We start from the raw sequence: 57,671 nt of genomic DNA, 5'->3' as shown, positions 1-57,671 counted from the left end.
TTTTTTGCACCAAATAAATACTAAAACACCATGACATAATAAAAATAAGCAATGGCACTACCTTTTTTGCTGCATTTATTTTATCACTTTGATAAGTAATGGATTGTTTAATGACAAAGAGGAAGAACATGGCAATTAAGCCACCCAAACAAGGTGAAATAACCCAACTCAATGCAATTCCAGACATAACATTCCAATTTGCTATACCAAATCCTCCAGCCATGATACCAGCACCCAATACACCACCAACAAGAGAATGTGTTGTAGAAACAGGTGCCCCCAAAGCTGTCGCAACATGTAACCATATTGCACCAGAAGTAAGAGCAGCAATCATGACGTAAACAAATGTTTTACTATCTTGCAAACTAGCAGGAGAAATGATTCCAGATTTAATCGTATCGACGACATCACTTCCTGCAATAATTGCACCCGCAGCTTCTGCAATGGCAGCAATAATAATTGCACCGACAAGGGTAATTGCATGAGAACCAACAGCGGGTCCAACATTATTAGCAACATCGTTTGCACCGATATTAAGTGCCATATAGCCACCCACAACCGTTGCAAAAATAAGAATAATAGGGCTACTAACAGAACCAGCACCAATAATAGCAATTACTGAAGCTATGATAAAAAAGAGTAGAACAATTCCAATTTTGATAAGATCTTTTTGTCCAAACGATGTGGCATTCTCAATTTTCTTATATTTAATCATATCATCCATGTATTCCTCCGCGTGTTGCAAATAATTAATGTAATGCATACTATGCATTACATTAATTATATCCCAATATTACATTTTGCTTAAGAGTTTTTTCATAAATATGTTATTAATAAGTAATAAATAATTCTTTATTGCATATTTTACATTGTGCCATATTAACATAATTTTGAGAAAGGAAAATATTGCAACAAGGGCTTTTTAATGTTCTTAAACTTTTACTATCGAGAAGATTTTGTTTTATATATCAAGGATACAAAATATCCTATAATTAGGCAACTATGGGATATTTGGGGAAAAAAGAAATAAAGTAACATTTTGTGACATTCATACTGAAATATACAACAAAATTCAATGGTATATTTTTTAGAATCTTGCAACTTTTACCTTTTATTATATGTTGTGATAATTTAGATATATCGTTTGTGTATTTTGCAATATTATATATTATAATAAAAGTCATTTTTTGCAATATTCTTAAAATCCTCATGTATCAAAGTTCATCTTTTATCATCTTTGAAGATTCGATAAATAGAGAATGTAATCATTTGAGGTAAGTATCTTTTACTATATTGAAGTAATACAAGGAAAAGTATGCGTGAAACTCTTGAAATGACCTCAAATAATCTAATAATCAATAAACACAAAATGAGCATCGAAGAAAAACTACAACAGAGACTGCAGATACTTTCCACTACAAAGAAAAATGCAACTTTGCAAAATGAGACTTCACGAACATGGATAAAACAAAATCTTTCGTTGCTTGGCATTTCAGCGACTATGCTCGATACTTGTATTAAGATTTTAGAATATATGGGGGATTTAAAGATTGTATGGCTTCATTTACAGGAGTGTACTGGTTGTAGCGAAAGCCTGTTGCGAACAGAATCTCCGAACTTTGAAATATTGATTTTTGATTTCTTTAAAATTCAATATCATGATTTACTTATGACACCTAGTGGACATGGTGCAACAAAAAGTCTTGATGAAAGTCTTGATGAAAAATATGTTCTCCTTGTCGAAGGTAGTATACCCATAGGATTTGCACAAGATTATATCACTTTGGGTAATCGCAATGGATATGAAGAAGTATCACATCTCATCAATCATGCAGAAGCCATTTTTGCAGTAGGGACTTGCTCTAGCTTTGGTGGAATCCAAAGTGCGTATCCAAATCCTACAAATGGACACGCACTAAGCGAACTCTTCGAGCATGAAATTATCAATATACCAGGCTGTCCCCCAAGCGATAAAAATATTATTGCAACACTTGTTTATTATTATCTTTTTCAAGAGTCTCCAAATCTTGATAATCTCAAACGACCGCAATGGGCATATAATAAAAGTGTGCATGATTTATGTGAAAGAAAAAGTTTTTTTATGTCAGGCGATTTTGTTGAATCTTTTGATGATCCAAATATGGCAAATGGATATTGTCTCTATAAGGTTGGTTGCAAGGGACCATATACTTATAATAATTGTCCAAAAGTCAAGTTTAATGCTAAAACAAGTTGGCCAGTACAAGGTGGGCATGGTTGTATTGGCTGTAGTGAGCCAAATTTTTGGGATAATTTTGGGAATATTGAAAGACCGCTTAGTAATGAAAGCTTTTTTCTACTAAATCCAAAATTTCTTCCCCCAAATACCCCTGTAATGATGCAAAACATGAGGCAATTCAGTGTAACTAAGATTCAAAATATGCAAAATTATTCTTCTATAAGTACCCAAAATAATGTTACAAAATCTTATATAGTCAATACAGAATCTGATTTTCTCACTTTTACTCAATCAAAAAAATTTTCTAAAAGTTTCTTACTTGATTTTTCACCTAATCAGAGTTGCATCTTATTGCAAGAAAATGATACAATTACAATTCTTTCAAATTTTTGTTTTGAAATTAATCCAAAAATTATCTTGGCAGGATATGAAAATAAAAATAAACAGAGTAAAAAGCTCTATCAAAATTATAAAAAAGTTTTCCAAAATCGCTTTCAATCATTAATGAAACTCAATGATACAAGCGTTATTTCGCACAATATTCTTGATCTTTTTAGCTTGTTTTATCTCATTTTAGACGATAGAGAATTAGACTTTAAAATTATTGATACAATTAATGCAAGCATAAAAAATATTAATCAAAATTTAGATTCTAAGCGACAATTTCATGATGAATGCTTACTTCAAGAATTTTTATATTTTGCTTCAAATTTTAAGTTCCCTTTTGTAAGTGATCTCAATTTTAAATGTAAACAAGAAAATAATAAAATTGTAATTGACTTTAATAAGGCACTCTCACTTGCTATGGCGTATCGTATTGGCGGGTTGGATATATATGGAATCTGTTATAGTATTTTGCATGGTATTATGAATACATTATCTCAAACTTTAGGGGATATTCAATCCCAAATTTTTTCTAACATATTACATATGCAAGAAAGTTCTCCAAAATTTCATATTCTTCCTGTTGTTTTGCGAGGTGAAATTTTACATTCAGAAGTCGCACAAATATTATTATTATGCAATATAAAGCAATCAGAACTATTTTATTTATAATCATTAAAGTATACTGGGAATAGTATCATGATGTATCTGTGTAAAATATTAAAGAGTGATATTTTTTAAGAAAGACTAAGTTATAAATATAGAAGTATATCAAATATTGTTGGCAATATTCAACGAATAATTTATTCATCAGAAGCAGTAATATTTTTTTCGGCACATTTTCAGCTTCAAGAAAGTTCTTGTATTAAAAGATTTCACCCTTTGAATTTTCTAATTTAAATATAATTTGGTGCATCATTTGCAAATAATACCAAATCCCCATTTTTACCACTTTCACTAAGGGTAGATTCTAAATTCGCTTTATCTTTTAGGATAATTTTTTCCGCTTTTGTAATATATTTACTAAGCAAACTTGTATTGAGATTCCCTGTAATAATAACAAGTTGAAATACTTCATCGATGTATTTTGCAAGTGCAATATTACTTTCTTCATCGTATTCAACAAGTCCGGGCGTTACGATTACTCTTCTACCAATGTGTAAGGAACTAAGGCGAATAGCTTCGCTCATACCCTCTAAATTCCCATTAAAGCTATCATCAAGAATTATTTTATTTGCCGTAACGATCTTATTAAGGCGATGTGGTATTGGTTTGAGATGTTTTATGGCTTCTTGAATTTGTGTAATTTCCATACCAAACTCTTTTGCTAATAAAATGGCTACCGCAATATTGTCTATATTAAATCGCCCTAATATTTGTGTTTCAAAATCTACCATATTAGAATCTATTTCTAAACTAAAACTTGTTTTTTCAAGTGTTGATTCTATATTTGTAAGATTGGCAGGATAAGGGGTAATTTTATTAAGATTTTCCTGAAATTTTTGTGGCAATTCATGCGGTAGAGTATTATCTTTTTGCATAAAGATTCTATGGAGGCGATTGGAGTAAAGCATTTCAAATTTTGTGCTTATTGTTGTTTGAATGTCTTTAAAATATTCAATATGGGCATTGCCAATTTTACCAATTACACCATAGTGTTGTTGTAAGAGGTTAGAAATTTCTGCAATATCACCTTGATTTCTTGCACCTGCTTCTGCAATATAGATTCTATGTTCTTGTGTGAGGTTTTGATTAATATCACTTACTAGCCCTTTATATGTATTTACGCTACGTGGTGTCGCATAAGTATTGAATTGTTTGCTAAGAATTTCCGCAACAAAGTTTTTTATACTTGTTTTACCATAACTTCCTGTAATGGCAATAATTGTAAGATTTTGTAAAGATTGTATTTTTTTATGTGCATATGAAGCATATCTTTTGAAGAGAATCAATTCACAAATGAGTGAACAATATACTCCCACGCAAAATGAGACAATAAGACACATATTTTTTACTGCTATATCTATAAAATATGATTGTATAAAAAGAGATTCTTTATACCACAAAAAATATACCATGCAATACACACACACCGCCAATATGGTAAAATATCGTTTTACTCTTGCTGTGTAGATAAGCTTTTTATCCAATCTTTTATACCATAAAATAAACATTGGAACATCGACCATATAGAGGTAAATATAGAATATAATTGAATGATACAAGTGGTGTGTGAAAAGGACAAAAAGAATTGGAATCACAAAATAATAAAGATGCCAATTTTGCTTATGATGTTTAGTGATGACGCGTGATATATTATAGTTATACCATTGCAAATTAACAATTACATAATACCCAAGAGTAAAAAAGAAAATTGTTAATGAGAAAATATCCCATAATAGAAAGAGAGTGTCTGGCATTTATTCTAATACCTTGAAATCTGCAAAATTTAAACTCTCCAAAAGTTCTACCTCAAAAGAAGTAGCTTTCATTTTTCCATTGCCTTTCTGCAAAGATTCTAAAAAGTTACCTAATTCGTTTTTTGGTAAAGATATAAAGATTTCTACAAAGCTATTTTTAAGATTTTGGACACTCCCATGATAGCCATGAGTATCGGCATAACTTTTTGTAAAATTACGAAATCCAACACCCTGAACTTTGCCTTTTGCTGTGATTTTATAATGTTGCATTTTTGACTCCAAATATGAATTTTTAAGATTTTTCATGAGATGTTATTCTCAAAAGAAATATAACACTACAAAAATTTATCATACACACAATGTTGTCAACTTGATTGTTGTAGTGTTATTGACAAGTTTAATTGTATATAAACCCTATACTCTTTATTTATTCGCTGTGCCAAATAGAAATTTCTTAATTATAGCAAAAGTATTTGAAACCTGAAAGACTTTTGCTCATGTAAAATCCAAAATTTGTAAATACTGAATTGAGCATTGAGCAATAATTAAACATTGTAAAGAATACTATGAATAATTTTTAATTTTTTTCAAATATATTTAAGTATATTCTATAAGTTTGAGATAGAATAGAACTTATTTTGTTTATATTTAGGAGAATTTTATGAGGGAATATAGTGCAGAAACGATTCAGGAAAGTTTAGAACTCGCAAAGACACTGCAAAAAAAGATTAATAGTGATTTAACTTGTCAAGAGAAAAGATTTCGTAAAAAAATGATGAAAATGCTTGAAAATCCAAGCAGTAAGGTTATGTTAATTGAGTTGCTTGATAGGAGTTTTCGTTCTAAAGATTTTGTAACTGTTCATGAACTTATTTCTCATACTTTACAAAAATATGGTATTGCTGATTTTTTTTCACCTTTTGAGAAAATCCTTTTGCAACTCTTTTTGGGGATTGGAAAAAGTATGCCTTCTGTGAGTGTGCCGTTTTTTATTAAAAATTTGAAAAATGATACAAAAGCAATGGTGCTTGATGAGAATCCTATCGAGTTGAAAAAACACGCAGATAAGCGTCAATCTCAAAATATTGGATTAAATGTTAATTTGATTGGCGAAGAGGTGCTTGGAGCATTAGAGGCGAATTATCGTTTGCAAAAATATACTGATGCATTAAATTCAAATTATATTAATTATATCTCAATTAAAATTACTACGATTTTTTCACAAATCAATATCCTTGATTTTGAATATTCTAAAGATGAGATTGTGAAGCAATTGGATAAGCTGTATGCGATTGCAGAGAAAAAAGCAAAAGCAGGCATTTCAAAGTTTATTAATTTAGATATGGAAGAGTTTAAAGATTTAGAATTAACTGTTGAGGCATTTACAGAATCTGTAGCGAAATTTGATATTAAAGCCGGTATTGTATTGCAAGCATATTTGCCTGATTCATTTGAGTATTTGAAGAAATTAGTTGCATTTTCAAAACAACGCGTTGAAAGTGGGAAGCCACCAATCAAAATTCGCATTGTAAAAGGTGCAAATATGGAAGCAGAAGAAACTATTGCGAGTGTAAAAGGATGGGAGCTGCCAACTTTTAGAAATAAGGTTGATACAGATTCTAATTATAATAAAATGCTTAATTTTGTATTACAAGATGAAAATTTTAAATATATTAATATAGGTATTGCTTCACATAATATCTTTCAAATTGCTTATGCTATGACCCGTATTAAACAAGAGAATGCCCAAGCAAGTTTTACTTTTGAAATGCTTGAAGGTATGAATCTTAAATCAAGTTTTGAGGTTGCGAAAAACAATAATCTTATTCTTTATGCACCAGTATGCAGTGATGAACATTTTAATAATGCTATTGCATATCTTGTGCGTCGTCTTGATGAGAATACAGGTAAAGATAATTTTATGCGTTATGCTTTTGATTTAGAAGTAGATTCGGCAACTTGGAAGCAACAAGAGCAAATCTTCCGACAAGCAATTGAGGGTGTTCAAGCAGTGAAGGATACAAGTTATAGAAGTCAAAATAGGTTACAAGCACCTTATACGCAATCTGCAAACTTAGATACTTTCTTGAATGAACCAGACACAGATTTTATTTTATCTCCTAATAGAGAATGGGCGAAAAATATTAGGGAGAAGTTTAGTGCATTAGACTCTCTTGAAGCAACACCAATTATTGGAGAGAAGACTCCTAAAGGAAAGGCTCGTGATATTTTTATGAAAGGCAGTAACAAAAAAATTGGGACGACATATCTCGCAGAAAAAGAACATTTAGAAGAGGCATTAACTTTTCTTCAAGATTCCAAGAAAACATTAAGTTTGCAAGAGTTAGGAAATATACTTTTAAAAACCGCTGAAATTATTGCAGAAAGAAGAGGTGATCTTATTGGAATTTCTGCATTAGAAGTCGGTAAAACTTTTATTGAGACTGATGCTGAAGTCAGTGAAGCAATAGATTTCTTGAGATTTTATCCTCACAGTGTGCATAAGATTGTTCAAGAACATAATGACTGCAAACTTACTCCAAAAGGTATTGGTGTTGTGATTACTCCATGGAATTTCCCAGTTGCTATATCTGTTGGTGGTATTGCCGCAAGTCTTGCAAGCGGGAATCGTGTGATTTATAAGCCATCAAATATCTCTACTCTCACAGGCAATATGCTTACACAATGCTTTTATGATGCAGGATTACCAAAAGATTATTTGGTATTTTTGCCAGCTAGTGGACGTGATATTAATGAAGTAATTTTAAAAAAGGTGGATTATGCAATTTTGACAGGTGGCGAAGAGACTGCTTATCAAATTCTCCAAGAAAATCCTACACTTTTCTTGAGTGCTGAAACAGGTGGTAAAAATGCAACGATTGTGAGTAAGATGGCAGATAGAGATCAGGCTATAAAAAATGTCATTCATTCTGCATTCTCGAATTCTGGTCAAAAATGTAGTGCAACTTCATTGTTGATTTTAGAAAAAGAAGTTTATGAAGATACAAATTTTAGAAAAACGCTCATTGATGCTGCCCAAAGTATGAGTGTTGGGAATCCATTTATATTGAAAAATAAGCTTGGATATCTTAGTGATGTGATTGATTCAAAAGTGAAGAAAGGTTTAGAATTAGAAGATGATGAGGAATGGGCATTAGCACCAAATTTTGCAGAATCTAATTTCGGAAAATCTACAAGCAATGAAGCAGATTCTAGTGAAAATTCTTATATAGAGAATGGTAATCCCTATGCAATGAAGCCTTGTATTAAATATGGTGTAAAGGAAGGGAGTTATTCACATACAACAGAGTTTTTTACTCCTATTTTGTCAGTTATGTGTGCACGAGATTTGAAACATGCCTTACATATTGCAAATGCTACAGGTTATGGATTAACAAGTGGTTTTGAATCTCTTGATGAACGTGAATGGGATTATTACTTACAAAATATTGAGGCAGGAAATATTTATATTAACAAGCCAACAACTGGTGCTATCGTGCTTCGTCAGCCATTTGGCGGTATAAAAAAATCTGCCGTAGGATTTGGTCGTAAGGCGGGAAGTTATAATTATGTTACACAATTTTTCAACATAGAGATTCTTCCACAAAATATTGATTCTAAAAAGATAGGAAATCATAGTTTTGTGGATAAAATAAGCTATCTTGTAAAAAATACTGAAGATATAAACTTTAAAAAAGACCTTCAAAGTAGCCTTGAAGTTGCACAAAATTATGCCTATTATTATAGACATGAATTTAGCCAAAAGCGAGATTTTGTGCATATTCGTGGTGAAGATAATCTGTTTTATTATAAAGCTGTGAAATCTGTGATTTACCGAGTGCGTTCTGTCGATAGTTTAAGTGAGATTCTTAATATCATTGCCGCAACACAGATTGTTGAAACAAGTTTGACATTAAGTATAAAACCTACAGCTATAAGCAAAAATTTAGGATTTGTTCTTGAAAACTTGAAAAACTTGGGACTTCGAGATATTCATATTGAATATCAAAGTGAGCAAGATTTTATTGAATCTGCTGGTGATTATGAATTGATTCGTTATCTTGGTAGTTTGAATTTAGACTCCCAAGATGAAAGGAAAAATACAGAAGAAATTTATACAAAACTTATCAAAGAAGGCCGTGCAAAAGGCAAACTTATTGCTAATCATAGTCCATATGCAAATGGGTATTTTGAGTTATTATACTATTTTAGTGAAAGGGCTGTAAGTATTGCATTCCACAGATATGGGAATCTTGGTAGAAGAGTATTGGAAGTAAAGTAAGTTTTTGCTTAGCCAGGTAGCGTTGGTTATTATTTCATGTTTGTGAATTTTTAGTGTTTGATGAGATTGACTTCTCATTCTGTTAAAATATTTGGTTGGAAAAGAGTAAATAATAGCAATTTAAATTGTAAATTGTTCTTATTATTGCTGTTTTTGCAATAGGTTAGCAATATATTTAGCAAAATAAATATCGTGCATTAGCTACTTTTTATTCAATAAGTATTAAAATGCACTTTAATCATTCAAATTGTAAAATAATAGAGCAAAATTTATCTTTTGTAAAAGAATAACTTAAGTGTGGAATCTATCTTTATGCACCTAATACTGATGTTGCTTGAAAGTAAGGATTTCACACTTCCCTATATAATGATGAATGATTGTAAAATTTACAATTTAATGTAATTGTTGAGACTTCATAAAAAGACTTCTTTCGTATTTTTAAAATATAAATTAAGAATAAAAAGCTAATAAAATGTATTAATAAAAATCATAAAGTGAGAATTTTTACACTTCAATACTATTTTCTTTAGAATAAAGGTTGCAAAAGTCTGAAATCATGATAGAATCTACTTTTAAGAAAAATAGCTATTCTATAAAGAAAACAAGAATACACCTCTTTTATAACAACATAACAAGGAAAGAATGTGGAAAAAAAGATATTCTTAGAAAGTAAAAATGGATACTTTGGTGAAGGTGAATTAAGCTTTGGTGGTTGCTTTATCCCAGAGACACTTTATCCTCCAATAAATGAGTTACAAAGGGCATACAAACACATTTTTCAATCGAAAAGCTTTCGAAAAGAATTAAAACATCTTCTAAAAACATTTGTTGGACGACCAACACCACTTATTTATGCAAAAAATGTTTCTAAAATCCTTGAGAATGAAATTTATCTTAAATTTGAAGGTTTAGCAAATACGGGTGCGCACAAAATTAATAATGCTTTAGCTCAAGTCCTTCTTGCAAGAAAAATGCACAAAAAACGTGTGATAGCAGAAACAGGTGCGGGACAGCATGGAGTTGCCGTGGCAAGTGCTTGTGCATTTTTAAGGATACCTTGCACAATTTTTATGGGTGCAATCGATATTGAGCGACAAAGACCCAATGTTTTTATTATGGAGCAATTTGGTGCAAAAGTTGTCAGTGTAGCAAGTGGCACACAAACATTAAAAGATGCGGTAAATGAAACCTTGCGTGAATGGAGCAAAGATCCTGTTGATTCTTTTTATGTTTTAGGAAGTGCATTAGGTCCTTATCCATATCCAGATATTGTCCGAGATTCCCAAAAAATTATCGGAAAAGAGATTAAGAAGCAAATAAAAAAAGCTTTGCGTGTTATGCCAGATTATATTGTAGCATGTGTTGGTGGCGGGAGCAATGCTATGGGTGCATTTAGTGCATTTTTGAAACATGAAGAAGTTCAGTTAATTGGTATAGAGGCGGGTGGTATTGCAGAATCAAATAAACATGCAATAAGATTGAGCAAACAAAGTAATGCGAGGATTGGAATCGCACAAGGTTTCAAATCATATTTTTTACAAGATAAAGTTGGGCAAATTGCATCAACACATTCTATTAGTGCTGGTCTTGATTATGCTGGAGTTGGACCACAGCTCGCTCATTTGGCTTCAATACAACGAGTGCAATTTGATTTTGCAAGCGACACAGAAGCTTTGGAAGCATTGCAGTTTTTTGCAAGACATGAAGGGATTTTGGCTGCTTTAGAATCAAGTCATGCACTTGCTGGAGCATTAAAAATCGCAAAAAATGTAAAGAATAGAATTATTATTGTGAATGTGAGTGGCAGAGGAGATAAAGATATTTTTATTACCGCAAAAGAACTATGTGCTCCACAATGGAAAGAATTTTTAGAATCTGAACTCAAAAGAGTTGAAAAGAAAATAAAAGCACAACAATTAGAAAAAGAAGAACTTACAATAGTTAATGAAACAAAAAGTCATAAAGAAGAATTCTTAGATACTTTAAAAGATTTGGAATCTAAAGATTTAGAGTTTCTTGATAAAAGCAAAGAAAGCATACAAAAAACAGCAGAGATAACAGAATTTATACATCAAGATTGCAATAATGAATGCAAACATGAGAGTAATTATATGCAATCTGATGAGAAAGAGGTTATAAATGAAGATTCTCTAAGTCTAGAATCTTTTTTTCAAGAAGAGCAACCACTTGAGAAAGAATTGCAAAAAGATAATAATGGACGAGGAGAACAGATACGAGATGCAAATACACAAAAAGAACTTAATGCTACATTGCAACAAAGTGATTTGTGTGAAAATGAACTAGAAGACAGAGAATTAGAATCTCTGGTTGTTTGCAAAGATGATAACATTGAGGATATAAAAGATAAAAATATGCAAATAACCACCAACCCTCATGTTAATATAGCTACCAATACAGAATCTTACCTAATTCAAAAAGAAAAAACTGCTATCCAAGAACGACACGCAGAAGAAAACATGCAAAATGAATTACAACAGCAAAAACAAGTATCTAATCTGGATTCCCTCACAATAAAAAGTGATTGCATTGGTTGTAACAAGGAACAAATAGATTCTCAAGAACTACAAAATGACATACAAGATAAAGGTGTAGAAAGCAACATTGAATCTACGCTAAAAGATTCCCCTGTTGTATACCAGATAGAACAATTAGAATATGGAGAAGAGAATGTAAATAATATTGAAAATAGGCATAGTTTTTCAAACACAACAAAATCTCAAGCAATACATACTACACAGCTTCCGCTTTTGCATTTTTTAAACCAAGATTCTGATTGCAAAACTAGTGTGGAATCTCTACCACAGAATTATACATATCCTTTGCTGAATTTTCTGCAACCAAATATTGCAAGTGTAGATTCCTCAAAAAATGAAATACCACAACAAGATTCTTTGGATAAGAATAATGAATGTAATGATGAATCAATCTTTCAAGATGTTACTTCAAACACTTATAATAATAAAGAAAATATTTCAACAGAAAATCATGAAGAATCTCATACTTTCACACAATCGCAAGAAGATTGTAGCAATACTATTCATTCCACACAAACTACAAATAATATGCAACAGGATTTTTTAAAAAAATCAACGCACAATCCGGTTGCAGACAATTCCCTAAATTCACAAGATCTCAGCTTTATGCATGAACAAGTGGATAAAGCTCGTGAAATGGGGCATGAGCTTTCTTTATTATTCAATGAAACACCGAGCATTATACAAAATACAATAGACCAAAAAGATAATTCTGTTTGTATGCAAGATTCCCAAGGAGAGAATACGACTAGTCCTATTTCCTCATCAATCAATCATTCTCCTTTGAATGTAGCAAGAGATTCAATACAAGCACAACCTGACATTTCCTATAATGTTCAAGAGGAAGTAGCAAAAGATACAATTGAAATATTGCAAGATGTAAAACAAGTAGAATCTGAAGATATACAAAGTAATCAAAATACTTTAGAAGATTCAAATAATATTGACAATATCATCTCACAAGATATGTCATGTCAAACAGAAAATGAAACAGATTTTATGCAGTCGGACATAAATTGTGAAGCTTTGGATAATAAAGATACAGAGATGAATCCACAATATGCAAGCGATGCTGATTTGATAGCAGAAATGTTTCAAGATTTTCTGATTAAAGATTCTCTTGATATAGACTCTGATTTTGAGGAGTTAAGCAATATTGATGATCTTGATGATTTGGAAACTGATGTTTATCAGGATGTAGAAATACAAAATAATAACATAACTGATGAATATGCTATTATAGAAAATAAAAGCGATATTTCAGGTAGTGATATACTCAATCATACTGTATTAGAAGATACAGATTGTAGCGAAAATATCCACAAGGATACTTTGCTTGTGGAGTTGGATACTGAAATTTGTAATGATATCGCACTGGACAATAATAATGATGCAATGGAGTCTCAAGATTCTCTCATGAAACCTAGCGAGCGAATTGCAGTAGAGAAGGAGGAAAATACCACAGACCCATTCTCTAATATGTTTCAAGACTCTTTAAATGATACTTTGGATATGCAAGATTCTGATACCAAGGACATTTTACAAAGAGATATTAAGCTGGAAAATAGTATAAATTCCTCCCATAATGAATCGCCAGATTTTTTTGGAGAATTTCCTAGCAAATTATCTTTAACACAACCTCAAGCTACTGATATAGTGCTTGATGAATCATTTTCACATAATATACTCAAGCAAGAAACATTCAATAATGAATTAGAATCTGATGGGTTATTGGGACAAGATTCAATACTAAATAAAGATAGAGAAAATATTTTCGATTCGCAGTTAGATAATACTGTAATGGAGTTACAGAGTCTGCAAGATACCATCCAATCTGAAATTTCAAGTAATACAGATTTTATTCAAAATGATAGAGATCAGAATAATGAATCTGTGCCAAATATACAAATCACAACAGAAGAAATACAAAATAACAATAAAGAATACAAAGATTCTCAAAATCAAGAAGTTAAGATATTGCAAGAAAAAGATTCTGTAGAAAAAAATTTAGAAAACAAATTTCATCAAAGTAATTCCATACCAAATCCCATTTGCAATACTCTAACAAATCCTCGTATATTTAAAATGCATTCAGAACTTAGTAAGATTTGGGGTAAGTCATTGCAATCATAAAAGATAAGTATCAGGATAAGCTATTGTTGAGGAGCAATATATAATTTGCCCTCGCTCATAAAGAGTTTGGGTGATTGCAGAATCTATATTTTCATTAATTCAATAATATTTTTTAGGTGGAAAAAGATGTTATTGAATTGCCTAAATGTTTAAAAAATTAAGCTAGAATCCTTAGCCTATTCTAATATTTAGAGAAATATGAAGTTATAAGCATAATAAAAAAGTTTCAATTATAAACCTTGCTTTTAACTTTATTTAATCGAGATTCTAATCTCATAAACTTAAGGTAATCAATGACAATACAACAATTAAGTGTATTACTTTCACATATTGTTAGAGCAGGAAAATTTTACTTTAATCGTTATATTAAACCAATACTTGATACACATCGTATTATTGTGTATGCTTTCATTTTGTATGTATGTTTTCATGCTACTAAGGTAAAATTATATAAAGATTTGAGTCTTATAAGTGTGGGTGGCAAAATCCTTTATGTATTTCGTAAAATATCAATTTGATAAAGGATTTTACGATAATTTTTGATAAGTCATAATTCATTAATCTAAGGAGAAATAGTAAATGAAAAGACTATTATGTATGATATTTTTAATTATATTGCAAATTGGATGTTCATCTGATAGTGGCGAAAAAACACCTGAAAAATCAAAAATCACCGTAGGGGTGCAAACTATACAAGAGCAAAATCTTGAGTTAAGCTTTGAATATCCTGCAAGATTTAAAAGCCTACAAAGTGTTGAGGTATATGCACGTGTAGAGGGCATATTGCTCTCACAAAATATTAAAGAAGGTGATATTGTAAAGGCGGGTGATTTACTCTTTAAGATAGACCCAGCAAGATATAGCACAAAAGTTGATATGGCACGTGCTCAATATAACTCTGCAATGGCAAATTTCACAAAAGCAAATAAAGATTGGCAACGAGTTATGAAACTTTATAAACAGGGAGTATATACGGTAGATCAGTATGATACTTCAGAGTATAATTATCAATCTGCACAAGCGAGTGTAGCAAATACAAAAGCAGCTCTTGATGATGCACTTATTGATTTAGGTTATACAGATGTAATTGCTAGCACAAGTGGTAGGGTTGGTATGCGTCGCTATGATGTTGGAAATGTTGTTGGAAAGAATGGGCAAGATGTGCTTACAACTATTACGCAATTAAGTCCAATTTATGCAGAGTTTTCAATCCCCAGTAATGATTTTTATTATATGCGTGGTTTGAATAAAGAAAATATTATAGTAGAATTTCTCTTAAATAATAATCTCGTTTATGGTCATACAGGTAAAATTGATTTTATTGATAGCGTATTGGATACACAAACCTCGTCAATTAAAACCCGAGCAATTGTTGATAACGAAGCTTATAAACTTCTACCAAATGACTTTTTGCGCGTGAGATTAAAGGGATTTGAAGCACAAAATGTAATCGCAATCCCAGTAAATGCTCTTATGCAAGATTCTCAAGGAAGCTATGTTTATCTTGCAAAAGGTGATACATATGAAATTTCGCGCGTAACTCTTGGACAGAATCTTAAAAATTCTCAAGTCCTTATCACAAGCGGTTTAAAAGCTGGTGATGTTCTTATTATTGATCATCTTTCAAAATTGAATCCTAATGTCAGCATTGTAACGCAAGATTCTCAAGAGAAATCGAGATAGTATAAGGAGGTTGATATGTCAAAATTTTTTATCAATCGTCCTATTTTTGCGATGGTAATTTCTATTGTAATTGTTCTAGTAGGTGCAATTAGTATGTATATTGCACCTGTGGAAGAATATCCTCAAGTTGTGCCAAATGAAGTGACGGTGCAGGCAACATATAGTGGGGCGAGTGCGGAGGTCGTCGCAAACACGGTAGCAAGTGTGCTAGAAGATAGCATTAATGGTGTTGAAGGTATGCTATATATGAAAAGTTCTTCATCATCAAGTGGTTCATTAAATATTAGTGTTTATTTTAGCAATGATACAAATGCAGATATGGCAACAGTCAATGTAAATAATCGTGTGCAAGCTGTATTAAGTCAGTTACCGAGCGAAGTGCAGAGACTTGGTGTAAATGTGCGCAAACGTTCTTCGACAATGTTGTCGGTTTATGGGCTTTATTCAAATAATCCCAGTCATGATTCTACTTTCATTTCCAATTATGCTGTTATCAATATTATTAATGAATTAAAACGCGTTGAGGGTGTGGGTGATATAACTGTTTTTGGTAATCGAGACTATTCAATGAGGATATGGCTTGATTTAGATAAAATCTCACAAAATAATCTTACTCCTTCAGAAGTTGCACGTGTGATTTCAGAACAAAATTCACAATTTGCAATAGGATCATTTGGTGCAGAACCTGTGCGTAAAGAAATAGCATTCACATATTCTGTAACAACTCAAGGAAGATTTATTAAACCTGAAGAATTTGGTAATATTATCATTCGATCCAATCCAGATGGTTCATCTTTACGCGTTAAGGATATTGCTAGAATTGAATTAGGTGCAAAAGATTATAGTGTTAGTTCAATTTTGAATGGTAAAAATGCAGCTGCTTTTGGTATTAACCTTCAGCCTGGTGCAAATGCTCTTGATGTTGCAGAACGTGTCGAAAAGAAAATGCAAGAACTTTCAAAAAACTTTCCCACTGGTTTAAATTATGAGATTCCCTATGATACAACAAAATTTGTAAAAGTATCCATAGGAGAAGTTAAAAAAACATTTATTGAAGCTATCATATTGGTTATTGTGATTATGTATTTCTTTTTACAGAATCTTCGAGCTACAATTATCCCTGTGATTGCAATTCCAGTGTCTATTATAGGAACTTTTGCTGGTATGTATGTGCTTGGATTTTCCATCAATCTCTTAACTCTTTTTGGTTTAATACTCGCGATTGGAATTGTTGTTGATGATGCTATCATTGTTATTGAAAATGTAGAACGAATTTTGCATAATGAAAGAAAAGCAAATGGAGAAAAATATTCTGTGAAAGAAGCAACAACAATGGCTATGGGCGAGATTCAAGGACCTGTTATTGCCATTGTTCTTGTGCTTTGCTCTGTATTTATTCCAGTAGCTTTCATTGGCGGTTTTAGCGGAGCAATTTTTCAGCAATTTGCCATTACGATTGTCATTTCTGTTGTGATTTCTGGTTTTGTTGCACTTACACTTACGCCCGCATTATGTGTAACAATTCTGAAAGCAAAAGAACCACAACCTTTTTTTATTGTTAAAAGATTCAATGATTTTTTTGATTGGCTTACAATAAAATTTGGTAAGCAAATTGTGCGTGTTTTGCGTCATGGTTTGTTGTTAGTATTATGTTTTGTGGCAATTACTGCGGTATCTTATGGACTATTTAATCGGCTTCCTACCGGGCTTGTTCCAAATGAGGATAAGGGTGAAATTATATCATTTCTCCAGCTTCCACCAGCTGCATCACTTTCGCGAACAATACAAGCAGGCGAAAAGGTAGTTGAAATTCTACGCAACAATGAAAATACAGAATCTAGTTTTCTTGTTGCGGGTTTTGATATGGAGGCTACTGCTCAAAGAACAAATAGTGCGGTTGTCTTTACAACGCTGAAAGATTGGAATACGCGTTCTCTTGATTCTTTTAGCATCGTAGGACAGATTATGCGTGAGTATAATAGCAAACTTGATACAACTGCTTTTGTTGCAAATCCACCAGCAATTATGGGATTATCGCTTACAGGAGGATTTGAAATTTATGTTCAAGATAGGTCTAATGGAACGATTCATGACTTGGCAAAATACGCTAATTTGGTTGTCGCAGAAGCAAATAAGCGTCCAGAATTAACAGGCGTAAGAAACCTTTTTGATACCAATATTGCACAATATTTTATTACTCTTGACAGAGAAAAGGCAAAGGCGATGAATGTTAATATCGATGATGTCTTTACAGCATTGCAAAGCACATTTGGGAGATATTATGTTAATGATTTTAACCTCTATGGTAGAACTTATCAAGTCAATATTCAAGCAGAATCTAGATTCCGTGAAATCCCAGAGGATCTTAGTCGTGTATTTGTGAAATCTGCAAATGGAGATTTGGTGCCAATTAGCTCTCTTGTAACCTTTGAGCGAGTCGTAGGATCAGATATTGTAGATAGATTTAACCTCTTTACAAGTGCAAAGATTACGGGAAATCCAAAGCCAGGTTATTCAAGTGGAGATGCCCTCAAAGCAATAGAAGAGGTGGCAAAAGAGGTTTTACCAGAAGGTTATAGTATCGCTTATTCGGGTACAAGTTATCAAGAAAAGGCACAAAGTGGCACGGGTGAAAAAGTTTTTGTTTTTGGATTAATCTTTGTCTTTTTGATTCTCTGTGCACAATATGAACGATGGCTTATGCCTCTGTCTGTATTAACTGCTGTGCCTTTTGCTGTCTTTGGGGCAGTTGTTGCGGTTTCATTGCGTGGGTTAGAAAATGATATTTACTTTAAGGTTGGATTACTTGTATTGATTGCATTAAGTGCAAAAAACGCTATTTTAATTGTAGAATTTGCTCAACATTTACATGAAAATGAGGGTAAAGGTATTATGGAATCTGCAATTGGTGCCGCGAAGCTCCGATTTCGTCCAATTATCATGACTTCACTTGCGTTTAGTATCGGTGTGTTACCTTTAGCGATTAGCACAGGAGCAGGGAGTGCTAGTAGGCATGCTATCGGCACAAGTGTTATTGGCGGAATGCTTGCAGCAACATTTATCGCAATATTTTTTATCCCGCTGTTTTGGAGTTATGTTGCCCAATTCAGTGCTTGGCTAAAAGATAGAAAAACACGATAATTTTTTTATTATTAATGCCAAATATAAAATACTATGTGTTCTCAATATTTATGATTTATTTTGCAAGATTAAATCTCACAAAAGAAAGATGCAAAAAAGATGCTTATTGAATCAATCATAGAAAGTTATCAGAAAATGTAAAAGATTCAAATAGACTAAGTGATATGGAGATGTTTGAAACAATGTTGGATACTTTATGAAGAATCTATTGATTGTGTTTGGTATTGTTTGCATATCACAATACTCACATATATTAAACAAAACTAAATATGTGTTTTCAATCCTACCAAGATTATAGGTAAATTTTTTGTTCACTTCTAATTTTTATTGCAATTACTTCCTTATTTTCTTTACGCTTTTTGTTGTTGGTTTATTTATTTAAAGATATATGAATCATAATTAAGATGAAATACTTATAGTTGGAATTCATAATTTTATTAAAATTATCAGGATTTATTATTTGCTAATAATTCCAACACAAGATTTGCTTGATGTGCCGCACAAATGTTAACTCGTGGTGCGATAAGCCCATTTCCGGGTTTTGCTTCACTTTCCAAATCTCCGCAAATATACAAATTGGGAGTAATCTTTCGTGTTTGGATTGCATTACTATTGCCATAGCCAGCAAGTCCAGAGGCACAAATTAAGATTGTTTGTGGGAAAAATGAATGAAAATTTTGTGCTAACATTGCTTTTGTTTGTGCACTATCAAAGGCTTCACAAACTATATCGCATTCTAAGAAAAGTTGTTTTATATTTGTCTCATCAATGCGATGACAATATGTTTTTACTTGAATAAAAGGATTAATTGTCGCAATAATCTTACTCATAGCTTGAGTTTTTGTTTTCCCTAAATCCGTGAGGGAATAGGCTTGCCTATTGAGATTGCTTGGCTCAACAACATCAAAATCAATCAAAATAAGTTTTCCAATACCACTTCGAGCCAACATGATTGCGATATGTGAACCAAGTCCACCAAGCCCAGCAATACCAACGCATGATTGCTTGAGTTTTTCATGTAGCTTTGGGGTATGTCTTGCACGCATCATGGATTCTAAAGCATCTTGTGTGGGCATAACTCCGCGTTGGATATAAAATAACTCATCACCTTCATGCAATGTAATTGCTTCTTGTGTAGCAAAGCCATTAACTATCCATACATCGCATTCTTTCGCATTGTGTGTGAGGAAAAAATCACGACTATTTATACAATCTGTATGACAATTTTGTCCATTAAAAAATATTTTCATACATTTATCCTTTATCAAAGAAAATAGTTTTAAAGATTTCGTATTTTATCTTGCAAATTTTAATTTTGAAAGATTTAGGATTATTTTGAATATATTATTTTTTTGTGAATAATTATCTAAAATTTCATAAATAATAAGCATTTTAATCATTTAATATATTTGGGTCTAAAAAATAATTTACAGGGTAAAATTCATAAACATTATCATTATATAGTTCTCAAGTGTTAAAGAAAATATGTGGTTTGGAAATAAACATGCAATATTGTGGTATAATTTTGTATTTTAGAAGAAATTTATATAATGTAGAATATAATTAAAAAACTATTCTAACGCCCATAGTCCATCAAACTCTATACAATGGAGTTTGACCAACACATAATCTATCAAAGGAGCAACTATGCAACAAAAAATCAATGAGATTCTAAGCAATATCTTAGAAATCGAAGTTAGGGAAGATTCATATCTCACAATGGAGAATTGCCCTCAATGGACTTCACTCACCCACATCGACATCGTGATGAGTATCGAAGAGGAGTTTGGTATCGCATTTGATGAGCGAACACTCTTCAAGCTCACTTCACAGCAGATGATAATAGAAAAAGTCGCGGAGCTACTTAATGCTTAGCCTCCCAATCCACCACATAGGCGTCGCGACAAGGAGCATTGAGAAAGAATGGCTCGTGTTTGAGAAACTCGGCTTTGTCAAAGAAGCGGACTTTGTGGATACGACACAAGGTGTGCGAGGTGAATTTATAATCCCGCGCAACCCGCATTACCCCGCTTATCGCTTTGAACTCCTTGAGAATCTCAATGGAGAAGGTGTGCTGGATAGCTATCTAGCCAATAATACCAAAATGTATCATATCGCCTATGAGAGTAAGAATATTGAGGCGGATTTAGCAATTTTGCTAGGGAGTGATTTTGCACGCCCTCTTGCTCCTTCACAAGCTTTGATAGGCGATACTTCCGCGAAAAATCTTGTAACTTCTATAGCTACTACGGGGGGGGGGGGAGATGAATAAGTCTCATTTATCCCCAAAGGCAAGGCTTATCGTGCCAATCATTGAGGCGAGTTATTTTGCAAAGCTTTGTTTTGTGATGCTCCCAAACCGCCTCCTTATCGAGCTAGTCGAACTTAAAGGAGAATAAATGAATATATTTTCATCTCATCTCAAGCGAAATGAGATTTTGTCATATAGCAAAATCCTTGATTTTTCAAAATGTCAAAAAATAGCTATCAATATCCATAGAAACCACGCCTTTGAGCCTCTTGAGAGTGTGATTACACCATTTTTGCATTATAGTGGGCTAAAAGCGGATTTTACGCTTAGTAGCTATGATGATAGCCTCAATTTTGATAAGATTATAGAATCTGATTTGGAGATAATTTGGCTTGATATATCGAGGTATAAGAGCGATATTGCGGAGTATTTAGAATCTCGATTAGAGTTTTTGCGTCAGACTTCAAAAGCCCCTATTTTAGCGATATTAATGGATATAGCAGATTCTAAGACTTTGCAAAATACGCGTGATTTTAGCAACATTGTAGAGCATATCACACATTGCGAAATATTATGTATCTCACAAATCCTACAAGAGAGAGAATCAAAACAAATCCTTGATGAACTCAAATCAAGTATCACAGGCACGAGGCTAAGCAATATCGCGTGTTTGCACCTCGCACAGATTCTAGGGCTTCGTCTTATCCCTAGCCTCCTATTGCCCAGCCTCAAAGCTATTGTGCTTGATTTGGATAATACGCTTTATTATGGAATCTTAGGCGAAGATGGGGCGAAAAGTCTCACACTCACACAAGAGCATAAGGCACTGCAAGAGAAGATTCTCACATACAAAAAACAAGGATTTTTGCTTGCCCTTGCGTCTAAAAACGAGGAGCAAGACGCGAAAGCGATGTTTGAGCTAAGGAGCGACTTCCCGCTTCAGTGGAGTGATTTTGATTATGTGCAAGTGAATTGGAATCCAAAAAGTGAAAATCTCGCACATATCGCTCAATACTTCAATATCGGGCTAGATTCTATACTCTTCATCGATGATAATCCCGCCGAGATAGAGAATGTCAAGCCCACAGGGGTAAAGACGATATTAGCGACAGAGCCTAGCGAAGTGTTGCGGATTTTGGAGCTTTTCCCACAAATGCGAAAGACGCGGATAAATAAAGAGGATTCACTGCGTGCGAACGACATAGCCGCAAATGCTAAACGAAAAGAGCTAGAGAATCTTAGTCAAGAGGAATATTTTAAGAATCTGCAAATCGAGCTTGAGTTTCATCTCGATGATAGGGCAAATATGGTGCGGATACACGAACTCCTTAATAAAACAAATCAATTCATCGCAAACTACACGCGTCCCACGCAAGAGCAAGTCAAGTCGTGGCTAGATTCTCAAAACTATGTGATTGTGAGTATCGCGATGAGAGATAAGCTAAGCGATAGTGGGAATATCGCTATCATCGTGGGGAGGAGTTTTGAGCGTGATATGGGCTTGAGTGCGGAGAAAGGGGAGATTGATAGTGAGAAATGTGCGGAAGCTAGAGACTTTCATAATGAGAAGTGTAAGAATGGCGGAAGTGTTGAGAAAAAGTGCAAGGGTGCAAAAGAGGGCATTACGCATGGGGGCTTAGGCAAGGAAGTAAGCCTTGAGATTATCGATATAGTGGTGAGCTGTCGTGCGCTAGGGCGGAGGCTAGAATCTCTTATGCTTTACAAAGCATTTGCACTGATGAGTGAAAATCTCGGGGTAGATTCTCAGCGGATTATCGTGCATTATCAAAAAGGCGAGCGAAACAAGCCATTTTTGCAAACACTCGCTCATCTTAGCGGTGAAGATATGGTAGCATTAGAATCAAAGCAAAGCATAGAGATTGCACAACACGCGGTAGATATGAGGGGATTGAGGGTTGTGGTAAGATAAGATAGCGATAGCAGATATTCATAATCTCTCCTAAATTAATCATCAAATCCATTTAGAAAATATGTTATTATAATGCTTTGGTATAATTCATAGAGAAAGGGAATATGATAATGTTAGATGATGATAGTATATATCGAATAAGAAGCAATATAGCAAAATTTCTTTTTGGAGATAAAAATCAAATAGAGAAAATAAAACATAGACATAATATTATTAGCATAACAGATGAAGAAGCACAAGAAATTGCTCTAAACAAGGAAACTACACAAATAGTAGAAAAAAAGGAAGATATTTTTTCTATTCAAAATGAAGACGATATAGGTAGCCAATCAAAAGAAGAAGTTCTTAATTTTATGTCCCCATTAATAGATAAGGTTAATTTAGAGTTTGTAAGTTGTAGTTTTAGTAAAGCCATAATCAATCAGACCAAAGACAAAATAAGTGCTAGCGAAACAAATAATTACCATTTTGATGCTGAAGAACAACCAGAATATTCTCAAAAGAAGTATATGAAATATAGTGGTAGCTTAATTTTTCAGGATTGTATGTTTGAAAAAGAAGTTAATTTTAGCAATACTTATTTTGCTCAAAAATTCACTTTATTGGGAAAAATAGAATTTAAAGAAAAAGCTAACTTTACAAATACATTTTTTAATTCATTTAATTCTAGTCAAGTTAATCTTATCTTTAATAGTGATTGTTTGTTTAAAAATTCATGGTTTCTTGATAGCTTTAATGATGATAATATCATATACAAAAAGCATAATATATTATTTAATAAAACTAAGTTTAATGGAATAGCAGATTTTAGCAATACTTATTTTAGCAATGGGGAATGTGCTACTACATATGAAGAAGAAAAATATATAGAATTTCAAGAATGCGAATTTAAAGAAATTAATTTTTCTAATTGTCAATTTCGTTCAAATATTAGTTTTGGGGGAGTATTTAAAGGTAATCAAAAGATAAACTTCTCTCAATGTCAATTTGAGAAAAAGTTTGATTTTATTAACAGAATAATAAATGATGAAAAAAAATCTTTAGAAATTGATTTTAGCAGAGCAAATTTTAACGAGGATATAGATTTTTCAGGGAGTAAGAATATTCAGTATATATTTAAAGAAAATGGATTTTCAAAGGATTTGAATTTTAAGGATTCTGAGTTTAACAGCCCACTTGATTATTCTAAATCTACTTTTAGTGGAAATATAGATTTTAAAAGATGTGAATTTAAAGCTAAAGTAATTTTTAAAAATGCAACTTTCAAGCAAGAAGTTGATTTTTCTAATGCTATATTTAAGGGAAAAGCTAACTTTTCAAATACAAAATTTCTTCATGATACTTATTTTCATAGAGCTATATTTAAAAAAGATTTGCAAATGTATCGCTCACATTTTACCAAAGTCGCAAATTTCTATTTTGTTACTTTTCAAAATGTGCCAAACTTTTCAGCTTGTGTATTTGAGAAGCCAAAGCAAGTTAATTTTGTGGGTGTAGATACTTCAAAACTTACCTTAGAAGTGAATAAACATTATATTGAAAATATAGCTAATGAGGATAAAAAGACAGATGACAAGAGAACTATCAAAGAATGGAAAATTCAACATGCCCAAAATACAAAAGATTCTTATAGAGTTATCAAAGATATGCTTCTTACTCAAAATAATCTTTTAGAAGCTCAAGCGTGGCATAAACTAGAATTGTATGCTAAAGAGCTTGAATTAGAATTTAAAACAGAGCGAGAAAACAACGAAAATACAACATTATCAATTATTAACAAAATAAAGAAATATTTATCATATATCATAAAGGTAATAAAAAAAATTACCAAAAAAGATAAAATAGATAAATACCAACTTTGGTTTTATCGCACCACCTCTGACCATCATACAGATTTACTTAAGTCGTTTCATTCTCTTCTTATCTTAATAGGAATGTTTGGGATATTAAGTGCTATTGCAATATATGGAGTAAATTATTGTGCCTTTAGTTTTTGGGATTTGCACCCACATTCTGCAAGTGAGTTTTATAGCAAACATATCAATCATTTTGTTTTGACAAATTCCATAAAAACACTGATTATAAACCTAACACTAAATATAGTGTTTATCGGTTTGTTCTTATTCGTGTTGTCATTTAATGATAAAATGATATTGAGATATTTTAGTATAATTCTCTCATATATCATTACTTTTTCTATTCTTCTCTCATCACCCAAGTATCTCGTCCCTGTGATTGGAGTATTCACAGATAAGGGAATGCTTCTTGACCCGCTATCAGTCATCGGTGCGGTTTATACGATATTCTTTGGTTTTATGGTATTCTCACTCATCAAAACAGCACGCAAAAACTCTATCATACCAAGCTAAAGGACTTTATATGCAAAATGCAATATCTAAGATTTATAAGATTTATTGCACTAAAATAAACATTAATAAGCATTCTTTGCTATAATACCAAGAATACAATACAAAAGAGGCATAAAGTTATGCAACAGCATTTTACACAGATTCCAAATGGCTTTTATAGCGTAGATGAGCTTCAGGAGCTAGGGCTAAAATCTATTGGCAAAAATGTCCTTCTCTCTCGCCTCGCTCGATTCTATGGTGTGGAGCAAATCAGCATAGGCGATAATGTGCGAATCGATGATTTTGTGATTTTGAGCGGGAATATCACGATAGGGAGCTTCATACATATCGGAGCAGGAAGTATCCTCACAGGCGGAAGTGAGGGTATCATTGTCGAGAATTTCGTATCAATTTCAAGTGCGTGTAAGATTTTTAGCACAAGTGATGATTATAGCGGTGAAAGCATGAGTAATCCCACTATTCCTAACGCGTATAAAAATATCATAAGTCGCCCCATACATATCGGCAAACACGCGATGATGGGCAGCACAAGCATTGTTTTGCCCTCGAGTATGGGGCTAAGTGAAGGGGTGAGCGTGGGGGCTTTGAGTGTCGTTATCCGCCCCACCAAGCCTTATGGAATCTATATGGGCAATCCCGCGAGACGCATTTTAGAACGCAGTAAAAATCTCCTTGAACTTGAAAAAAATTTTTTAGATTCTTTGCAAATTAGCGGGGGGGGGGGTAGAAACCTAAATTCTTGCCTTACTCGTTTCTATCTTCATACAACACCGCACACAGAATCTCAAATCTATAATTGTTATGGATTGCTACGTCTTGATTCTATCAAGGTTCGCAATGACGCACAAAGATATAGCTTCCTTACAGAATCTTACCAAGAAAATATCAAAAATCTTTATAGAATCTCACAAAACCACCCCACAGAATCTATCCTGCTTCCAAAGGAGCGCATAGCATGAAAGCCACATTTTCTTCAGTCGCATTAAAAGGCATTGCGACATTTGTCCCCGAGCAAAGTATCGATATAGATTCCGAGCTTCACACGCTCTATCATGGCGATGAGAAAGCATTAAAGAGGATTAAAAAAGTCATAGGCTTACAAAAGCGACATATCGCCCCGCCAAATCTCACAGCAAGTGATATGGCTGAAATGGCAGCGATAAGCCTTATAGAGAGCTTAAATCTTGATAGAAGTCGCATTGATGCATTGATTTTTGTAACGCAAACGCCTGATTATATCCTCCCAGCGAGTGCGTGCTACTTGCATGGGCGATTGGGCTTGTCCTCATCGTGCTTTAGCTTTGATATAAATCAAGCCTGTGCGGGTTATCTCTATGGGCTTTATATGGCTCATAGCCTTATTAGCAGTGGTGGGGCGAAGTGCGTTTTGCTCCTCTGTGGCGATACTATAAGCAAATTTGTCAATCCCCTAGATTCTAGTCTCGCCCCTGTGATTGGCGATGGCGTGAGTGCGACATTACTAGAATATACACCATCTCACGAAAAAGCATTCCTTGAGTTAGGCTCACTTGGAGAGAAATTCTATCAGCTCATCATTCCAGAGGGTGCGGGGAGGATTCCTACAAAGGACATTATCGCTGATGAAAAAGTATGGCAAACTTCAGAATCTAGGACACTCAAAAATCTCTATATGGACGGCGCAGAGATATTCAACTTCGCAGTGATGACTTATCCAAAGACTTTTGAGGAGATTATCGCGTATGCAAAGAAGCAAAAAGAGGATTTTGAATATTATTTCTTTCATCAAGCAAACAAATATATCGTGGATAATATCATAAGACGATTAGGGCTAGATAAGGCGAAAGTCCCAAACGACACGACAAATAAATATGGGAATTTGAGTGGTTGCTCCATACCTGCGACAATATGTGATAGGCTAGATTCTATCCATTCGCCATTGCGAAGCGATATGCAAATCTTTATGGCGGGGTTTGGTGCGGGGCTTAGCTGGGGGAATGCAATACTCACTTTACCGCAAGATTTTATATGTCAAAAAGTGCAATTTGCGCCATCACATTAAATCGCATTAAGGAGAAAATATGACAAAACAAGCATTTTTAGAATCTCTCAAAGACGCCTTGCAAAGAGATGAGGATTTGAGCGAAGATATGGCTTTAGAGGATATTGAGGAATGGGATAGCCTCTCAATCATATCGCTTATTAGCCTCTATGATAGCCTTTTTGGGATTACGCTTAGTGGCAATACGCTTAAAAATTGTAAGGGAGTCAGTGATTTAATCAAGCTTGCAAATGGTAAGATAGAGGGTTAGGCGATGATATTTCAAGCGGATTGCTTTGAGGGTAAGCGGTTTTTAATTACAGGAGGGAGTAGCGGTATGGGTGCGCATATCGCACTTAGCCTCAATGCACTTGGTGCGGAAGTCTTTGCACTCGGGCGAGATACACAAAAGCTAGAAAGCAAAAAAGAACAAGCACATAATCAAGATAACTTTATCACCATTACACAAGATATGAGTCAATTTAAGGGTTTAGATAAGACGATTCTCAATCTCGCCAAAGAATATGGCAGCTTTGATGGTGCCGTGCTATCTGCTGGTATCCAGCAGACAGCACCGATACAATCGGTGCTGTCTGTCGAATCCGCCACCGCACTTTTTGATATTAATTATTTTGGGAATCTCCAAGTGCTGAAAGGCTTACTTGACAAAAGGGCAAAAAGCAATGAGGGGGCGAGTTTCGTATGGATTAGCTCCAATGCAAGTGTGAAAGCATACAAAGGGATAGCAAATTATTCAGCGAGCAAAGCAGCGATTAATGCGGCGGTAAAATCTATCGCCCTTGAAATTGCTCCAAAATTTAGACTTAATGCTATATCGCCCGGCTTCGTGCTGACTGAAATGATAGAATCGTGGAAAAGCGTGTATAACGCACAATATATCGATGATATGGATAAACAATATCCGCTAGGGATTGGCTCGGTGGAGAAAGTAAGTCCGCTTGTCTGCTTTTTGCTAAGCGGCGATTCTGCGTGGATAACAGGACAAAATATCGTAATCGATGGTGGAGGGAGCTTATGATGTCTCAAAATGACAAAGTAACAAGTCGTCATTGCGAGGAGCGAAGCAACGAAGCAATCCATAAAGAAGATTCTACATACAATCAAATAAGTAAAATTTTACAAAAAATACTTATGGATTGCCACGCCTTGATTTCATCAAGGCTCGCAATAATGAAACAATATCAAGTTTCTTTGCAAAAGCTCGCAATGACGATAAGAATCTGGGAATTTTCTACACTACCCTATATTATCATCTCCAATATTTTTCCCTCCTTTACTCTATCCTTCTCTACACCAAGCATAGCTATAATCAAGTATTTTTTGCAAAATATTTGCTTATGGCTCTATGCCATATTATTATTTTCACAAGGAGAGAATTATGACAAAACAAGAACTTTTCAACGAGCTAGAGGATATTTTAATGCTTGATTTAAATACCCTTAAAGCCGAAGATATGCTTGATAGTTTTGAAGATTGGGATTCTATGGCACATTTGAGTTTAATCGCCCTTTTTGACTCAAAGCTTGGTAAAAAAATCAAACCCGATGAGATTAGAGGACTAAAGAGTGTGCAAGATATACTTGATTTGGCTGGTATCAAATGAACTGCACGCTTAACAATGTAAGTATAAGACATATTACCTCGATTTTGCCCTCACTCAAAAAAGATAATTTCACAAATCCCTATTTTGATGAAAAAGAGATTAAGAAAATCATCAAGACCACGGGGGTAAAGACACGATATGAGCTTGCACGCGATAAAGAATGCGATGAGACTTTGCTTGATTTGTATGTAGAGTCTGGCTTAGATACTCTCCAAAAGCTTGATTGGAGCAAGGATAGTATCGATGGCGTGATTGTCGTATCACAACAGCACGAATACAAACTCCCTGCGACAGCGTGTATCTTACAAGATAGGTTAGGGCTACACAAAGAATGTCTTGCTTATGATGTCGCTATGGGTTGTAGTGGCTATGTGTATGGCTTGTATGTCGCGATGAGTCATATCGCTGCAAGTGGTGGGGAAGTGAAGCGAATCTTACTTTTTGTCGGTGATGCACCCTCAAATGTTACTTACCATAAGAACAAATCTATTGCTATGCTTTTTGGTGATGCGGGGAGTTGCACTGCCATAGAATACAATCCAAATGCAAAGCAATCATACTTCCGCTTTAAGACGCTTGGCGAGGGATACAAGGCGATCATCTTACCTTATGGAGGATTGAAACAGCCACTAGATTCAAAGTCGTTTGATGAATTTATTGATGAAGATGGCAATGTCAATATCCCCTCTTGCTCCCTTATCAAAGGGATTGAAGTATTTGATTTCACCATTGAGGAAGTTCCAAGCAATATTGAGGCGATTTTGCATTTCGCAAAACTCCAATCAAACGACATAGAGAGATATTATCTCCACCAAGCAAATAAAATGATAAATGAATATCTCATCAACAAAATGCAAGTAGCGAGCAAATCCCCTATCAATATCGATAAATTTGGCAATACAAGCTGTGTGAGTATCCCTCTGCTCTTATGTCATAATCCACACAATCATATCGCAGAATCTCGCTCGCTTTTTGCTGGCTTTGGTGTGGGGCTAAGCGTGGCTATCGCGATATTGCAGGATTTGGACTTCAGCACCAATATTTTATATCACACAAAGGAGAAATAATGAAAGAGAGAATCTGGGACTATCATACGCAAGAAACACAGGATTTAGAGTTTGAATATCTTTTTAAGCCATTTTGGCATTTTGGTTGTCATACAAGCGAAGTGGCAAATAATAGGGATTTCATCACACTTAGGGCATTTGACTTTGAGATAATCATCTATAACGACAATGGCAATATCATCGCATTTTATAATATCTGTCCTCATCGTGGAGCGAAACTCATCACAAATGAAAGTGGTGAAAATGCAAATTGTGTGAGTGGCAACTGCAAAATCAAATGCGAGTATCATCATTGGCAATTTAGCAATGGCAAGCTCCTTATCCCGGAGAGAAATGAATTTAGCGAGTATGGCAATCTTGATTTATTGAGACTTAAAATAGTGCATTGTGGGGATTTTATATTTTTTAGCGATATGCCAAAGATGAGCTTAGATGAGCAACTCGGGGAATTTTACGATGAACTTACACAATGTAGCACAAGTATCAATCATCGCATTGATATAAATACAAAGTCAAGATTCTATTCAAATTGGAAAATTGGGATTGAAAATAGTATCGATGAATATCACCTCACTTTCGTGCATCCGCATTCACTCGGTGCATTGGAGCTATGGGATACCCCACGATATTCATCGCTAAATTCCAAAGGGTGCTGTGAAGTTAAAAATGAAAAAATCAAGAAAAAGCTTTTGAAAAATAAATCTCTATTTTTAGATTCTAACTACTATGAAGAAATGTATTTTAGCTATTATCTCTTCCCTTTTAGCGTGGTAAGCTCGACTTTTGGATATAGCTATGGTATCCAAAACTTTTTCCCACATACGCCACAAAGCACGCATTTTGTCTCACGAAGCTATAATGTCAAGTCAAAAATCGATACAAGTATATTTGATGATGGTGTTATCACGATGAATAGGCAAGTCTTTGATGAAGATTCTGTGCCGACAAATTTAATCACTACGAGCAAATATCTCAATCCCAAATTCGTCTATGCTAAAAAACTAGAAAAACGCATACTTGTATTTCAAAACACTTACAACAAATACATCAATGGGGGGGGGGGGGTAAATGGATAATGTATTTCAACTCAAAGACAAACTCTATATCATTACTGGTGCAAGCAGTGGCTTAGGGAGAGAGGCTTGCAAGTTTTTGGATTTACTTGGAGCTAAGGTTATAGGTATCGCAAGGCGAGAGGAGAGACTGAAAGAATTGCAAGATGAATGCAAAAATTTTGATTACAAAGTCTATGATTTTATCAATCAAGAGGGAATCAAAGAGCTAGTAGATTCTATTGTAAGTGAATATGGCAAAGTTAGTGGTATGGCGTATTTTGCAGGAGTGAGTGATATTTCTGCCTTGCGTTCTTTGAATATGCAAGAGGCAAAGAAAGTCTTTGATATTAATTTTTTCAGTGCATTAGAGCTGATTAAAAATCTCTACGATAAGCGTAAATCGCAAGATTTAAGTATCGTCTTAATCTCCTCTGGCTCACAATTACAAAGCATATCAAGTATGAGTGTGTATGATTCAAGCAAAGGAGCTTTGAATGCCCTTGTCGTAAGCTTAGTAAAAGATTTGGCGAAATTTGGAGGGAGGATTAATAGTATCTTACCCGCCCATGTAGAGACAGAAATGACTGCAAAAGCACAAGAAATACGAAGTGAAGAATACAATCAGGAACTAGAGAGAACCTATCCTCTTGGGATTGGAAACTGCAGCGATGTGGCAAATCTCACTGCATTTTTACTAAGCCCACTTAGTCGGTGGATAACAGGGCAAAAAATCTCTATTGATGGTGGTAGAGGCGTGTATTAATGCGTCTCAAATAGAAAGAAAGGTGTAGAATAATGGATAAATTATTTATTTTTGGCTGTGGCGGATATGCCATAGAGATTCTTGATATGATTTTGCTACTTGAGAAGCAAAAGGATTTTCGATATAAATTCGCTGGCTTTATCGCTGATAGAGAATTCGTAGAAGCAGACTTTGCACAACGCAAAGATTATCTAGGCAATATTACAGAATCTCATATTGCAAAGGGGGATTCGGTTGTCCTTGCAATTGCAAAGAATCTTAACTTTAAGCAAAAAATGGCAGAAAACTTTAGGCAAATGGGAGTGAATTTCCCAAATATTATCCACCCATCGTGCTATGTGCATACGAAAGATATTGGCGAGGGGAATATTATCGAGATTTATTGCGGTGTTTCCAGAGATGCAAAAATCGGTAGTTTTAATCTCCTCAATGGAATGAATATCATGGGGCATCACGCAAGTATCGGTGATTTTAACTCACTCAATGGCTATGTCTCAATGCACGGATACGCTCAAGTGGGAGATAAAAATATCTTTGGGATAAGCTCTTGCTTGCTCCCCAAAGCACAGATTGGGAATAATAACATAATCGCACCCGGAAGTATCATCTACAAAAGATTCCGCGATGATAATCTCATTAGTGGGAATCCCGCTACCGCACAAGCAAAAATATAAAAACTATTTCTAGAGATGGGGATAGAATTAAAACTTAACTTTTACCTCGGATTCTGTTTTATTTCGAATATTTAAAATATAGAAATTATAAATTATTATGAGATAAGTAGTAGTTTGACATATTAATCCATAGAATCTTTAAAATATTGTTGTGGCATGTTGTTTTGACAAGCAATCATGGAGTGTGTTTTAATCCCTTATTTTATATTGATACCATACATAAAGATGTAATTTTTAAGTCATTCTATTTGGAATGAAGAATGATATTATAGATAGTGCTTTATTTATATTTATTTTGGTATTTATAAAAATATAATATAATTAAAGGCATTTTTTAGTTTAAAGGAGAATATATGCGATTTAATTCAAAGATTCAATATGTTTTATTGACTTTCATGATGACAGGAATTTTCTCACTAGGTCTTGTTGCTTGTGGTGATTCTAAAAGTAATTCACAAGAAACAAGCAACGAAAAGAATGCCAGTGTAAAAGTTTCTCACGAATCTCAAAATAGTCTTGAAGAGATTAAAAATCGTGGTGTTATACGAATTGGTGTCTTTAGTGATAAGCCACCGTTTGGTTATACAAATAAAGATGGGAAATTTGATGGATTTGATATTTATATTGCAAAGCGCTTTGCAAAAGACTTGCTTGGTGATGAGAGCAAGGTTGAGTTTTTACCTGTTGAAGCAGCTGCGAGACTTGAATACCTTAAAGCAAATAAAGTTGATGTTATTATGGCAAATTTTACACAAACTCCTGAACGATCTAAAATTGTAGATTTTGCAAAACCATATATGAAAGTATCATTAGGTGTAGTAAGTAAAAATGGTGAAATTACTTCAGAGGAGCAGCTTTACAATAAAACTCTTATTGTAAATAAGGGTACAACAGCAGATATGTATTTTAGTAAAAAAGCTGATTTTAATCTCTTGAAGTTTGATCAAAATACGGAGACCTTTCAAGCATTTTTACAAGGTAAAGGAGAAGCTCTTTCACATGATTCTACTTTACTCTTTGCATGGGTAAAGGACAACCCTGCATATAAAGTTGGTATTGCAGAATTAGGAGAACAAGATGTAATTGCACCAGCAGTTAAGAAAGGAAATCAAGAATTACTCGAATGGCTCAATGCTGAAATAGATACATTATTACAAGAAGGATTTTTTATTAAAGCATATAAAGATACTTTATCTTCTGCATTTGGTAATGATGTGAAACCTGAAATGGTAATTTTTACAAAATAGTTTTATTGTGCAAAAAAGATTCTTAAACTTATGGGTTACACAAACAATTATGTTCATTGTATGTAATCAAGACTACTTATTGTATGATAACTAATTTTTAGTTGTTTGTTTTGGTTACATTTTGTGAAAATTTTTGAGGTATTTTTATTTTTTGGTTGATTTTGCTTTGTTTCTTCGTTCCTTTCAATAAGAAAAAGATTTGGAATCCCAGCATTTATACCTGCCTCAATATCGCTCATTTTATCTCCAATCAAATAAGATTGGTTTAAATCTAGTTGAAAATGTTCTTGTGCTTGCGTTATCATTCCTATGGCAGGTTTGCGTCTCAGTGTATCATGCAAAAGAGGGCAAAAATAGATTCTATCAAGGAAATAACCAAGCTTTTTAAAAATTTCATTTTGCATATATTTACTGATATGTAAAAAATCAAATAGAGTATAATATCCCCTTTCTATACCAGACTGATTGGTAATAACAATTAATTTATAATTCTTGCTTTTAAAATATGAAGCACAAGTAAAAAAATCTTCATAAAATATAAAATCTTCTATTTTATATACATAATGAGAGTCTTGATTAATTACGCCATCTCTATCAAAAAAAACTGCCTTATTGATTTTATGCATACATGTTCCTTATTATAAATTTCCATATTGTTATAGAATCGGATTTTAGAATAAATTATTGAACTTTAAAGAATTATCAATGTGTTGTTAAAAGATTCTAGGATTTATTAGTAGAGAAATTATATAATGATAGCATTTTTATTTTTTCACAAGGAAACAGAAATGATAGGCAACATAGTTTTACAAATCGGGGCAGGTGGCGTAGGCGGTGTGGTAACGCACAAAATGGCGATAAATCGTGCAGAGGCATTGCAAAAAGCGGGGCTAAGCGTAGATTCTATCAAAAACTATAAGCAAACAGAGAGTGGAGATTCTCAAGGCGGCGTATTCTCTCGCATAATCCTAGCCTCTCGCACGATAGATAAATGCAAGGCAATCGCAGATTCTATCCGCGCAAAGGGCTTAGGCGAAATAGAAGTCGATAGCGTCGATGCAGATAATATAGAATCCATAGTCGCCCTTATTGAGAAATATCGCCCGAAACTCGTAGTCAATGTCGCGCTCCCCTATCAAGATTTGAGCATTATGGAGGCGTGTTTGCGGACAAAAACGCATTATTTAGACACGGCAAATTACGAACACCCAGATGCCGCACATTTCGAATATAAGGAGCAATGGGCGTATGATACGCGCTACAAAGAGGCGGGGATTTTCGCACTTTTAGGAAGTGGCTTTGACCCGGGCGTAACGAATGTTTTTTGCGCCTACGCCCAGAAACATTATTTTGATAGCATAGAATCTATTGATATTTTGGATTGCAATGCCGGCGACCACGGCTATGCGTTTGCCACGAATTTCAATCCAGAAATCAACTTACGCGAGGTAAGCTCTAAGGCAAGATATTGGGTAGCAAACGATACTCAAGCAAAAATAAGCGAAATATCCACAGAATCTAATCTCGCCCTCAACCCCGACTTGAAACAAGACACAATCTATCGCAAATTTGAGCGTGAGGAGAGGCATTGGGAAGCGGAAGTGCAAGCAAAGGAAGAGGCGAAATTCTCCAAACAATCTGCGATTTCTCACTCAACCTTGAAGAATGAAAATTATTGCAAAGGACAATGGCGTGATGTCGCTCCTTTGGCGTTGATGAAAGAGTGGGATTATAAAGAAGTGGGCGTGAAAAATAGCTATCTGCTCTATCATGAGGAGCTAGAATCGCTCATTCGAAATATCAAGGGATTGCGTAAAATCCGCTTTTTTATGACTTTTGGAGAATCTTATCTCACGCATATGAAGGTGCTAGAGAATATCGGCTTTTTGCGTATCGATGAGGTGGCGCACAAGGGCGGGAAAATCGTGCCTATCGAAGTGCTAAAGACCTTGCTCCCAGACCCAGCAAGTCTCGCTCCTCGCACAAAAGGCAATACGCATATTGGCTGCTATATCAAAGGGCGAAAAGACGGCAAAGAAAGAGTGATTTATATCTATAATATTTGCGACCACGAAGTGTGTTATAAAGAAGTCAATGCGCAAGGCGTGAGCTACACGACAGGTGTGCCGGCGATGATTGGGGCGAAGCTCATAATGGAGGGCAAATGGGGCGTGGGTGCAAAAAAGAATGTGGCTTTCACTCAATCTTCACAGGAGCTTGAAAAATCCTCAATCGATAGGCAACAAGCCTTATCTCAATCGAATTTTTCTGCACAACCTGCAAATCTTAAGCAAAATCCGCATTCTTTGGATATTGATATAGAATCTTACAATAAACAACGCTTAGAGATGAATCGCGATATGCCACAGGGCGGGGAATATCAGGGGGTGGATAATGGGGCGGAGCTACAAGAAAATATAAAATATTGGATTGTATGTTGTCAGCCACAATATTTTAATGAGCAGTGTGGTGCTAAAGGGGAAAAGATTGGTAAAAATGGTTGGTGTTGGTTTGGTGAATATGAAGGACGCTTGCAAAAACATCACTCTTGTTTTGAGGAAATGAAAATAGGAGATAGAGTGCTGTGCTATGTTTCTTCAGATAAAGAAAATGATAAATCAGAAAAAGTTCATGCGTTTCGTGCTGTGTTTTCAATATGCAATAAAGATGAAGAATATGTGTATTTAGCATTTGAATATGGCATCAATATTAGCCCAAGTGAAATCACACAAGATATAGTTGATTTATATAAAGGTGAGGGAACATATTCAGCTTTTACGAATTTAGATTGGGGGCAAAGTGGGAATAATTGGTTTAATGGCACATTTTTTAAAACTACGAAGCAGCAATTTGAGGGGATTGTAGGCAGAAAAAATTGCGTGGTTCAAGGCAGTGGTGTGTGGAATATGGAGCAAAACGACCCCGACCCCTTCATGCACGAGCTTAATTTGCAAGGGCTTCCTTATGTCGTGTGCGAGATAGATTCTCAAGGCGAAGTGAGAGTGCTAGAAGATGGGAGGAGGTAAGAAAATTATTAACGATATTTAGCCAAAATGAACGATTTGTGGAATTTGTTGGGAGTCTCACAATAGAGATAGAAAATTACAAGAGATTCGTTGAAAAAGATAGCTCGTATGAAGATTATACTCAATCTAAATATAATTTTACACTCCACAAAAGTAGCACTATGCTATAATAATGGCTTTATCTACTAGAGGCGATATAATCCTTAAGGAGTGATTTTGCAGGAGCTAAACACAGAGAAATTATCATTTTTACGCAACAATCTTTTTACAAGCTATACGCTTATGGTGGATTTTCCACAGATTTATGATTTCGCTAAATACAAGAGAGAATCTTGCCACGCATTAGAGCAAATCAAAGCTATTTATGATACAGAGAGATTTAAAGCCCAAAATGAACATCAATTTGAAGATGAGTTTATCACAAAAGTTTTAGAGATTCTTGGTTGGAGCTTCATTCGCCAAGAGGAGAAAATCATACAAGGCAAGCTAGAGAAGCCAGACTTTCTACTCTTTAGCTCCACAGATTCTAAAAGCGATTATGAATCTATCCCCAAAGATGAGCGACACGCGACAAATGAATATATCTCTATCATTTTAGAATCTAAAGCATATAGTGTGGAGGTGGATAGTAAAAAGGTCAAAGACAATCCACATTTCCAGCTTTTACGCTATCTTAGTAGCCTCAAGCTTGATTATGGATTTCTTAGTAATGGCAGAGTGTGGAGATTCTATGATAATTCCAAACTAAGCAGTAACAAAATCTTTTATGAGATTGATTTAGAATCTATCGTGCTATGCGATGATGTTGAGTTGAAAAATAGGGCGTTTGATTATTTCTATCATATCTTTCACGCACGCAACTTCGCAGTGCAAGATTCTGCTACACTCACAATACAAACTACGCTAGAGAAAAACAATCAAGCCAAAATCGCCATAGAGGACGATTTGCAATCAATCATCTATGGGATTAATGGTAAAGATTCGCTTTTTGAGAAAATTGGGGCGTGTATTTATGAGAAAAACAAAGAAGTAAGCTTAGAGGAAGTCTATCAAAACTCACTTTATTTTATTTTTCGTTTGCTTTTCATCGCGTATTTTGAAGATAAATTCGATGAAGTCTTAGCTAAGCACTCTCATTTTAATGACGCAATGAGTTTGCAAAAACTGCTTGTATCAATGCGAGATTCTAAGGATAAAGAGAGTTTTAAGCTCCTCTCCAAGCTTAATAGTATTTTTAAGATTTATGACAAAGGCGAGCCGAATTTAGATATTCCAATCTTTAATGGAGGGCTATTTGATGAGAGCAAAACCAAGCTTTTATCCACGCCCAAAATCTTTAATGATGAGGTTTTGTATGGTATCTTGCACGAGCTTTTTACTTACAACAATGGCGTTTCTGTCTTTAAGCGAGATTATTGCACACTTAGCGTTACGCATTTAGGCACGATTTATGAGGGCTTACTCTCGTATTTTTTCAATATCGCAAGTGAGGATATTTACTATATCAAATATATCCAAAGAGGCAAGAATAAAGCCGAAGAGATTGAGGGCTATTTCGATAGCTATGATTTGAGAGCGATAGAGAAATCACACAAGATAATAGGCGATGTGCAATCCTACACCAAAGGGCAAATCTATCTCAAAAATACAAGCAATTCACGCAAAAGCACCGCGAGTTTCTACACACCAGAATCTATTACCAGTTTTTTAGTCGAATCTGCCCTGCAAGATAATCTTGATGATAGCAATATTTTAACATTTAAGATTTTGGATAATGCCTGTGGGAGCGGACATTTCCTCGTCAAAGCACTCAATCTCATCACGCAGATTGTCATAGAGAGATTTGATTCTTTTCCTTCACTGCACGCACTCTATGAGAGAGAAAAGCAAAGTATAGAATCCCATATCACTGATTATATTCAAGGCTATGTCATTGATGAGAGCGATATTGTCAAGCGACTCCTTTTAAAAAGAGTGATTTTTGGGATTGATTTAAATCCCTTTTCTATCGAGCTTACTAAGCTTAGTTTGTGGATTGATAGCTTTATCTTTGGCACACCGCTAAGCTTTATTGAGCATCATATCAAATGCGGCAATGCCCTTATCGGCACGACTATCGCGGAGTTTAAGAGATATTATGATGAATTACAAAAGATAAAATCAAAAGGCAAGGGAGCAAAAGCAGGAGCGAGTCTCTTTATCGATAATTTTTTAGATAGATTTAACACCCTAAGCGAAATATTTGAGAAGCTTGATTGCCTCAAAGACTCAAATGAAAGCGAGATTACAGAATCCAAGCGAATCTATAATGATGAAATCAAGCCTACTTTGGATAACCTCAATCTCTATCTCAATTATTTGAATGTAAAGGGATTTGTCAATGCAGTGGAGAGAAAGCGACTTGATAGCTTAGAATCTTCGGGACTTGAAACTATCTTAGAAGATTCCAAGCTTAAAGCAATCATACAATCCTATTGCGAAAAATATCGATTTTTTAACTATGAGATAGAATTCCCCGAAATTGTAACAAATAATAATTTTGTAGGATTCCAAGCTATCGTAGGCAATCCGCCGTGGGATAAGACGAAATTTAGCGATAATGACTTTTTCCCACAATACCAAAGCAACTACCGCACCTTGAGTAACTCTAAGAAAAAAGAAATCGCTACCAATCTCCTAAGCAAAGCCTATATCAAGCGTGAATACGATGAAGCAAAGGCATTGATAGAATCTAGCAACAACTACTACAAGGCACATTATCCGCTAAATGCTGGAAGTGGCGATGGGAATCTCTTCCGCTTCTTTGTCGAACGCAATCTCTCTCTGCTCGCGCCACAAGCGAGGCTCAACTATGTCCTGCCGAGTGCATTGATGTTTGAGGAGGGGAGCTATGCCTTGCGTAAGGAGATATGGGAGCAAAGAAAATTAGAGTATTTTTATAGCTTTGAAAATCGTGAGGGCATATTTCATTCTGTGCATCGAAGTTATAAATTCGCGATGATGAGTGTAGCCAATGCTAAAGCCCCTACAAAGCATACGATAAGGACGATGTTTTATAAGACTGACATCAACGAAGCTATCGATGCGCATAAGTCGTTTGATAAACTTGCATTGAAAAATTCGCCCAAATCTAAAAAAATCAAATCCAAAAAGCTTGAATCTGCAACAACTCAATCCAAACAAACCAAATCTACAAATCCCACAAAGAGCGACAAAACCCCTCCAAAAAGCAAATATGATGAGATGAGTGTGGAAGAATTGCAAGGATATGCTGCTAAGATTATCCATATCGATTTTGCCACGATACAAGCCCTTAGCCCCAATCAACTCGCCTTAATGGAGCTACGAAGCGGAGAAGATTTAGCAATCCTAGAAAAATGCTATACGAGATTTAGCCCGCTTGATTCTCAATGGCTGGATTTTCGCCGAGAGCTTGATATGACAAATGATAAGGATTTGTTTATAGAATCTCCTAGTGATGGACTACTGCCACTCTATGAGGGCAAAATGATACATCAGTTTAACGCACGATTTGAGAATGCCCAATATTTCTTAGACAAAGAGGCGTTTGATAGGCGTCTAAGGAGTAAGGAAATCTATCGCTTGAAGCAGGATTTGGGTATCGATAGTAAAGAATATGAGAGGATTATAGAATCTCTGCTTAGTCGTCATACTGATAATCCCTCTCGTCATACTGAGGCGGTAGCCGAAGTATCCACAGAATCCAATAGTCATTGCGAGGAGCAGGGCGATAAAGTAAGACATTCCTTTCGTCATTGCGAGCATAGCGAAGTAATCCAAAAACAAAATATAGATTGCCACGCAGATAAATCGGCTTGCAATGACAAAGTAAATGCAGATTCTATGGATTGCCACGAGGCTAAAGCCTCTCGCAATGACGAGTGCGACGCACGAAGTAAAACCCATAACCCAACCAAAGAATCCAATCGTCATTGCGAACGCAGTGAAGCAATCCAAAATGCGACTAAGCCTACCAAAGAATCGATAGAAGATTCTATAATCGCCTATGATAGGGAGTTTGTGCGATTAGGATTCCGTGCGATTGCAAGGGATACCGATGAACGCACTTTAATATTTAGCCTTTTACCAAAGGATTGTGGTTTTGGTCATAGTATGTTTGGGGCGAACCCTAAACAATATATTTTAGATTCTAAGCAAATAAAGATAAAGGCTATCTCAAATCTTAGAATCTTATTTGCATTAGGATTGCTTAATAGTGTAATTGTGGATTTTATCGCAAGGGGTATGGTGCAGATAAATGTAAGTAAAACTTATTTACAGAGAATCCCGCTCCCACAGCCAAGCGATGAGGAGATAGAGAGTGATAGCGTGTATAGTCAAATCGCGAGAAATGCCCTTATCCTGCAACTCTATAATGACAAAGCGGGGGATTTCGCAGAGCTAGCAAGTGAATTTGCGATAAGCAAAAATGAAATCCCAAAGACACGCAAGCTCTACGACACACTGCGTGCGAGGAATGACATAATGATAGCCAAACTCTATGGGATTACAAAGGAGGAATTTTGCTATATCCTCGATACATTTAAGGTGCTCAATAACAAACAACCACAATATGTAGCAATATTGAAAGATTTGTGGGAGTAGAGATTATAAAAATGACAAAGTCAAATTGTTGCAATATTAGGTATTATGTGATTGTAGGGGAGGTTATGAGATAGATGATTTTAGTTTGAGATTATTTAATATTCACAAGCTTTCAGCTATAATTTCTTTGTGATTTTAAAATGGAGTATATTATGATAGAGGATATAATTATAAATAACTTTAGAGCAATCAAACATTTAGAGTTAAAAGGTTTTAAAAAAATCAATATTTTTGTAGGTAAGGCAAATATAGGAAAAACCTCTGTTTTAGAGGCAATATATGTGTATCTCAGGGCAAATCCAGAGGCTATTTTCCCTATTTCTGAATCAAGGAATATGCTCAATGAGGAAGATTGTTTCGAGGGATTTTTTTATAATTATGATTTAACAACAGATATTGTTTTAGTAAGTGGCAGTAATACATTAAAAATTAGCCCCAATAAAAATATTGAGCATTTTACATTAGTCGATATAGGACAGCGTCTAAATATTAATGGATTAAGTTTTGAAATTAATAAGCAAAAAATGTCAATAGTAAAAACTAAACCGCGTGAATTTAATCTCAATATAAAGAGAGATAATAAAACACCCATAAAATATGAAAAAACTGAATTTATTTCTAGTGCATATTCTGTAAGAGAAAAGATTCTTATAGTAAATCTAAAAGACATTATAGAATCTAAAGAAAAAAGAAAACAACTTGAAAAAGTTTGCAAGGATTTTTCAAAAGATATTGTTACGCTTAGATTTAGTGCAAATAAAATTATGGTTGAGCAAGAAAACTTATCGCATGATATAAGTTTGAGACTAATGGGAAATGGATTTCAAAGCTATATTACGATTCTTGTTGCTATTTTAGCTAATTGCAAATATATTATTATTGACGAAATAGAGAATGGATTACATTTTGAAAGTATCGCACTACTTCTTAGAGCTATGCTTCATGCAAAAGATGTGCAATTCTTCGTTACTACACATAATGAGGAGTTTTTAAAGAAGCTAAATGAAGTCTTAGAACAAGATGAAAATATAGCTATTTTTAATCTTTACAGAAAAGATGAGGAGCTTAAAGCGATACATTATAGTCAAGAAGATTTTATATTAAACATTGAACAGAATAATGAGATTAGGGACTAGGTATGTTAATAATTGTTGAAGGGAATACTGATAAAAGCTTTATTGAATTGTATTGTAAATACTTGGGCGTAGAGATAAAAGAAAATAGTATAAAGTCCGCAGGTGGAAAAGATGGCTTGAAGTCAATCAAGAGTATAGAAAAATATAATAAAATAAAAATTATTTTTGATGCTGATAATGATATAGCATTGGCAAAAGCTAATATAGAGAAGCAAATACAAGAAATAAGCAAAAATATTTCACAATATGAAATATTTTTATTTCCAAATAATCAAGATAGTGGTAATTTAGAAATCTTATTAGAAAATATGGCAAAAGAAAAATGTATATTAGAATGTTTCACAAAATATGAAGAGTGTTTAAGAAAATTACAAAAAGATAATAGTAATCTAAAATTACCTGCTAAAAAATCTAAAGTTTATGCGTATTTTCATAGTTTTGGATTTAAAAATGGTAATAAAAACTTTGAAATCAATAATGACATATTAAACTTAGATTCTGACTATTTGATACCACTGAAAGAATTTTTAGAGAAATAGTGTATTTATCATACCTTAGATATGTTAGTGGGAGGAGATAGAACAACAACGGAGCGTATATGAAACAATTTTTACTTCTCATGAGCCTTATATTTTTTCACTCCGCTGCATTTGCGGAGAATCTATCAGCACAAAATCCATCATCACAAGGAGCAAAAACGATGAAGCAGCGGTATTTTAGCACGCCTTTTTTAAGCTATTTTTATAGTGATGATGAGGGGGTGCAGTATGATGAGAGGCAAAAATTTGTTACAAAAAAGGGGTTTGCAGGTCGCTATCCTATTGATATTATAGAATCTGCAAGCGGAGTGCAGGATAAAAATGGATATGATATTTATGCAAGTGATATTGTGCGTTTGCAGGACTTCAAAAAGCCCCTTGTTGTGAAATATGATGAGAAAGTGGGGTTTTATCTCTCGTGTGAATGGGGTGAGACGCTCTGCAAGGCTGAATTTGGCGAAAAAATAATTGACAAAAAAATGGCTGATACAAAAACGACTGATGATATAGGTAGGCTTAAAGACGCACTTAGCAATATCAATCCAAGCAAACTGCAGGTTATAGGCAATGTGAGAAATCATAGATTCCGCGCATTGAAGCAAGTTTTCACGCATAGAGGCTATACAAGCATTATCGCTCTTATTCGGCGTGATGAGGGACAATGGCTCAATGGTTATGTGCTTTTTGATAAAGGTGCGTTTTTTAGGATTTTCCCTGCGTTTAGGGATATACCGGGTAATGTCAATGTCGCTGGTTTCCGCAATGGAGTAGGGAGCGATTTTGCAGATTGGAGCGAAAATAGGTCGCAGCTTTATACTTATGAGGCTTTTGATTTTGCAGTGAGTATTCCTATCACTTATGCGGAGTTTGGCTATAAATCTAGCGTTTTGGAAGAGAGTGGCTTTGAGCAAGAGGAGACTGATCCTTTTGTGGTTTTTGGCTTTTCTTTATCAGAGTTGCCTGACAAAAGTATGCACCTAAGCGAAGAGAGGGCAATGCAAAATATCGATGAGATGATAGATGTCTATGAAGCGAAGCTCCAAGCCCTGCGATGAAGAGGTTGAAAAATCCAAATGATAGAGGTAATATAAATTTTAATAATATCAATTTATAAAGTTTGACATATCATATAGCAAAATATGCGTTTAAGAAATTTCATTTTTTGTAGAGAATCTAAACAAAAACAAAAATATTAAAGTATATAGTATAGAATTACAAAGTTCATTCGACAATAGTATTAGTTTTTATTAGATATTTATAAATCTGAAAGATATTGATAGAATAGGGCAAAAACTTTATAAGAATATTTTTAACAAAGGAACTCAATGTTATCGCGAGATATTGTAACTTATTCTAAGGTTCGCTATGAATTGCGTGCTTATATGTGCTATCTTTTTACACAAAATATTAAGAATTTTATGCCAGCGACAAACTTGGATGGCGTTTTAGAAGGCTTAATGCGAATTAAAGGTGAGATTAAGAATTTTGATTCTATGTATATTTTAGATAAAAATGGCATACAAGTCAGTGATACATTTCAGAGAAATGAAAATATCCCAAATGAGGGTAAAAATTTTTCAAATCGTGCATATTTTTATGAGGCACTTGATGAGCAGAGGTGTATTATCACTAATCCTTATCCTTCAAAAATTGATGGGAATCTTGTTGTAACCGCAGCATACCCTGTTTATAATCAAGCACATGAGCTACTTTTTGTCGTTTGTATTGATGTTCATTTGAGGGAAGCAATAAAAATTAGTGCACCAAGTTGGTTTTTTGGGTTTTTCTCAAATTTTAGCATTATCATGTATTTTGTCTTTTCACTTTCCCTTGCTTTTATAGCACTTGTTCTCACGATTAAGGGTATGGTAAAATTTTGGTCAGATGATTTGCTCAAGTTTGAGCATTTTAAAGTTGAGGATATATTTGAATCTACGATTTTATTAACACTTGCTTTAGCGATTTTTGACCTTGTGAAAGCAATTTTTGAAGAAGAAGTATTGGGAAAAAATGTCGGACAAAAAACCTACACTGTGCATAAAACTATGATACGATTTTTAGGTTCTATCATTGTTGCTTTAGCGATTGAAGCATTAATGCTTGTATTTAAATTCACTATTTATTCTCCCGAAAAACTTTTATTTTCTGTGTTTTTAATTATCGGTGTAGCGATTTTACTTATTGCATTGGCAATTTATGTAAAATTTGCGTATGGTGCAAAAAGTGAAAAATAATGCTTAATGAAATATATCAATTTTTATAATAATTTAGATTCTAAAAAAGACTGGGATTTGAAGAGTTTGAGGTTTTAAAAACTTATAATCTATTTTGTATGTAGTATAGAGATGAATTATAGTTATCTCAAATAGGCAGAGGCTTTGTGTTTGTATTTCCTCACTCTCCTGTATTTTATTGTTTCTTGTGCATTATAGAGATATTAGTATATATTTTCTCGTTCCCATGAGAGTAAGCTAGATTCTAAAAGTTGGCGATTAATTTTCTTTGCTAAAATATCCCTTGCTTCAAAGAAATTATCAAATATTGGGAGATACTCACTCCCTACTACACTTTTTATCGTATTTTTGCCAAAACCTTTCGTGCCTTGCGTGGTCTTTACTTTTGTAATCCTTGTATCATTTTTGCCTGTAAATACAATCTTAATTGCCATATACTTTACTTATGCAAAAGTTGCAATGAGAAGATTCTATGATTGTGATTCTAAATTCCAAAAATTTACCTCCTTATCCTTTTGGGCTTAGAATCTATAATGCGATTCTTTTGCTAGGCTCAACCATAAAAGCTGTTGTCGCAGACATGTAGTTATTTCTCATAGCCCTTTATCTGCGAATGATGAATATAGCCTATCATAGCTTTGCTTACATCATTAACATTTGGCGGGAAATAGAGGACTTTTACCCATTGAGATTTTTTAGAGTCTTTGTTAAAATCTTTATCTTGTGTATTTTTTGCATCAATAAGTTTTTGCCAAGTAAAAATCTCACCAAGCCAAGAGTATTGCTCCTTTATTATATCAAAATCAAGATTCCATAGGAGAATCTTATCAAACTCATTCATCTCTATTTGTGTCAGAATCTTGCCATTTGGACTTTCTCGGAGATTGACATAGCTCTCTTTACTTTCTAAGGTAAGTGCAAAATTATACTCAGGCACATCCATGTAATTATCCCTATCATAAGGCTTACTAGAGATTTTTCTTATGATTTGGAGATTCTCTATCTCTCCTCGATTTCCCATACTACACGCAGAATAATCTACCTGAAATATATCCTTTAGCGTAAAGCTCACTTCATAGGTAATCTCACCTGCGAGGTATTCACGAAACCATTGTGGGATAGTAGGTAAAAATGTATTATAAATCTTTTCATCAGGTTTGATTTCAACAATAAAGCCTTGTTGTAAAAATTCAGGGAGAGTTTTATCATTTGGCTTAAAATGAATAGATTCAAATGCACTACATGCACCTTCTTGATAGTTTCTTTTAAGCGTTAGTGTGCCTTTGAATCTGATAGGCTTTTTTATCTTATAATCGCAGTTTTTCTCTCCGTCACTATCATAGCAAAAATTCTTTAATTTCCCATTTTTTTGTATTGATCCATCAGTATAAATGGGTTCAAAATATGTGTAAGCAAATTTTAGCTCTTTGCGACATTTTTCATTGAATTGCACTTCATGATATGCATGTCTGCAAGGTTCTCCCAGAAGAAATTGAAGCCAATATTCAGGTTTATCTCGGTCAAATTCATCATATATTCGCATTGGTCTTTCTTGTATAGTTTTAGATTCTGTTTGAATTTGAGATTTATTAGCGATAACTTCGCTAGATTTTGCATGACACACCATACTTAGCAATATTCCTAATCCTACAATAATTTTCATCATCTTTCCTTTTCAACTCCTAAATATTACAATAATTTTATCAATTATAATATCATTATGATGTATTGAAGAATAAAAACCACTGAACTATTTAGCATCAAAAATTGTAATTATCCGTTATTTATTTTTTGAAATAAATTTTGGATGTTTTAACCTACCATTTGGAGTGTTAAGTTTATAATATTCTAAAAGCGTGGGAATATAAGTTTCTAATTGTTTGATTTTTCGTTCAATATCAAGGTAATAGTTTTGTGCTTGACGATTGGTTTGACTAGAGCTTTTCCATGCAAAGCCTTTATTATAGGATTTTACAACATTTTTCATATTGTTGTTATGCACCTTAGCCCAATAACGCAAATTATCGAGTGCGATTGATGAGGCAAGTTGTATATCTGTTACAAGCATTTGTCCAACGACATTACGAATAAATGGTGAATCTTTATAACTTGTGTATTTTTTAATCACACTCGGAATATGGGCATGATAGACTCCCGCAGAAGGATCTGAAAAATTAATAAGATATTCTCCTGCACACGACTCTTTCCATGCGATTGCTGCCATTAAGTATCCAAAGTTATATTCTTTTCCATAATAATAGGCATAGAGTAAAATTTCTTGCTGTTCTGTTGTAAAATCTTGTAAAGCTATACATGTTCCCTTGATTTTTATCCCATTTGTATTTTGTGCAAAACATAGAAATTGTGATGGAAAAAATACAAGAATAAAGAGTGCATATAATATTCTTTGCATTTTAAAAACCTTTTTGGACTTTTATTTGCTAAAATTATGAAATTATAATTAAAAAAGGGAAACTAAAAAATGGCGGAATTATTAATTGAAGTTTTTACAGAAGAATTACCAGCATTACCACTTCTTAAAGTTATTCCTGAAATACAGGAAAATTGGAAAAAGATTCTTATGCAATACTCACTGGAGTCTCCATTTGATTTTTTTTATACTCCAAGAAGATTGGTGCTTATTCATAAAAATTTTCCATTGCAACAAGCAGATGTAATGATGCAAAGTTATGGCGCACCACTTTCTATGGCTTACAATGCAGATAAAACACCCTCAAAAGCTATGCAGAGTTTTTTAGCCAAAAATAATATTACAGAAGCCGAAGTTAAACATACAAAAAAAGATGGTAAGGAGGTATTATTTTATGAAAAGTGTGTTAAGGGGAAACAATCCAAAGAGATTCTAGCAGATATGGTAAAACAATGGCTTGAAAGTTTAAATTTTGGTAAAAGTATGCGTTGGGCAAATTGTAAGCAAAGTTTTATTCGTCCAATACGAAATATTTGTATTTTGCTTGATTCTGAATTTATTGTATGTAATGCGTATAATATACAAGCAAATAATATTATTGTTGCACATAGACAGGCTATTCCAAAATCTCACACACAACAATCACACACAACAAATCCAACATATAACTCATATCCAAATTCTACAATAGGGGTTACATCTCCCATTAATAGTGTGCAAGAATATCTTGATTTTTTATCTGATAATGGGATAATTTTAAATCAAGAGGAACGAAGGCAAAAGATTCTTGCACAAATTAGAGAAATTGAAAAAAAACATGATGTTCAAGTTGAAAGTGATATTGATTTACTTAATGAGATTGTTGCCATCACAGAATATCCGACAGCATTATTTGGACAATTTGATAAAAGGTTTCTTAGTATTCCCAAAGAAATGATTATTACCTCTATGAAAGAAAATCAAAGATACTTTGCACTTTATAAAGATTCTAAACTTTTTCATGGTTTCATTGTTGTAAGTAACGCTTTTCATGCCGATTTCTCTTTAATTGTAAGAGGAAATGAAAAGGTCTTACGAGCAAGGCTTCAAGATGCAGAGTTTTTCTATCTTAATGATTTAAAATCAAAAATGAGTTTTGGTGACCTTAATACAATTATTTTTATGAATGGTGCTGGGAATCTTCATGATAAAGTGAAGCGAGAAACTAAACTCGCACACAATCTTATTGATCTCTTAAATATCGTAGCAAAACGCACAAAAGTTGTTGATGAAAGACTTATTATCCAGGAACAAGAAAAAGAACTTGTTCTACAATCTCTCCAAATTGCAAAAAATGATTTACTTTCTCAAAGCGTTGGTGAATTTCCGGAATTACAAGGTGTTATGGGTTCATATTTTGCAAAAGATTTGCAAAAAGATTCTGAAATTTGTTGTGCTGTTTTAGAACAATATTTACCACATGGAATAGATTCTTCATTGCCAAGCAGACGGATAAGTGCAATTGTGAATCTTGCGATTAAAGCTGATAGTATTTTCACACTTTTTAGCCTTAATAAGATTCCAACTGGCTCAAAAGATCCCTTTGCATTGCGTCGGCAAGCAAGTGCTTTCCTTAGAATCTGCCATCAATTTGACTTTGATATAAGTGTTCGTGAAGTTTGCGAACTTTCAACAGTCGGTTATAATAGCTTTCAACAAGAAGTATTGTATAGTTTTATTACTGAACGTATTTATGGTGTTTTTGCGAATATTAATCCAAGTATTGTGCGGTGTGTGCTTTTGCGTGATTTTGGTATTAAGACAAGTTTTGATAAGATTTTAGCTCTTGCATGTTATTTTGATGGCGTGGATATTAAATCCGCAATAGGCACATTTAAACGGGTTGCAAATATTTTAAAAACCAATAAAATAGATAATACATACATTATCGATACTACATTATTTGAAGAAACGGAACAACATCTTTATGAGAGCTTGCTTACTTATCAAGAAAGTATAAAAAATGAACTTAAAAGAGACACAGATTCTGAAACTTTTTTAGCAAGAATACAGAATCTCTTTAAGTTAGAAGAGAAGCTTAATAGGGTGTTTGATAATGTGCTTATTCATACCGATGATGAACACCTCCGAATGAATCGCACAGGCTTGATTGCACTTGTATTTCAGGAATTTTTAGAGTTTGGGGATATGCGTGAGATTACCTTATAAGCTGGTTATTTAACGAATTCAATATTCAAACATATCAAAAGAGTTTGCAATGAGATTCTCTATTTCTGGAATAATTATAGGTATTTATAATAATAAAAAATGAATATAATGTTTTGTATTTTTATAGAAAAATCTCTTTAAAAAAAAAGATTCTCATAAAATTTATAAAATTATTGTATAATTCTTTTTTTGTGAAAAAACTCACATGCTAATCCTATAAAATTGGTTGCTTATGATAAATAAGTTAAGGAGCATGGTGGCTAAACCAATTCACAAATCATTATTTTATTTGTTAGGAGAATTTCATGGTTACTATGAAAGATTTATTAGAATGCGGTGTTCATTTTGGACATCAAACAAGGCGTTGGAATCCAAAAATGAAAAAATTTATTTTTGGTGTTCGTAAAAATATTCATATTATAGATTTACAAAAAACTTTGCGGTATTTTCGTTATACCTATAATGTTGTGCGAGATGCCACAAGCGAAGGTAAGGTAATTATGTTTGTTGGCACAAAGAAACAAGCAAGCGAAACGCTTAAAGAATATGCAGAAAAAGTGGGTGCACCTTATGTAAATTATCGTTGGCTTGGAGGTATGCTTACAAATTTTAGCACAATAAAAAAATCTGTGCATAAATTAGAAGTTATTGAAGAAATGGAATCTAGTGGGCAAATTGATTTGCTCACAAAGAAAGAAAAACTTATGCTTATGCGTAAAAAAGAAAAGCTCAATAAATATCTTGGTGGTGTGCGTCATCTTAAAAAAGCTCCAGATATGCTTTTTATAATTGACACCCTTAAGGAAAAAATTGCCGTAGGTGAAGCGAGAAGACTCGGCATACCTGTTGTAGCGCCACTTGATACAAATTGTGATCCTGACCTTATTGATTATCCGATACCTGGCAATGATGATGCAATTCGCTCAATACAGCTTTTTTGTAAAGAAATTAGTGATGCGATAGTTGAGGGACGCGAGATGAATGGCGTTGAAGGTGATCAAAGGGCAGAGTATGTGTCAGCAAATGCAGCTTTAGCAACAGAGGAAGAGAAGCAGGAATTGCTAAATGAAATAAAAGACAAAAACTTTGAGCAATCTATTGTAAAAGAATAATAAATAATGAAATTTTTATAAAATTAAATACCCAAAACTATCTAAGTGGTTGATATGAAATTAAAATATTTCTTTAGAGTTCATACAATCATTTTTGATAATAAAGGGAATATTAAAGTGATATGCAATTAAGACTTATTTAAGGATATATTATGAGAGATGAAACAAAAGATGTTGTACAAGAAATTTCGGCTAAACTTGTTAAGCAATTACGAGATAAGACAGATGCTGGGATTATGGAGTGTAAAAATGCACTTAAAGAATGTTCGGGGAATATTGATAAGGCTATTGAATATTTACGACAAAAAGGTTTAAATAAAGCTGCAAAAAAAGCTGATAGAATAGCTGCTGAAGGTGTTATTGCAATGAAAGTTTCAGATGATTTTACACGAGCGACTCTTGTAGAGGTAAATTCTGAAACAGATTTTGTTGCAAAGAACGAGGCTTTTCAAGAGCTTGTAACAAATGTTGTTAATATCGGCTTTGATCATAATCTTAGTGATACTAAGCAATTAATGGAGCTTCATATTAACAATACAACTTTTGAAGAGTATTTAAAACAAAAAATTGCAACTATTGGAGAAAACATTGTTATTCGACGTATTATTACAATCACTTGCACTCCAAACCAAATCATAAATGGTTACCTCCATCATAATAAAAAAATTGGTGCTATTGTTGTATTGGAATCTAAAGATTCCAATAATCGCAATAAATTACAAGAATTGGTAAAATATCTTAGTATGCAAGTCGCTTCAATGAAGCCAAAAGTAATTTCTTATAAAGAACTTGATAGTGAGTTTGTGACAAAAGAACGGGTGGCAATTATTGCAGAGCTAGAAAAGGAAAATGAAGAATTAGCAAGACTTGGGAAGCCTTTGCATAGGATTCCTGAATATGTTAGTCGATTAGAATTAAATGATTCTGTATTAAAAAATACAGAAGAAGAACTGAAAGAAAAACTTAAAAAAGAGGGAAAACCAGAAAAAATTTGGGATAAGATTTTACCCGGGCAGCTTGAGAGATTCATTCAAGATAATACAATTCTTGATCAACGGTTAACATTATTAGGGCAATTTTATACGCTTGATGATAAAAAAAGTGTGGAACAAGTTATTAATGCAAAGGCTAAAGAACTAAAAGATACCATTAATATTGTATCTTTCAAAAATTTTGAATTAGGCGAAGGAATTGAGAAAAAAGCAGATGATTTTGCAACAGAGGTTGCAGCCCAAATGAAATAAGAATAAACTTGGTTTATTGATTATTTTTTAAAACCATACTTGTTATATAAAGAGTGTATAACGAGTAATTTTCCACAATGATACAAAAAATCTATGAAAGCCTTTTATAGTTTCAAGGATTAAAAGTAAAAGATGCATTATTCTTTTATATAAATATAGACTTGAGATTACAATTCCAATAAATTACTTTTTTATCAATTTGGATTTAAAAATAACAAAACCTTTTATTATTAATATTTATAAATTCTAATTTTATTATGTATTAATAATAAAAATTCTTTATTATTGAAATCTCAATGGGATGTTATTATGAAAACAGGATCTTTTCAAAAAAATAAGATATATTACAAAACAAATAGTAATTCTTATCAGGCAACAAAACAACAAAAAGGTAAAATAAGCAAAAAGAATAGTAATAATACACAAAAAAAGGATTTTAAACAAAATACGGTAGTGCAGAATGACAATAAACACAATACTCAACACGTAACAAAATATTCCAATAAACAAATAAGTAAAAAAATCATATCGAACAAATGCGATATTAAAGATCGTGGTAATCTTGATAAGAATAATACACAATCAGTTGGGGAGAAGGCATATAATCTTCTTGCAAAACAAGAAAATATTTCTATTAATAAGGCAAAGAATCTTATTGATAGTGGAATGGTCAGTGCAAAAGGAGTGCGCATTAAAATTGGGCGGATTATTCTTCCAAATAATACAAAATTTGAAGTTATGCAACCGCTATTGAATACAATTTTTGAGAATGAGGACTTGTTAATACTTGATAAAGGGGTAGGTATTGAAAGTTATAGCTTGGAACAACAATATAGTCCATATAAACTTATTAATAGATTGGATAGAGACACAAGCGGGATTATTTTACTCGCAAAAAATAAGGAAGTGCGAAAAAGGGCAATTTCGGAGTTTAAACAAAGGAAAGTTCATAAAATTTATCTTGCATTGGTGAGTGGAAAAATTCATGATGAAATAAAAATAAATAAAAGAATTAATACAGATAAAAATACACATGCAACAAGCTATATTGCAACAACGGGAAAAGATGCACTTAGCATTGTTCAGCCATTGCGTATTCTTAATGGCAATACATTTGTCCAAATCGATATTCCAACAGGGAGAACTCATCAAATACGTATACATTTAGCAAGTATAAAGCACCCTATTATTGGTGATATTCTCTATGGAAATGATTCCATAGCATCAAAACGTCTTATGTTGCACTGCCATAAAACTTCATTGCTCGGATATGAATTTGTAAGCAAACTCAATGTTGAAAAAGAATTTGGCATTGAATAAACTAACCTATTTATGTTCCATAAAACAATTTTTTTTCTAAAACTCATTTATTCTCATTCTTTAGAAAAGATTGCAAATCTCTGTCGGATCGAGAGAAAATAGAGAGTTTTCTGGTTTTATGATTACCGGAAGTGTTAAAAAGATTCCATGAACTTGAGCCAATGAGAGAATATATAATATTCTAATAAATATTATATATGATACTATCATAGTAATTTTTCATTTGATTTTTTATCATGTATAGGTTATGATATATTTATGATTTTAGATTCTATATACCGATATGATAGCAATCTTAATAGCAAAAAATTATACAAGACAGTCTGATTGTAATTTTATTTTGTTATAATTTAAAAAAGCTCTAAAAAGAGCAACTATATTATAAAATTAGGATATTCTATGAATAAGATTTATCAAATCAAAGGCTTTACTCCATTTATTATTGTAACTTTTATTAATGCCTTTATCGACTTGGGACATAAGATTCTTATGTTAAATATCATCTATAAATCTTTTGAACAAAGTCATCACCTTATTTACAATTCTGTCGCAAATATTCTCATTATTTTACCTTTCATTTTGTTATTTTCACCATCTGGATTTCTTAGCGATAAATATCCTAAAAATACCATTTTAAAAATTGGGGCATTAATTAACCTTATTTTGCTTGGTATTGTTCTACTTTTTTATCTTATTGGATTCTTTTGGGGTGCATTTTATATGACTTTGCTTTTAGGTATGCAAGCAGCAATTTATTCACCAGCAAAATATGGCTATATTAAAGAGCTTGTAGGAAAAGAGAATCTTACTTGGGGGAATGGTGTAGTGCAGGCAGTGGCAATTGTTGCTATGCTTGGGGGAACAATATTCTTTTCTGCACTCTTTGAGAGAATCTACACAGATGGGATAACTAATCCAGATTCTATTATACAACAAATGTCTTTTCTTGCAATTTTGCTTTGTGTATTTGCATTTTTAGAGTTTATTCTAAGTTTTCGATTACCAACATTGCATAATATCAACAACATTGTATTTGATAAAGCTAAATATATACGAGGAGAATTATTAAAAAATAATCTCAAAGTGATTAAAAAACATAGAATGGTTTATCTTTCCGTGCTTTTTATTGCAGTATTTTGGACGATAGCACAACTTATTACAGATGTATTTCCTGTTTATGCAAAAAACATCCTTTATGTTAGTGATACAACCTTAGTCAATGCTGTTATAGCATGTTCTGGTTTAGGTATTATTGTTGGTTCAGTTATTGCTGGGCGGTGTTCTAAAAATTATATTGAAACTGGCTTGATTCCGCTTGGTGCATGTATTATGTTTCTTGTCCTACTATTTTTTGGTGTATTTCATTCATTATTAAGTATTGGAATCTTATTTTTTCTCTTTGGTCTAGGAGGTGCTCTCTATATTGTTCCTCTTAATGCTCTTATGCAATTTTATACAAATGATAAGGAATTAGGGGTAACACTTGCTGGGAATAATTTTATTCAGAATATAGGAATGCTTCTATCTCTTTGTGTTGCAACACTTTTTGGCATGCAAGATTTACCTGTTGAATGGCTTTTTTACCTAAGTGCCATACTAAGTTTTTTTGCGATGATTTATACGATAAAAATTATGCCTTTTTCACTTGTAAGGATTCTTGTGAATATAGCAATTTTACAACGTTATCGCCTAAATGTTGAAGGTTTTAATAATATCCCACAAGATGGTGGTGTTTTGCTTTTAGGGAATCATATTTCATTTATTGATTGGGCAATCGTGCAAATGGCATTACCCAAAAAAGTCTATTTTGTCATGGAAAAAAGTATTTATTCTCGTTGGTATATTAAATTCTTTCTCGATTTTTTTGCTGTAATACCTGTTTCGACTCTCGCTAGTCGCGGTGCAATAGAGCAGATTCAGCAAAGGCTAACAAATGGCGATATAGTTTGCCTTTTTCCTGAAGGTGTAATTAGCCGACATGGGCATTTAAATGAGTTTAAAGGTGGCTTTGAAAAAATAGCACGAGGTGTTGAGACAGATAAAGCCGTTATTTTACCATTTTATATTCGTGGTATGTGGGGAAGTATTTTTAGCAGAAGCAATGAACAATTCAGAGAACGCAAAAAAAGCTTTACAAAACGAAATGTAAGCATTGCTTTTGGTGGTCCCATAGACTTACATACCTCTAAAGATAAAATTAAAGCAAAAGTCTTTGAAATGAGCTTCAAGGCATGGGAACATCAATGTCAAAATTTCTCTACACTCGCAGGGAGCTTTATAGAATCTTGCAAACGAGGTGGTGGTGAAATAGCCGTAGTAGATATGCAATCTGGGGGTATGTCTTATCGCAGACTTTTAACCCTTTGCGTTATGCTTAGCCAGGATATGAAAGAATTGAGTTTTCAATCTTTACCTAAAAAAACCAATCCTTGTTCTTTGCCAAATGATTGTATTGGGGTAATGTTACCTGCTTCATTGGCGGGAATAATTTGTAATTTTTCTACAATTATATCTGGGAAAATTGTTGTAAATCTCAATTTTACAGCAGGGGAGAATGCGATTCAATCAGCTATACAAGCCGCACATATTAGTCATATTTATACTTCAAGGCAGTTTTTAGAAAAACTTAAAAATAAGGGGATAGAATTTGACTTTAGCAATGTTACACTGCATTACATGGAGGATATTGTAGAAGATATTAAAAAACAAAAAGCTATTTTTATTGCCAACCTTCTATTTGTAAGTATTGCACCGACATGGCTTTTGAAATTACTTTTTGCAAAAGAAAGTAATATCCATTCGGTATGTGCGATACTCTTTAGCAGTGGGAGTGAGGGCAAACCAAAAGGCGTTATGCTAAGTCATATTAATATTATGAGCAATATAGCCCAAATTGCAGATGTGATTCATGCAAAAAATGATGATTGTATCCTTTCATCATTACCACCATTTCATGCGTTTGGCTTGACCGTTACAACTTTTATGCCTTTGATTGAAAATATGCTTGCAGTTACTTGTCCTGATCCCACAGATTCTATTGCAGTAGCAAAAGCCATTGCACTCAATAAAGTAACTATTATGTGTGCAACTTCAACACTTCTTGGAATCTATGCACGAAATCCAAAAATTGATAGAGTGATGTTTGATAGTATCAGAATTACAGTTGCTGGTGCAGAAAAGCTTAAAAACGAAGTTCGTGAAAACTTTACAATGAAATTTAATAAAACAATCTATGAGGGCTATGGAGCGACAGAGACAACCCCTGTGGCAAGTGTAAATCTCCCTGATGAATTTGATGCGACCTATTGGCAAATCCATAAGGCAAGCAAACTTGGTAGTGTAGGAATGCCACTACCTGGAACAGCAGTCCGCATTGTAGATTATGAGACATTAGAAGAGCTACCAACAGGAGAGCAGGGGCTAATACTTATTGGTGGTCACCAAATCATGGTAGGTTATCTCAATGATGTTGAAAAAACAAATGAAGTCATTGTAGAACTTCATGGTATTCGTTGGTATAAAAGTGGGGATAAGGGGTATCTTGATACCGATGGATTTTTGCATATTACAGATAGATACTCACGATTTGCTAAAATTGGAGGAGAAATGATTAGCCTCTCAAGCATAGAAGAAGAAATTGCAAAAGTCTTTAAACATAAAGAGATTTCAAACGAGGTAAAAATATGTGCAGTTGCCTTAGATGATAGTAAAAAGGGTGAAAAAGTCGTGCTTTTGATTGAGATTCCAAAAACTTTAGAATCTCTTTACAATACGACGAATCCTCACGAACAACAAGTCGAATCAAGCGATATTCACAAAGGCGAGCAACTCATTGATATTATCAAGAAATCTGATATTATTCCCCTCAAGAAACCAAGCGAATATTATTTTGTGGAGAAGATACCAGTGCTTGGTAGTGGGAAGATAGATTTAAAAACAAGTAAAGAACTTGCTGAATCAATTTCGTAGATATATTATA

General features: G+C 33.7%; 39 protein-coding genes and 2 pseudogenes (1 of these 41 running past the window's edge). 33 read left to right on the top strand and 8 right to left on the bottom strand.

All coding sequences use genetic code 11. The annotated features are described in order from the left end of the window. Positions 1–724 carry the start of an inorganic phosphate transporter gene (locus tag CQA53_RS03540; protein WP_181882345.1) on the bottom strand. It extends 884 nt beyond the left edge of the window, so only the first 724 of its 1,608 coding nucleotides appear in the window; it begins with the start codon at positions 722–724; its stop codon lies off the left edge, out of view. A gap of 591 nt (positions 725–1,315) precedes the next feature. Here CQA53_RS03540 and CQA53_RS03535 point away from each other — a divergent pair. Continuing rightward, a complete protein-coding gene (locus CQA53_RS03535; protein WP_245945610.1) occupies positions 1,316–3,274 on the top strand; it encodes a hydrogenase small subunit in 1,959 nt (652 codons plus the stop codon). Positions 3,275–3,498: 224 nt separating this feature from the next. Here CQA53_RS03535 and CQA53_RS03530 read toward each other — a convergent pair whose 3' ends face one another. After that, on the bottom strand, positions 3,499–5,022 hold the full coding sequence (locus CQA53_RS03530) for a Mur ligase family protein (protein WP_115542648.1): 1,524 nt from the start codon (positions 5,020–5,022) through the stop codon (positions 3,499–3,501). Next, entirely contained in the window at positions 5,023–5,292 is a 270-nt protein-coding gene (locus CQA53_RS03525; RefSeq protein WP_115542647.1) for an acylphosphatase, read from the bottom strand. Positions 5,293–5,683: 391 nt separating this feature from the next. Between CQA53_RS03525 and CQA53_RS03520 the strand changes: the two genes are divergently transcribed. From CQA53_RS03520 to CQA53_RS03500, 5 genes and pseudogenes are all read left to right on the top strand, one after another. After that, a complete protein-coding gene (locus CQA53_RS03520) occupies positions 5,684–9,304 on the top strand; it encodes a bifunctional proline dehydrogenase/L-glutamate gamma-semialdehyde dehydrogenase (protein WP_115542646.1) in 3,621 nt (1,206 codons plus the stop codon). A gap of 644 nt (positions 9,305–9,948) precedes the next feature. Beyond that, positions 9,949–11,199 (top strand): annotated as a pseudogene (trpB, locus tag CQA53_RS13220) (tryptophan synthase subunit beta); the annotation flags it as partial. Between the two features lie 3,086 nt (positions 11,200–14,285). Further along, positions 14,286–14,510 carry a hypothetical protein gene (locus CQA53_RS03510; RefSeq protein ID WP_115542644.1) on the top strand — a complete coding sequence of 75 codons (225 nt, stop codon included), beginning with the start codon at positions 14,286–14,288 and terminating at the stop codon, positions 14,508–14,510. Positions 14,511–14,571: 61 nt separating this feature from the next. Next, a complete protein-coding gene (locus CQA53_RS03505) occupies positions 14,572–15,675 on the top strand; it encodes an efflux RND transporter periplasmic adaptor subunit (protein WP_115542643.1) in 1,104 nt (367 codons plus the stop codon). 15 nt (positions 15,676–15,690) lie between these two features. Then, complete coding sequence (locus tag CQA53_RS03500) at positions 15,691–18,816, top strand: efflux RND transporter permease subunit (protein WP_115542642.1); 3,126 nt, start codon at positions 15,691–15,693, stop codon at positions 18,814–18,816. A gap of 446 nt (positions 18,817–19,262) precedes the next feature. Here the strand turns inward: CQA53_RS03500 and thiF are convergent, their stop codons facing one another. Continuing rightward, positions 19,263–20,066, bottom strand: a complete 804-nt coding sequence (thiF, locus tag CQA53_RS03495; protein WP_115542641.1) for a sulfur carrier protein ThiS adenylyltransferase ThiF — start codon at positions 20,064–20,066, stop codon at positions 19,263–19,265. Positions 20,067–20,463: 397 nt separating this feature from the next. On the opposite strand from thiF, the gene CQA53_RS03490 reads away from it, so the two are divergent. The 15 genes and pseudogenes from CQA53_RS03490 to CQA53_RS03415 all read left to right on the top strand — a co-directional run bounded on the left by CQA53_RS03490 (position 20,464) and on the right by CQA53_RS03415 (position 33,816). After that, a complete protein-coding gene (locus tag CQA53_RS03490; protein WP_115542640.1) occupies positions 20,464–20,691 on the top strand; it encodes an acyl carrier protein in 228 nt (75 codons plus the stop codon). Beyond that, positions 20,684–21,215, top strand: a pseudogene (locus CQA53_RS03485) (VOC family protein). Before CQA53_RS03490 ends, CQA53_RS03485 begins: the two are co-directional and overlap by 8 nt. Beyond that, positions 21,216–22,997, top strand: a complete 1,782-nt coding sequence (locus CQA53_RS03475) for an HAD-IIIC family phosphatase (RefSeq protein WP_115542638.1) — start codon at positions 21,216–21,218, stop codon at positions 22,995–22,997. A 110-nt stretch (positions 22,998–23,107) separates the two neighbouring features. After that, positions 23,108–25,366: a pentapeptide repeat-containing protein gene (locus tag CQA53_RS03470; RefSeq protein WP_181882344.1), complete on the top strand. Its 2,259-nt coding sequence runs from the start codon at positions 23,108–23,110 to the stop codon at positions 25,364–25,366. Between the two features lie 119 nt (positions 25,367–25,485). After that, positions 25,486–26,325 (top strand): acyltransferase, encoded by an 840-nt coding sequence (locus CQA53_RS03465; RefSeq protein ID WP_115542636.1) that lies wholly within the window; start codon positions 25,486–25,488, stop codon positions 26,323–26,325. After that, positions 26,322–27,407 (top strand): 3-oxoacyl-[acyl-carrier-protein] synthase III C-terminal domain-containing protein, encoded by a 1,086-nt coding sequence (locus tag CQA53_RS03460; protein WP_115542635.1) that lies wholly within the window; start codon positions 26,322–26,324, stop codon positions 27,405–27,407. The genes CQA53_RS03465 and CQA53_RS03460 overlap by 4 nt, the downstream gene beginning before the upstream one ends. 19 nt (positions 27,408–27,426) lie before the next feature. Further along, entirely contained in the window at positions 27,427–27,657 is a 231-nt protein-coding gene (locus CQA53_RS03455) for an acyl carrier protein (RefSeq protein WP_115542634.1), read from the top strand. A gap of 3 nt (positions 27,658–27,660) precedes the next feature. Continuing rightward, on the top strand, positions 27,661–28,425 hold the full coding sequence (locus CQA53_RS03450; RefSeq protein ID WP_245945609.1) for an SDR family NAD(P)-dependent oxidoreductase: 765 nt from the start codon (positions 27,661–27,663) through the stop codon (positions 28,423–28,425). Continuing rightward, positions 28,422–28,835 (top strand): hypothetical protein, encoded by a 414-nt coding sequence (locus CQA53_RS03445; protein WP_181882343.1) that lies wholly within the window; start codon positions 28,422–28,424, stop codon positions 28,833–28,835. The genes CQA53_RS03450 and CQA53_RS03445 overlap by 4 nt, the downstream gene beginning before the upstream one ends. After that, on the top strand, positions 28,786–29,010 hold the full coding sequence (locus CQA53_RS03440; RefSeq protein WP_147289992.1) for an acyl carrier protein: 225 nt from the start codon (positions 28,786–28,788) through the stop codon (positions 29,008–29,010). The genes CQA53_RS03445 and CQA53_RS03440 overlap by 50 nt, the downstream gene beginning before the upstream one ends. Then, a complete protein-coding gene (locus CQA53_RS03435) occupies positions 29,007–30,077 on the top strand; it encodes a 3-oxoacyl-ACP synthase III family protein (protein WP_115542631.1) in 1,071 nt (356 codons plus the stop codon). Before CQA53_RS03440 ends, CQA53_RS03435 begins: the two co-directional genes overlap by 4 nt. After that, entirely contained in the window at positions 30,077–31,153 is a 1,077-nt protein-coding gene (locus CQA53_RS03430) for a Rieske 2Fe-2S domain-containing protein (protein ID WP_115542630.1), read from the top strand. The genes CQA53_RS03435 and CQA53_RS03430 overlap by 1 nt, the downstream gene beginning before the upstream one ends. Further along, positions 31,146–31,895 (top strand): SDR family NAD(P)-dependent oxidoreductase, encoded by a 750-nt coding sequence (locus tag CQA53_RS03425; protein ID WP_115542629.1) that lies wholly within the window; start codon positions 31,146–31,148, stop codon positions 31,893–31,895. The genes CQA53_RS03430 and CQA53_RS03425 overlap by 8 nt, the downstream gene beginning before the upstream one ends. Positions 31,896–31,927: 32 nt before the next feature. Continuing rightward, complete coding sequence (locus tag CQA53_RS03420) at positions 31,928–32,569, top strand: PglD-related sugar-binding protein (RefSeq protein WP_115542628.1); 642 nt, start codon at positions 31,928–31,930, stop codon at positions 32,567–32,569. A 353-nt stretch (positions 32,570–32,922) separates the two neighbouring features. Then, positions 32,923–33,816, top strand: coding sequence for a cysteine ABC transporter substrate-binding protein (locus tag CQA53_RS03415; protein WP_181882342.1), 894 nt, complete (start codon positions 32,923–32,925; stop codon positions 33,814–33,816). Between the two features lie 53 nt (positions 33,817–33,869). On the opposite strand, the gene CQA53_RS03410 is transcribed toward CQA53_RS03415, so the two are convergent. Beyond that, on the bottom strand, positions 33,870–34,442 hold the full coding sequence (locus CQA53_RS03410; protein WP_115542627.1) for a D-glycero-alpha-D-manno-heptose-1,7-bisphosphate 7-phosphatase: 573 nt from the start codon (positions 34,440–34,442) through the stop codon (positions 33,870–33,872). A 162-nt stretch (positions 34,443–34,604) separates the two neighbouring features. On the opposite strand from CQA53_RS03410, the gene CQA53_RS13215 reads away from it, so the two are divergent. The 7 genes from CQA53_RS13215 to CQA53_RS03380 all read left to right on the top strand — a co-directional run bounded on the left by CQA53_RS13215 (position 34,605) and on the right by CQA53_RS03380 (position 45,377). Then, entirely contained in the window at positions 34,605–36,842 is a 2,238-nt protein-coding gene (locus CQA53_RS13215) for a saccharopine dehydrogenase family protein (RefSeq protein WP_245945608.1), read from the top strand. Then, a complete protein-coding gene (locus CQA53_RS12160; protein WP_147289991.1) occupies positions 36,788–37,012 on the top strand; it encodes a hypothetical protein in 225 nt (74 codons plus the stop codon). Before CQA53_RS13215 ends, CQA53_RS12160 begins: the two co-directional genes overlap by 55 nt. Positions 37,013–37,124: 112 nt before the next feature. Further along, positions 37,125–41,468: an Eco57I restriction-modification methylase domain-containing protein gene (locus CQA53_RS13210; protein WP_245945624.1), complete on the top strand. Its 4,344-nt coding sequence runs from the start codon at positions 37,125–37,127 to the stop codon at positions 41,466–41,468. Between the two features lie 152 nt (positions 41,469–41,620). After that, positions 41,621–42,604 (top strand): AAA family ATPase, encoded by a 984-nt coding sequence (locus CQA53_RS03395; RefSeq protein ID WP_181882341.1) that lies wholly within the window; start codon positions 41,621–41,623, stop codon positions 42,602–42,604. A 2-nt stretch (positions 42,605–42,606) separates the two neighbouring features. Continuing rightward, entirely contained in the window at positions 42,607–43,143 is a 537-nt protein-coding gene (locus CQA53_RS03390; RefSeq protein WP_115542625.1) for a DUF3226 domain-containing protein, read from the top strand. Positions 43,144–43,202: 59 nt separating this feature from the next. After that, the gene (locus CQA53_RS03385) at positions 43,203–44,198 is read left to right on the top strand and encodes a hypothetical protein (protein WP_115542624.1); all 996 of its coding nucleotides are present in this window, start codon (positions 43,203–43,205) and stop codon (positions 44,196–44,198) included. A gap of 270 nt (positions 44,199–44,468) precedes the next feature. Beyond that, positions 44,469–45,377, top strand: a complete 909-nt coding sequence (locus CQA53_RS03380; protein ID WP_115542623.1) for a PDC sensor domain-containing protein — start codon at positions 44,469–44,471, stop codon at positions 45,375–45,377. Positions 45,378–45,580: 203 nt separating this feature from the next. On the opposite strand, the gene CQA53_RS03375 is transcribed toward CQA53_RS03380, so the two are convergent. The 3 genes from CQA53_RS03375 to CQA53_RS03365 all read right to left on the bottom strand — a co-directional run bounded on the left by CQA53_RS03375 (position 45,581) and on the right by CQA53_RS03365 (position 47,790). Continuing rightward, positions 45,581–45,811, bottom strand: a complete 231-nt coding sequence (locus CQA53_RS03375) for a hypothetical protein (RefSeq protein ID WP_115542622.1) — start codon at positions 45,809–45,811, stop codon at positions 45,581–45,583. 152 nt (positions 45,812–45,963) lie between these two features. Beyond that, positions 45,964–47,040: a hypothetical protein gene (locus tag CQA53_RS03370; protein WP_115542621.1), complete on the bottom strand. Its 1,077-nt coding sequence runs from the start codon at positions 47,038–47,040 to the stop codon at positions 45,964–45,966. Positions 47,041–47,157: 117 nt separating this feature from the next. Then, positions 47,158–47,790: a hypothetical protein gene (locus tag CQA53_RS03365; protein WP_115542620.1), complete on the bottom strand. Its 633-nt coding sequence runs from the start codon at positions 47,788–47,790 to the stop codon at positions 47,158–47,160. Positions 47,791–47,859: 69 nt separating this feature from the next. Between CQA53_RS03365 and glyS the strand changes: the two genes are divergently transcribed. The 5 genes from glyS to CQA53_RS03340 all read left to right on the top strand — a co-directional run bounded on the left by glyS (position 47,860) and on the right by CQA53_RS03340 (position 57,661). After that, positions 47,860–50,016 carry a glycine--tRNA ligase subunit beta gene (gene glyS, locus CQA53_RS03360; protein WP_115542619.1) on the top strand — a complete coding sequence of 719 codons (2,157 nt, stop codon included), beginning with the start codon at positions 47,860–47,862 and terminating at the stop codon, positions 50,014–50,016. A gap of 305 nt (positions 50,017–50,321) precedes the next feature. Then, positions 50,322–51,128 (top strand): 30S ribosomal protein S2, encoded by an 807-nt coding sequence (rpsB, locus tag CQA53_RS03355; RefSeq protein WP_115542618.1) that lies wholly within the window; start codon positions 50,322–50,324, stop codon positions 51,126–51,128. A gap of 152 nt (positions 51,129–51,280) precedes the next feature. Next, complete coding sequence (gene tsf / locus CQA53_RS03350; RefSeq protein ID WP_115542617.1) at positions 51,281–52,372, top strand: translation elongation factor Ts; 1,092 nt, start codon at positions 51,281–51,283, stop codon at positions 52,370–52,372. A 543-nt stretch (positions 52,373–52,915) separates the two neighbouring features. Then, positions 52,916–53,692, top strand: a complete 777-nt coding sequence (locus CQA53_RS03345; protein ID WP_245945622.1) for an RluA family pseudouridine synthase — start codon at positions 52,916–52,918, stop codon at positions 53,690–53,692. 399 nt (positions 53,693–54,091) lie between these two features. Continuing rightward, positions 54,092–57,661, top strand: coding sequence for an acyl-[ACP]--phospholipid O-acyltransferase (locus CQA53_RS03340; protein ID WP_115542616.1), 3,570 nt, complete (start codon positions 54,092–54,094; stop codon positions 57,659–57,661). Positions 57,662–57,671: the final 10 nt, after the last annotated feature.

Origin of the sequence: Helicobacter didelphidarum (genome assembly GCF_003364195.1) — a bacterium.
In the GTDB taxonomy this organism is placed as follows: domain Bacteria; phylum Campylobacterota; class Campylobacteria; order Campylobacterales; family Helicobacteraceae; genus Helicobacter_A; species Helicobacter_A didelphidarum.
Note: the sequence above shows the minus strand (reverse complement) of the source record. Positions and strands in the feature narration are given on the sequence as shown.

Coding starts and splice junctions, on each gene's coding strand:
- CQA53_RS03535 (WP_245945610.1), top strand. CDS start 1,316: ATGCGTGAAACTCTTGAAATGACCTCAAATAATCTAATAATCAATAAA.
- CQA53_RS03530 (WP_115542648.1), bottom strand. CDS start 5,022: ATGCCAGACACTCTCTTTCTATTATGGGATATTTTCTCATTAACAATT.
- CQA53_RS03525 (WP_115542647.1), bottom strand. CDS start 5,292: ATGCAACATTATAAAATCACAGCAAAAGGCAAAGTTCAGGGTGTTGGA.
- CQA53_RS03520 (WP_115542646.1), top strand. CDS start 5,684: ATGAGGGAATATAGTGCAGAAACGATTCAGGAAAGTTTAGAACTCGCA.
- CQA53_RS03510 (WP_115542644.1), top strand. CDS start 14,286: ATGACAATACAACAATTAAGTGTATTACTTTCACATATTGTTAGAGCA.
- CQA53_RS03505 (WP_115542643.1), top strand. CDS start 14,572: ATGAAAAGACTATTATGTATGATATTTTTAATTATATTGCAAATTGGA.
- CQA53_RS03500 (WP_115542642.1), top strand. CDS start 15,691: ATGTCAAAATTTTTTATCAATCGTCCTATTTTTGCGATGGTAATTTCT.
- thiF (WP_115542641.1), bottom strand. CDS start 20,066: ATGAAAATATTTTTTAATGGACAAAATTGTCATACAGATTGTATAAAT.
- CQA53_RS03490 (WP_115542640.1), top strand. CDS start 20,464: ATGCAACAAAAAATCAATGAGATTCTAAGCAATATCTTAGAAATCGAA.
- CQA53_RS03475 (WP_115542638.1), top strand. CDS start 21,216: ATGAATATATTTTCATCTCATCTCAAGCGAAATGAGATTTTGTCATAT.
- CQA53_RS03470 (WP_181882344.1), top strand. CDS start 23,108: ATGTTAGATGATGATAGTATATATCGAATAAGAAGCAATATAGCAAAA.
- CQA53_RS03465 (WP_115542636.1), top strand. CDS start 25,486: ATGCAACAGCATTTTACACAGATTCCAAATGGCTTTTATAGCGTAGAT.
- CQA53_RS03460 (WP_115542635.1), top strand. CDS start 26,322: ATGAAAGCCACATTTTCTTCAGTCGCATTAAAAGGCATTGCGACATTT.
- CQA53_RS03455 (WP_115542634.1), top strand. CDS start 27,427: ATGACAAAACAAGCATTTTTAGAATCTCTCAAAGACGCCTTGCAAAGA.
- CQA53_RS03450 (WP_245945609.1), top strand. CDS start 27,661: ATGATATTTCAAGCGGATTGCTTTGAGGGTAAGCGGTTTTTAATTACA.
- CQA53_RS03445 (WP_181882343.1), top strand. CDS start 28,422: ATGATGTCTCAAAATGACAAAGTAACAAGTCGTCATTGCGAGGAGCGA.
- CQA53_RS03440 (WP_147289992.1), top strand. CDS start 28,786: ATGACAAAACAAGAACTTTTCAACGAGCTAGAGGATATTTTAATGCTT.
- CQA53_RS03435 (WP_115542631.1), top strand. CDS start 29,007: ATGAACTGCACGCTTAACAATGTAAGTATAAGACATATTACCTCGATT.
- CQA53_RS03430 (WP_115542630.1), top strand. CDS start 30,077: ATGAAAGAGAGAATCTGGGACTATCATACGCAAGAAACACAGGATTTA.
- CQA53_RS03425 (WP_115542629.1), top strand. CDS start 31,146: ATGGATAATGTATTTCAACTCAAAGACAAACTCTATATCATTACTGGT.
- CQA53_RS03420 (WP_115542628.1), top strand. CDS start 31,928: ATGGATAAATTATTTATTTTTGGCTGTGGCGGATATGCCATAGAGATT.
- CQA53_RS03415 (WP_181882342.1), top strand. CDS start 32,923: ATGCGATTTAATTCAAAGATTCAATATGTTTTATTGACTTTCATGATG.
- CQA53_RS03410 (WP_115542627.1), bottom strand. CDS start 34,442: ATGCATAAAATCAATAAGGCAGTTTTTTTTGATAGAGATGGCGTAATT.
- CQA53_RS13215 (WP_245945608.1), top strand. CDS start 34,605: ATGATAGGCAACATAGTTTTACAAATCGGGGCAGGTGGCGTAGGCGGT.
- CQA53_RS13210 (WP_245945624.1), top strand. CDS start 37,125: ATGGTGGATTTTCCACAGATTTATGATTTCGCTAAATACAAGAGAGAA.
- CQA53_RS03395 (WP_181882341.1), top strand. CDS start 41,621: ATGATAGAGGATATAATTATAAATAACTTTAGAGCAATCAAACATTTA.
- CQA53_RS03390 (WP_115542625.1), top strand. CDS start 42,607: ATGTTAATAATTGTTGAAGGGAATACTGATAAAAGCTTTATTGAATTG.
- CQA53_RS03385 (WP_115542624.1), top strand. CDS start 43,203: ATGAAACAATTTTTACTTCTCATGAGCCTTATATTTTTTCACTCCGCT.
- CQA53_RS03380 (WP_115542623.1), top strand. CDS start 44,469: ATGTTATCGCGAGATATTGTAACTTATTCTAAGGTTCGCTATGAATTG.
- CQA53_RS03375 (WP_115542622.1), bottom strand. CDS start 45,811: ATGGCAATTAAGATTGTATTTACAGGCAAAAATGATACAAGGATTACA.
- CQA53_RS03370 (WP_115542621.1), bottom strand. CDS start 47,040: ATGAAAATTATTGTAGGATTAGGAATATTGCTAAGTATGGTGTGTCAT.
- CQA53_RS03365 (WP_115542620.1), bottom strand. CDS start 47,790: ATGCAAAGAATATTATATGCACTCTTTATTCTTGTATTTTTTCCATCA.
- glyS (WP_115542619.1), top strand. CDS start 47,860: ATGGCGGAATTATTAATTGAAGTTTTTACAGAAGAATTACCAGCATTA.
- rpsB (WP_115542618.1), top strand. CDS start 50,322: ATGGTTACTATGAAAGATTTATTAGAATGCGGTGTTCATTTTGGACAT.
- tsf (WP_115542617.1), top strand. CDS start 51,281: ATGAGAGATGAAACAAAAGATGTTGTACAAGAAATTTCGGCTAAACTT.
- CQA53_RS03340 (WP_115542616.1), top strand. CDS start 54,092: ATGAATAAGATTTATCAAATCAAAGGCTTTACTCCATTTATTATTGTA.